General features: G+C 41.0%; 48 protein-coding genes and 6 pseudogenes (2 of these 54 cut by a window edge). 34 read left to right on the forward strand and 20 right to left on the reverse strand.

Annotation, left to right across the window (positions count from 1 at the left end; genetic code table 11):
* From argF to FD724_RS25020, 8 genes are all read left to right on the forward strand, one after another.
* A protein-coding gene (argF, locus tag FD724_RS24985; RefSeq protein ID WP_179074453.1) for an ornithine carbamoyltransferase crosses the window boundary here: on the forward strand, window positions 1–763 show its 3' portion. It extends 158 nt beyond the left edge of the window; 763 of the gene's 921 nt are visible here — the last part of the coding sequence; the start codon falls outside the window, past its left edge; the stop codon is at window positions 761–763.
* Window positions 764–974: 211 nt separating this feature from the next.
* Complete coding sequence (lexA, locus tag FD724_RS24990; protein ID WP_012410809.1) at window positions 975–1,580, forward strand: transcriptional repressor LexA; 606 nt, start codon at window positions 975–977, stop codon at window positions 1,578–1,580.
* A 69-nt stretch (window positions 1,581–1,649) separates the two neighbouring features.
* Window positions 1,650–3,128: a DNA phosphorothioation system restriction enzyme gene (locus tag FD724_RS24995; protein WP_179075618.1), complete on the forward strand. Its 1,479-nt coding sequence runs from the start codon at window positions 1,650–1,652 to the stop codon at window positions 3,126–3,128.
* A 327-nt stretch (window positions 3,129–3,455) separates the two neighbouring features.
* On the forward strand, window positions 3,456–3,629 hold the full coding sequence (locus FD724_RS25000) for a hypothetical protein (RefSeq protein ID WP_179074454.1): 174 nt from the start codon (window positions 3,456–3,458) through the stop codon (window positions 3,627–3,629).
* The gene (locus tag FD724_RS25005) at window positions 3,626–5,698 is read left to right on the forward strand and encodes an AAA family ATPase (RefSeq protein ID WP_179074455.1); all 2,073 of its coding nucleotides are present in this window, start codon (window positions 3,626–3,628) and stop codon (window positions 5,696–5,698) included. Before FD724_RS25000 ends, FD724_RS25005 begins: the two co-directional genes overlap by 4 nt.
* A gap of 11 nt (window positions 5,699–5,709) precedes the next feature.
* Window positions 5,710–6,279, forward strand: coding sequence for a Uma2 family endonuclease (locus FD724_RS25010; protein WP_179074456.1), 570 nt, complete (start codon window positions 5,710–5,712; stop codon window positions 6,277–6,279).
* A 139-nt stretch (window positions 6,280–6,418) separates the two neighbouring features.
* Window positions 6,419–6,889: a DNA phosphorothioation-associated protein 4 gene (locus FD724_RS25015; RefSeq protein WP_179074457.1), complete on the forward strand. Its 471-nt coding sequence runs from the start codon at window positions 6,419–6,421 to the stop codon at window positions 6,887–6,889.
* Between the two features lie 31 nt (window positions 6,890–6,920).
* Window positions 6,921–7,862, forward strand: a complete 942-nt coding sequence (locus FD724_RS25020; protein ID WP_179074458.1) for an HNH endonuclease — start codon at window positions 6,921–6,923, stop codon at window positions 7,860–7,862.
* Here the strand turns inward: FD724_RS25020 and FD724_RS25025 are convergent, their stop codons facing one another.
* Window positions 7,863–9,461, reverse strand: a complete 1,599-nt coding sequence (locus FD724_RS25025) for a DGQHR domain-containing protein (RefSeq protein ID WP_179074459.1) — start codon at window positions 9,459–9,461, stop codon at window positions 7,863–7,865.
* A 205-nt stretch (window positions 9,462–9,666) separates the two neighbouring features.
* Between FD724_RS25025 and dndC the strand changes: the two genes are divergently transcribed.
* The 12 genes from dndC (at window position 9,667) to FD724_RS25085 (ending at window position 20,333) form a co-directional block, all read left to right on the forward strand.
* Window positions 9,667–11,325, forward strand: coding sequence for a DNA phosphorothioation system sulfurtransferase DndC (dndC, locus tag FD724_RS25030; RefSeq protein WP_179074460.1), 1,659 nt, complete (start codon window positions 9,667–9,669; stop codon window positions 11,323–11,325).
* Window positions 11,326–11,420: 95 nt separating this feature from the next.
* Window positions 11,421–11,834, forward strand: a complete 414-nt coding sequence (gene tnpA, locus FD724_RS25035) for an IS200/IS605 family transposase (protein WP_179074461.1) — start codon at window positions 11,421–11,423, stop codon at window positions 11,832–11,834.
* 109 nt (window positions 11,835–11,943) lie between these two features.
* A complete protein-coding gene (gene dndD, locus FD724_RS25040; RefSeq protein WP_179074462.1) occupies window positions 11,944–13,932 on the forward strand; it encodes a DNA sulfur modification protein DndD in 1,989 nt (662 codons plus the stop codon).
* Window positions 13,933–13,997: 65 nt separating this feature from the next.
* The gene (locus tag FD724_RS25045; protein WP_179074463.1) at window positions 13,998–14,249 is read left to right on the forward strand and encodes a hypothetical protein; all 252 of its coding nucleotides are present in this window, start codon (window positions 13,998–14,000) and stop codon (window positions 14,247–14,249) included.
* Window positions 14,246–14,593, forward strand: coding sequence for a type II toxin-antitoxin system PemK/MazF family toxin (locus FD724_RS25050; protein WP_179074464.1), 348 nt, complete (start codon window positions 14,246–14,248; stop codon window positions 14,591–14,593). Before FD724_RS25045 ends, FD724_RS25050 begins: the two co-directional genes overlap by 4 nt.
* Window positions 14,594–14,623: 30 nt before the next feature.
* Window positions 14,624–15,010, forward strand: coding sequence for a DNA sulfur modification protein DndE (gene dndE, locus FD724_RS25055; RefSeq protein WP_094353029.1), 387 nt, complete (start codon window positions 14,624–14,626; stop codon window positions 15,008–15,010).
* Between the two features lie 51 nt (window positions 15,011–15,061).
* Window positions 15,062–16,519: a DNA phosphorothioation-associated putative methyltransferase gene (locus tag FD724_RS25060; RefSeq protein ID WP_179074465.1), complete on the forward strand. Its 1,458-nt coding sequence runs from the start codon at window positions 15,062–15,064 to the stop codon at window positions 16,517–16,519.
* 246 nt (window positions 16,520–16,765) lie between these two features.
* The gene (locus FD724_RS25065) at window positions 16,766–18,058 is read left to right on the forward strand and encodes an AmpG family muropeptide MFS transporter (RefSeq protein WP_179074466.1); all 1,293 of its coding nucleotides are present in this window, start codon (window positions 16,766–16,768) and stop codon (window positions 18,056–18,058) included.
* Window positions 18,043–18,444: an ABC transporter permease gene (locus tag FD724_RS25070; protein ID WP_114082727.1), complete on the forward strand. Its 402-nt coding sequence runs from the start codon at window positions 18,043–18,045 to the stop codon at window positions 18,442–18,444. Before FD724_RS25065 ends, FD724_RS25070 begins: the two co-directional genes overlap by 16 nt.
* A gap of 195 nt (window positions 18,445–18,639) precedes the next feature.
* Window positions 18,640–18,831, forward strand: coding sequence for a hypothetical protein (locus FD724_RS25075; RefSeq protein ID WP_114082728.1), 192 nt, complete (start codon window positions 18,640–18,642; stop codon window positions 18,829–18,831).
* A gap of 17 nt (window positions 18,832–18,848) precedes the next feature.
* Complete coding sequence (locus tag FD724_RS25080; protein WP_179074467.1) at window positions 18,849–19,406, forward strand: N-acetyltransferase; 558 nt, start codon at window positions 18,849–18,851, stop codon at window positions 19,404–19,406.
* Window positions 19,407–19,574: 168 nt separating this feature from the next.
* A complete protein-coding gene (locus FD724_RS25085; RefSeq protein WP_179074468.1) occupies window positions 19,575–20,333 on the forward strand; it encodes a HEAT repeat domain-containing protein in 759 nt (252 codons plus the stop codon).
* A gap of 78 nt (window positions 20,334–20,411) precedes the next feature.
* Here FD724_RS25085 and FD724_RS25090 read toward each other — a convergent pair whose 3' ends face one another.
* Both FD724_RS25090 and FD724_RS25095 read right to left on the reverse strand, forming a co-directional pair.
* Entirely contained in the window at window positions 20,412–20,819 is a 408-nt protein-coding gene (locus FD724_RS25090) for a phosphomannose isomerase type II C-terminal cupin domain (protein WP_114082731.1), read from the reverse strand.
* Between the two features lie 116 nt (window positions 20,820–20,935).
* Entirely contained in the window at window positions 20,936–22,279 is a 1,344-nt protein-coding gene (locus FD724_RS25095; RefSeq protein WP_179075619.1) for a sorbosone dehydrogenase family protein, read from the reverse strand.
* A gap of 263 nt (window positions 22,280–22,542) precedes the next feature.
* Here FD724_RS25095 and FD724_RS40395 point away from each other — a divergent pair.
* A pseudogene (locus FD724_RS40395) lies at window positions 22,543–23,663 on the forward strand (ISAzo13 family transposase).
* A 104-nt stretch (window positions 23,664–23,767) separates the two neighbouring features.
* Here FD724_RS40395 and FD724_RS25105 read toward each other — a convergent pair.
* The 5 genes from FD724_RS25105 to FD724_RS25125 form a co-directional block, all read right to left on the reverse strand.
* A complete protein-coding gene (locus tag FD724_RS25105; RefSeq protein WP_179074469.1) occupies window positions 23,768–24,979 on the reverse strand; it encodes an EAL domain-containing response regulator in 1,212 nt (403 codons plus the stop codon).
* 86 nt (window positions 24,980–25,065) lie between these two features.
* Window positions 25,066–25,500, reverse strand: a complete 435-nt coding sequence (locus FD724_RS25110; RefSeq protein WP_179074470.1) for a hypothetical protein — start codon at window positions 25,498–25,500, stop codon at window positions 25,066–25,068.
* A 637-nt stretch (window positions 25,501–26,137) separates the two neighbouring features.
* Window positions 26,138–28,975: a glycoside hydrolase family 10 protein gene (locus tag FD724_RS25115; protein ID WP_179074471.1), complete on the reverse strand. Its 2,838-nt coding sequence runs from the start codon at window positions 28,973–28,975 to the stop codon at window positions 26,138–26,140.
* A 97-nt stretch (window positions 28,976–29,072) separates the two neighbouring features.
* Window positions 29,073–30,410 (reverse strand): TIGR03279 family radical SAM protein, encoded by a 1,338-nt coding sequence (locus FD724_RS25120; protein ID WP_179075620.1) that lies wholly within the window; start codon window positions 30,408–30,410, stop codon window positions 29,073–29,075.
* Between the two features lie 90 nt (window positions 30,411–30,500).
* Complete coding sequence (locus tag FD724_RS25125) at window positions 30,501–31,325, reverse strand: undecaprenyl-diphosphate phosphatase (protein WP_179074472.1); 825 nt, start codon at window positions 31,323–31,325, stop codon at window positions 30,501–30,503.
* A 518-nt stretch (window positions 31,326–31,843) separates the two neighbouring features.
* On the opposite strand from FD724_RS25125, the gene FD724_RS25130 reads away from it, so the two are divergent.
* The 3 genes from FD724_RS25130 to nadB all read left to right on the forward strand — a co-directional run bounded on the left by FD724_RS25130 (window position 31,844) and on the right by nadB (window position 35,464).
* Window positions 31,844–32,623 (forward strand): DUF3120 domain-containing protein, encoded by a 780-nt coding sequence (locus FD724_RS25130; RefSeq protein WP_179074473.1) that lies wholly within the window; start codon window positions 31,844–31,846, stop codon window positions 32,621–32,623.
* Window positions 32,624–33,181: 558 nt separating this feature from the next.
* Window positions 33,182–33,610 (forward strand): photosystem II complex extrinsic protein PsbU, encoded by a 429-nt coding sequence (gene psbU / locus FD724_RS25135; RefSeq protein ID WP_114082737.1) that lies wholly within the window; start codon window positions 33,182–33,184, stop codon window positions 33,608–33,610.
* Window positions 33,611–33,787: 177 nt separating this feature from the next.
* Window positions 33,788–35,464 carry an L-aspartate oxidase gene (gene nadB, locus FD724_RS25140; RefSeq protein ID WP_179074474.1) on the forward strand — a complete coding sequence of 559 codons (1,677 nt, stop codon included), beginning with the start codon at window positions 33,788–33,790 and terminating at the stop codon, window positions 35,462–35,464.
* Between the two features lie 191 nt (window positions 35,465–35,655).
* On the opposite strand, the gene FD724_RS25145 is transcribed toward nadB, so the two are convergent.
* The 5 genes from FD724_RS25145 to btpA all read right to left on the reverse strand — a co-directional run bounded on the left by FD724_RS25145 (window position 35,656) and on the right by btpA (window position 43,331).
* Complete coding sequence (locus FD724_RS25145; RefSeq protein WP_179074475.1) at window positions 35,656–36,621, reverse strand: transposase; 966 nt, start codon at window positions 36,619–36,621, stop codon at window positions 35,656–35,658.
* Window positions 36,622–36,938: 317 nt separating this feature from the next.
* Window positions 36,939–37,145 carry a hypothetical protein gene (locus FD724_RS25150; RefSeq protein ID WP_114082740.1) on the reverse strand — a complete coding sequence of 69 codons (207 nt, stop codon included), beginning with the start codon at window positions 37,143–37,145 and terminating at the stop codon, window positions 36,939–36,941.
* Between the two features lie 1,275 nt (window positions 37,146–38,420).
* Window positions 38,421–40,625, reverse strand: a complete 2,205-nt coding sequence (locus FD724_RS25155) for a CHASE2 domain-containing protein (protein ID WP_179074476.1) — start codon at window positions 40,623–40,625, stop codon at window positions 38,421–38,423.
* A gap of 788 nt (window positions 40,626–41,413) precedes the next feature.
* Complete coding sequence (locus tag FD724_RS25160) at window positions 41,414–42,397, reverse strand: vitamin K epoxide reductase family protein (protein WP_179074477.1); 984 nt, start codon at window positions 42,395–42,397, stop codon at window positions 41,414–41,416.
* Between the two features lie 85 nt (window positions 42,398–42,482).
* Window positions 42,483–43,331: a photosystem I biogenesis protein BtpA gene (gene btpA / locus FD724_RS25165; RefSeq protein WP_179074478.1), complete on the reverse strand. Its 849-nt coding sequence runs from the start codon at window positions 43,329–43,331 to the stop codon at window positions 42,483–42,485.
* 672 nt (window positions 43,332–44,003) lie between these two features.
* On the opposite strand from btpA, the gene rimO reads away from it, so the two are divergent.
* The 3 genes and pseudogenes from rimO to FD724_RS25180 all read left to right on the forward strand — a co-directional run bounded on the left by rimO (window position 44,004) and on the right by FD724_RS25180 (window position 47,859).
* On the forward strand, window positions 44,004–45,323 hold the full coding sequence (gene rimO / locus FD724_RS25170; protein WP_114082744.1) for a 30S ribosomal protein S12 methylthiotransferase RimO: 1,320 nt from the start codon (window positions 44,004–44,006) through the stop codon (window positions 45,321–45,323).
* 262 nt (window positions 45,324–45,585) lie between these two features.
* Entirely contained in the window at window positions 45,586–47,115 is a 1,530-nt protein-coding gene (locus FD724_RS25175) for a DEAD/DEAH box helicase (protein WP_114082745.1), read from the forward strand.
* 197 nt (window positions 47,116–47,312) lie between these two features.
* Window positions 47,313–47,859, forward strand: a pseudogene (locus FD724_RS25180) (Uma2 family endonuclease).
* A 10-nt stretch (window positions 47,860–47,869) separates the two neighbouring features.
* Here the strand turns inward: FD724_RS25180 and FD724_RS25185 are convergent.
* Together FD724_RS25185 and FD724_RS25190 are read right to left on the reverse strand one after the other, a co-directional pair.
* Entirely contained in the window at window positions 47,870–48,817 is a 948-nt protein-coding gene (locus FD724_RS25185) for an aldo/keto reductase (protein WP_179074479.1), read from the reverse strand.
* Window positions 48,818–49,160: 343 nt separating this feature from the next.
* On the reverse strand, window positions 49,161–49,385 hold the full coding sequence (locus tag FD724_RS25190) for a hypothetical protein (RefSeq protein ID WP_100901136.1): 225 nt from the start codon (window positions 49,383–49,385) through the stop codon (window positions 49,161–49,163).
* Window positions 49,386–49,768: 383 nt separating this feature from the next.
* On the opposite strand from FD724_RS25190, the gene FD724_RS25195 reads away from it, so the two are divergent.
* Together FD724_RS25195 and FD724_RS42130 are read left to right on the forward strand one after the other, a co-directional pair.
* A complete protein-coding gene (locus tag FD724_RS25195) occupies window positions 49,769–50,464 on the forward strand; it encodes a hypothetical protein (protein ID WP_114082747.1) in 696 nt (231 codons plus the stop codon).
* 30 nt (window positions 50,465–50,494) lie between these two features.
* Window positions 50,495–50,680, forward strand: a pseudogene (locus FD724_RS42130) (hypothetical protein); the annotation flags it as partial.
* A gap of 158 nt (window positions 50,681–50,838) precedes the next feature.
* On the opposite strand, the pseudogene FD724_RS25200 reads toward FD724_RS42130, so the two are convergent.
* A pseudogene (locus FD724_RS25200) lies at window positions 50,839–51,366 on the reverse strand (DUF2887 domain-containing protein); the annotation flags it as partial.
* A gap of 134 nt (window positions 51,367–51,500) precedes the next feature.
* Between FD724_RS25200 and FD724_RS41070 the strand changes: the two are divergent.
* Window positions 51,501–52,254, forward strand: a pseudogene (locus FD724_RS41070) (transposase); the annotation flags it as partial.
* A 37-nt stretch (window positions 52,255–52,291) separates the two neighbouring features.
* On the opposite strand, the pseudogene FD724_RS25215 reads toward FD724_RS41070, so the two are convergent.
* Both FD724_RS25215 and FD724_RS41075 read right to left on the reverse strand, forming a co-directional pair.
* Window positions 52,292–52,594, reverse strand: a pseudogene (locus tag FD724_RS25215) (DUF2887 domain-containing protein); the annotation flags it as partial.
* A gap of 77 nt (window positions 52,595–52,671) precedes the next feature.
* Entirely contained in the window at window positions 52,672–52,800 is a 129-nt protein-coding gene (locus FD724_RS41075; RefSeq protein ID WP_256874352.1) for a hypothetical protein, read from the reverse strand.
* An 88-nt stretch (window positions 52,801–52,888) separates the two neighbouring features.
* Between FD724_RS41075 and FD724_RS25220 the strand changes: the two genes are divergently transcribed.
* The 4 genes from FD724_RS25220 (at window position 52,889) to FD724_RS25235 (ending at window position 57,033) form a co-directional block, all read left to right on the forward strand.
* Window positions 52,889–54,322: a BCD family MFS transporter gene (locus tag FD724_RS25220; RefSeq protein WP_114082749.1), complete on the forward strand. Its 1,434-nt coding sequence runs from the start codon at window positions 52,889–52,891 to the stop codon at window positions 54,320–54,322.
* A 70-nt stretch (window positions 54,323–54,392) separates the two neighbouring features.
* A complete protein-coding gene (locus FD724_RS25225) occupies window positions 54,393–55,199 on the forward strand; it encodes an inositol monophosphatase family protein (protein ID WP_114082750.1) in 807 nt (268 codons plus the stop codon).
* Window positions 55,200–55,413: 214 nt separating this feature from the next.
* A complete protein-coding gene (locus FD724_RS25230) occupies window positions 55,414–55,986 on the forward strand; it encodes a hypothetical protein (protein WP_114082751.1) in 573 nt (190 codons plus the stop codon).
* Window positions 55,987–56,079: 93 nt separating this feature from the next.
* Window positions 56,080–57,033, forward strand: a complete 954-nt coding sequence (locus tag FD724_RS25235) for an alcohol dehydrogenase catalytic domain-containing protein (protein ID WP_114082752.1) — start codon at window positions 56,080–56,082, stop codon at window positions 57,031–57,033.
* A 108-nt stretch (window positions 57,034–57,141) separates the two neighbouring features.
* Here FD724_RS25235 and FD724_RS25240 read toward each other — a convergent pair whose 3' ends face one another.
* Window positions 57,142–57,429 (reverse strand): hypothetical protein, encoded by a 288-nt coding sequence (locus tag FD724_RS25240; protein WP_179074481.1) that lies wholly within the window; start codon window positions 57,427–57,429, stop codon window positions 57,142–57,144.
* A gap of 80 nt (window positions 57,430–57,509) precedes the next feature.
* On the reverse strand, window positions 57,510–57,671 hold the 3' portion of the coding sequence (chlG, locus tag FD724_RS25245) for a chlorophyll synthase ChlG (RefSeq protein ID WP_179074482.1). 885 nt of this gene lie beyond the right edge of the window; 162 of the gene's 1,047 nt are visible here — the last part of the coding sequence; its start codon lies beyond the right edge, outside the window — the gene reads right to left on this strand; it ends in the stop codon at window positions 57,510–57,512.

Raw genomic sequence — 57,671 nt, forward strand, 5'->3', positions numbered from 1 at the left:
CACGCGGGTAAGTTTTACTGTGGCGATGTACCAACTGGGTGGACAGGTAATCGATCTCAACCCGAATGTCACTCAAGTTAGTCGCGGGGAACCTTTGCAGGATACGGCGCGGGTGTTAGATCGATATCTGGATATTTTGGCAATTCGCACTTTTGCACAGCAGGATTTAGAAACTTTTGCTCAATATGCCAAGATTCCGGTGATTAATGCGCTTACCGATGCAGAACATCCTTGTCAGGTATTGGCGGATTTATTAACAGTTCAAGAAAGCTTTAACACCCTTGCTGGGTTAACTTTAACCTACGTGGGTGATGGGAATAATATGGCTAATTCTCTGATGTTGGGCTGCGCTTTGGTGGGGATGAATGTCAGAATTGCCACCCCTAGCGGATATGAGCCAGATTCTAAGATTGTAGAACAAGCAAGAGCGATCGCTAATAACAAAACAGAAGTCCTTGTCACTCATGATCCAGAATTAGCAGCTAAGGGTTCTACTGTACTTTACACTGATGTTTGGGCAAGTATGGGGCAAGAATCTGAAGCCGATAATCGGATGCCAATTTTCCAGCCTTACCAAATTTCGGAACAGCTATTGAGTCTTGCTGATCCAGAGGCAATTGTTTTACACTGCTTACCAGCCCATCGTGGTGAAGAAATTACTGAGGCAGTTATTGAAGGTTCTCAATCAAAAGTTTGGGAACAGGCAGAAAATCGCTTACACGCTCAAAAAGCTTTGCTTGCGAGTATCTTAGGGGCAGAGTAAGGGAATAGGGCACAGGGGATAGGGTATAGTTTTCTTCCTTGTAACCTCTAACCTGTAACCTGTACCCTGTTATATTCTTATTTGTCAAAAGGCAAAAGAGAAGAAAATAATTTTACTTTTGCCTTTGATAATTTTTACTTTTCTCTTGTTATGGGGAGTTTTTTGTAGTACTAATGTTCTAGAGACATTAATAATTACTTCCCGCAAATTTATGGAACGTCTAACGGAAGCTCAACAAGAACTTTACGAATGGTTGGCAGAATACATCAGAACGCACCAGCATTCGCCTTCAATTAGGCAAATGATGCAAGCGATGAACTTGAAGTCACCAGCACCAATTCAAAGTCGTTTAGAACATTTACGCACTAAAGGATATATAGAATGGACTGAAGGACAAGCGCGAACAATTCGGATTTTGCGTCCTGTTAAGCAAGGTGTACCAATTTTAGGCACGATCGCTGCTGGTGGTTTAATAGAACCGTTTACTGATGCTGTAGATCATTTAGACTTTTCTAATTTCGATTTACCTCCCCAAACCTACGCTTTGCGCGTAGCTGGCGATAGTATGATTGAAGATTTAATTACTGATGGTGATGTGGTATTTCTACGTCCTGTAGCAGAACCAAATCATTTAAAAAATGGCACCATCGTCGCCGCCAGAGTTGATGGATTCGGTACAACATTAAAACGTTTTTATCGCCAAGGCGATCGCGTTACCCTTAAACCGGCAAATCCTAAGTACAATCCCATTGAAGTAAGTGCTATGCAAGTACAGGTGCAAGGTTCTCTCATTGGTGTTTGGCGTGGTTACAACTGAATTGGGGAATGGGGAATAGGGAATGGGAAAGATAAGTACCAATGACCAATGACCAATGACTAAATGAATATGTACCTGACGAAAAATCCAGTGCAGCAACTGCCCACTTTCCGGTTGAAATTACCGTTTGCAAGGGAAAGTAAGGGCAGTTATTACACGCAACCATTACCAGGATGCCCAAGAATGCCTGTGTCTCTGCAATTGCGGCAATATCAGCACCAAGCGATCGCTAGCTGGTTTACCAACAATGGCAGAGGGACGCTGAAAATGGCTACTGGTAGTGGTAAAACTATTACCGCATTAGCGATCGCTTGTGAATTATATCAGCAGATTAATTTACAAGTTCTGGTGGTGGTATGTCCCTATCGTCATCTCGTTACCCAATGGGCGCGAGAATGTGAAAAATTTAATTTGCAACCCATTTTAGCTTTTGAGAATTTACGCGCTTGGCAAAGTCAACTTTCTACCCAAATCTATAATCTGCGTTCTGGTTCTCAACGGTTTGTCACGGTGATTACTACGAACTCTACTTTAATTGGAGATGGGTTTCAGTCTCAACTCAAATATTTTCCCGCCAAAACTTTGATTATTGGGGATGAGGCGCATAATTTAGGCGCACCCAAGTTAGAAGAAAGTTTACCGCGCAGTGTTGGGTTGAGACTAGCTTTATCTGCCACACCGGAGAGGTATTTTGATGATTTTGGTACGCAATCCTTATTTGATTATTTTGGCCCAGTTCTCCAGCCAGAGTTTACCTTGAGGGATGCGATCGCTCAAGGTGCTTTGGTACATTATCTTTATTATCCGGTGTTGGTGGAGTTAACTGAAGCCGAAAGCATTGCCTATTTAAAGTTAACTAAAAGAATTGGGCGATCGCTACTATATAGAGAACGAGAAAATGGACAAACAGGAAGTTTTGAAGACAATGAAGATTTAAAGCCCTTGTTGATGCAAAGAGCAAGGTTAATTGGGGCGGCGGAAAATAAATTAAATGCTTTGCGGGATTTAATGACAACTCGCCGCGAAACTACTCACACACTTTTTTATTGCAGTGATGGTTCCCAAGATGCGGGACAACGTTCATCGTTACGCCAACTCAAGGCTGTTGCTAAAATTCTGGGCGTGGATTTAGGCTACAAGGTAAGCACTTATACGGCTCAAACAACTTTACAAGAACGAGAAATTTTACGGCATCAATTTGAAAGTGGAGAGTTGCAAGGTTTAGTCGCAATTCGTTGTTTAGATGAAGGTGTTGATATTCCAGCAATTCAAACTGCGGTGATTTTATCAAGTTCTGGTAATCCTCGCCAATTCATTCAGCGACGGGGGCGAGTTTTACGTCCTCATTCTGCTAAAGAACGCGCAACGATATTTGACATGGTTGTTTTACCACCAGATTTAGATAGAGAAACTATAGAAGTTGAACGTAATCTTTTGAAAAAGGAATTGCGTCGCTTTGTGGAGTTTGCTGATTTAGCTGATAATGCTGGTGAAGCAAGAATGAAGTTACTTGATTTACAAAAGCGCTATGGTTTATTAGATATTTGATAATGAACTATATAGTTGTATTTTTTTGTAAAAATTTTCGAGTTTTGAAAAAATAAGCATTAAGTATGAAATAATAAGATTATGAGTTTGATAATAATGGGATGTAAGTGGCTTTAGAAATTTCACTTACATCCCATTATTATCTAGATTATTAATATTAATAATAACAGAATAAAGTTCAATAATAAAGCCTTTTTTCAAAGAAAATTATAGATTTGAAAAAATAGTTTTGGCAAAATTGAAGATAACGCTAACAGTGGCTTTACGGAGGTAAATGCAGTACTAGAGAAAGTTAAAATATAGAAAAACTATATTTCCAAACCGAAGATGTTACAAGATGCGAATATCGATGATGTGCAAGAGCCAATAACTAGCGCTCCACCGGAAGTACGGCAAATTATTGAGCGGGTATGGAAGCTGGAAAAAGGCAGATTAGATAAAAAGATTAACAGCCATATAAATGATAATATTTTGGACATTATTAAGGAAGAGGTGCGATGAAGCTGACTTCAATCAAGCTATGCAACTTTCGCTCCTTTTATGGTACGACACCAGAGATGATTATCGCTGGGGGAGAGGCTCAGAACACGACGATTATTCATGGTAATAATGGCTCTGGAAAAACCAGTTTACTAAATGCCTTTACTTGGGTATTATATGAAAAATTTAGTGCAGCATTTGCATCGATAGAACAGTTAGTAAATAAACGTGCGATCGCAGAGGCTCAAAAAGGTCAAGCTGTAGAATGTTGGGTAGAGATTGGCTGGGAACATGAGGGTAAACGCTATCGAGTTAAACGCGCCTGTCGGGGTTATAAAAACGAAGGTGATTTTGACGCTGGCAAAACTCAATTAACGATGTGGGTTGGTGCAGATGATGGCAAATGGAATATACCAACTCAGCAACCAGACGATATAATTAATCAAATTTTACCCGCTACTTTACATCAATATTTTTTCTTTGATGGCGAACGAATTGAAGAAATAGTCCGTTCTGACAAAAAGGCTGAAATTGCCGAAGCTACAAAAATTTTCTTGGGTGTAGAAGTAATTAACCGTTCTATCAGACATTTGGGAGATGCTAAAAAAACTCTAGAAAATGAGTTAAAAGCCATTGGTGATTCTGAAATTAAACAACTATTACGACAGCAAGAAAAGTTAGAACGCGAACGCGAACGTATTACCAAAAGGCAAACTGAAATTAAAGAAGAGTTAGAATATCAAAAAACTTTTAAAAAAGAAACAAGTAATCGGTTACGAGAATTGAGCGCCGCTAAGGAATTGCAAGAAAGATGGCAGGATTTAGAATCGCAGAAAGCGGCGAATCAAGAAGAATATAAAAAAACTAAGGAAGCGCTAAAAAAAGTTATTTCCGCACGGGGATATACAGTTTTACTCTCAGAAACTACAGCACAGTTCCGAGGAATTATCAATGATTTGAAGCAGCGCGGCGAGTTAACCTCTGGAATTTCGCGGGAATTTGTGAATGATTTACTCAATTCTCAACGCTGTATTTGTGGTGCAGAGTTACATGAGGGTAATCATTCTCATACTCATGTAAGTAATTGGTTAAATAAAGCCGGTTCTTCGGCGGTAGAAGAAACTGCAATTCGGATGATAGCTCAAGTAGACGAAATTGATAAGCAAGCTATAGGATTTTGGGAAGAGGTTGATAGAGAACAAACTAGAATTAATCAGTTAAGGCAAAGCATATCTCAAATTGAAGGCGATTTAGACAATATTCAAGAACGGTTGCGGAAAGATGCTAATGAAGAAATTAGCAGTTTGCAAAAACGTTTAGATGAAATTGAAAGTAAAATTGATGAATTAAATCGAGAACAGGGTGCAAATCAGCAGCAAATTGCTCAACTGACAACTGAAATTGAAGGTTTGAATAAACAAATCGCCAAGCAAAAGCTGAATGAAGACAAGCAAACCCTAGCACAGCGACGAATTAACGCCACTCAAGATGCAATTGAACGGTTAACAGAAGTTAGAAATCGCCAAGAACAACAATTTCGCCTGCAACTAGAAAAGCGAGTGCAAGAAATATTCACGGAGATTTCTGTAACTCCATACATTCCTAAAATTAGCGATAAATATGAACTGACATTAGTAGAAAATACTACAGGTATAGAAGCACTCGTTGCAGCCTCCACTGGGGAAAATCAAATTCTCAGTTTATCCTTTATTGCCAGCATCATTGACAAAGTAAGGGAATGGAGTGAGAAACGAAAAATGATGATGATTCCCGATAGTAGCACTTTCCCAATTGTCATGGATTCACCCTTCGGTAGTTTGGATGAAAATTCACGGCGACACATTGCGAAGACAATTCCCCAATTAGCGAATCAGTTGATAGTTTTAGTGACTAAGACTCAGTGGCGGGGTGAAGTAGAAGCAGAAATGACACAGAGAATTGGTAGAGAATATGTGCTGACGTATTATTCATCTAAGCCGGATTGCGAACAAGATTATATTGAGTTGGGTGGAGAAAGATATCCTTTGGTGAAACAAAGTCCGAATGAGTTTGAGTATACTGAAATTATCGCGGTTGAACGTAATCTTTAAAGGATAAAGTTATGGTTGCGAGTTCAGACAGAAATTATATGTCTCCCCAAGAATATCTGGAATGGGAAGAACGCCAAGAAATTAAATATGAATATATTGATGGTGAAGTTTTCGCCATGACTGGGGGTACTCTTCCCCATACAACTATTGCTTTAAACTTAGCTTCAGCGTTAAAAATTCATCTAAGGGGGAGTGGGTGTCTTCCCTTTATGGCGGATGCGAAAGTAGGTATATCTGAGAAAGGGCCTTTTCATTATCCCGATGTTGTAGTGAGTTGCGATGAACGGGATAAACAAGCTATTCAATTTCTCCAATATCCTTGTTTAATTGTTGAAATTCTGTCCCCAAGTACGGAAGCTTACGATAGAGGTAAAAAATTTACGCGGTATCGTCGCATTCCAACTTTGCAAGAATATGTCCTCATTGATGCTGAAAAAATTGGTTTAGATTGCTTCCGGTTAAATGATAGAGGACTCTGGGAGTTACATCCTTATGAAGAAGGGGATGAGGTTCATTTAACTAGTGTTGATTTTAAATTTCCTATTTCTTTGGTTTATGAAGATGTTCAGTTTGCAATATAAATTTTGGAGAAACGAACCGCCAAGGCGCAGAGAACGCGGAGAAAAACGATCGCTCACATACTAGTATAAAATAATGCGTCAATAATTACTATCGCTTCTAACTTTCGGTTAAAATAGCAACAATGTAGATATTAAAACAATGGCTGCAAACAGAATCAGGGTTGCTAAAGATAAGGCTGAGTTGGTGAAATCTCTAGTCGCATCAAAAGACACAACTGGGCCTTTTCAAACTTATGTAGAAGTAATGGTGTTTGCAGCAGCATTGGGCGTTAAAAATAAAAAGCGCGTTCCTTTGGGGGAAACTACAAAAAGAGAACCATCTCCAATTCCACAAGAAAATTTTGCTTCATTGGGATATGACCTAATAATTAAATTATTAGGAGTTAATGAAACTGAAGATATCAACATACTTTCATCTAGAGAAGAACAAGATGAAGATAAACGTACTCAAATATTTGAAGAGTATGCTAACGCAGGACTGGAAATTTTGCAAAGTGAGTTGCGCGGTTCTGTTGACTACTCAGAGCGACTTCTATTAGTTCTTATTTCTGAAAGAGAAACAAAAGAACAGCTACAAGAAGAATTTGACCTCAGTAAATTCTTAACTTGATTTTTTCGCTTGCTTAATTAAGTTATTAAATATGAAGAATATAGCATATTATTGTCAACGGCTGGCTGAATTAAATGTGAGTAATAGCCGTAAGCTTGGTAACGCTCAATATAAACCAATATTACTTTTATCTGTAATTGATTTGATTGCGAGAGGTATCATTACTACTAATGAGATTCCAGTTTCAGACGAATTAATTCAAACATTTGAGATGTATTGGAATGTAATCGGTTCTCCGTCTTACAAAGGTGGTTTACACTATCCTTTCTTACATCTGCAAAATGAGGGTTTTTGGTACTTAAAATTTAAGCCTGAATTTAATGGGTTACAGCCAAAAACAATTAAAAAACTAAAAGAGGCTGTTGAATACGCATATCTAGATGGTGAATTATTTAACTTTTTACAAGATGAGTTTTACAGAAAAGAACTAATGGATGCACTTGTGGCAGCTTTCTTTTCTGATAATGAAAATGATATAGAGTCGATTTTACAAATAAATCAAACCTTTCAGGATGACGCGGTAGAGATAGAAAAATTAATTGAAAGGGGAAATTTAGACACTAATCCAAGGTTGAGCTTGAAACGGGCAGTTATTAGAAATGCTTTTTTTAGGACAGCAATTATTCGTATATATGACTACAGATGTGCCTTTTGTGGGCTAAAAGTAACTAAAAAAATAAATCAAAATATTGTGGATGGCGCACACATCAAGCCATTTTCACAGTTCTATGATAATAAAATTCATAATGGAATTGCTCTTTGCAAAAATCATCATTGGGCATTTGATAGGGGTTGGTTTGCTGTAGATGAGCAATATAAAATCATAGTTAGCAATAATTTGGAAGAAGTATCTCCCCATGCTAAACCTATAAAAGATTTTCATGGTGAAACAATACTTCTACCAAATAAAGAGCAACACTTTCCAGAACTGGAAGCGCTGCAATGGCATCGCCAAAATATATTTCAAGCATAGTTACAGGATAGGTGGAAGTCCTACAGCTTTCGGTTCAACAAACTTACCATCAAAACCTATAGTTTTATCTTCCACAGTTCTAGCATCCGCCAAAGCCTTACGAAGTTCAGCACGTTCCATCTGTTCCTGAATTCCACCCAGAATATAAACCAATAACTTCGCCGCTAAATCTCGTCCAGCAACCTGCACCCGCTTTTTATTTGGGTCATACAAAATTCCATACCAGAGAGATTGGGGATATTCCATACCACTAAAACCGCCTTGCTGGTCAAACTTCCGCAGTTTCTTAAAAATATCTGCTAGGGAAAAACCTTTTTTAAAAACCAAAATTCCTAAAGCTTGCGCTAATGCAACCTGAGCAACTGGACGAAAAAGCATATTTCCTTCACCTCCATCTTTCTCAAAGCTGAAGCGCCGTAAAGCTGGTGTATCCTCGTGTTCTAAAATTTTATAACTAGAAAGACTAGCCAAAGAATCAAATAGCTTTTTAAATTCCTCAATTCCCTGCTCAATTTCTTCATCCTCTGGACGCATGGGAATTAGACCTTTCTCCAAGGGTTTCCAGTGAGGGAACTTTTGAGCCAAATAGCGCTCAGACATATCTTGGAGAGCTTGCAAAGTGGTCAAAACTGTAGAATTGGAAGCGACTGTTGCACTATTCCAATTAACACGGGGATTGCGGTCTTGTTTTTGTTCTAATAGTGGATGTGTAACTGCAATTTTTCTAGCAACGATCGCAAAACCATCATCTTCATTCAACTGTGTTAGTTGCCCTTTAGTCAAGGGTGCAGCCATCAGGTTAACATGAACAAAAATCGACCTCACCCTCCGCCTCGCCTGGGTGCGAGTTTCTCCAGCCGCTACCGCACAGATGAACTCAATACCAATTTTTTCTTTGGGTAAATTTTGCAAGTAGGCAAGGTCTACTTGATACTTTTCTATCAAATCATTAACTGTAATAAAACTGTCATCAGCACCCTTATCTTTTTTATAGCGCTGGAGTTTGCGAGTTTTAATTAACTCCATCAACCCCTGTACACCCATTAATCGGTGTTGACCATCCAGTGCATAAATAGTTACATCATCCTCAGAAATATTTAGCAGACCTACTTTAGCGTCTTTATCTAAGGGTATAAAATCAGTAGTAGACTTGGTGGCGCGTCCTTCGCTATCCCACTCAGCAGCTTTGGGATTATCCACCCACGGTTGATTAATTACTACCAGCACTGGCGGAAACTTGTGATTTTGTCTAGCCGCTAAATACTGCACTAGCGGCGCTTGACGTGACCAATCAAGGGGACGCTGCTGAATTTCATCAATACTATCCGCATCAATTTCGACATTATCAGTCTCAGGATTATACTTTTTTTGAAACAGAGGTAAGCCAGAGGCGAAGTGAACCCGACCTGCAAACCATTCCAAGGTAACAGAACTAACATAAGCCTCCGTACCACCCATCTCGGTTTTTTGAACGAGAATCTGATCTTTTCTCCCTAAAAACTTCTCCAGGAGTAAAGCTAGTACCTGTTTTTCCTTGTTTTCTCGTTCCAAGTACTCTCTAGCGATGTCAGCCGTTGGGTCAGATGCACTATCTTTCATGTTAAATTTTAAAAACAGAATAGAATTATGTCGTTTAATTATCCAAAAATTTGGATATTAGTAGTAAAGTTTTTAAAAACTTTTCTTCAACCTACGGAAGTGGGTTTTGTATTTCGACTCCGCTCAACACAAGTCTGTGTAGCTGCGAATTCCATTCGCCCTATTTGCCCGAATATTACGCCAGTGTTTCCAGAGAGAAGGAGAAATGACTACAGCACAACAAGCAGAAAATAAAGGTCAGCAAACACGTACTGTAGCAGAGTTAGTGGACTACATCCAAGCTCTCACCATTGAAATTCAAGAATTGTATTGTTTGGATGAGATACCTTGGGTGGTGGGCTATTCGGGCGGCAAAGATAGTACTGCTACCTTACAGCTTATCTGGAATGCGATCGCAGCACTACCAGTTGAAAAGCGAAAAAAGACTATTCATGTTATTACAACTGACACACTAGTAGAAAACCCTGTAGTCTCTGTTTGGGTACGCAAATCCTTAGAAAGGATGAAGGTTGCTGCTCAAGAACAGAAAATGCCCATTGAACCCCATTTATTACACCCAGAAATCAAAGAGACATTCTGGGTAAGTTTGATTGGTAAAGGTTATCCAACGCCACGAGGAAAATTTCGTTGGTGTACAGACCGTCTAAAAATTCATCCTTCTAACCACTTTATCCGTGATGTAATTAGAGTAAATGGGGAAGTTATTCTTATTTTAGGTACTCGCAAAGCTGAAAGTATTAAACGTGCTATCTCAATGGAAAAACATCAAGCAGGTAGCCTAAAAGATCGTCTAATTTCTGATTCAAGTTCACCTACATCTCTGCTTTACCATAGTGCAAGCTTGCCTAATTCTTTAATTTATAGCCCCATCGAAGATTGGCGTACTGATGAAGTTTGGATTTATCTAAATCAGTGGCAAAACCCTTGGGAATATAGCAATAAAGACTTATTCACCATGTATCGAGGTGCTACAGCAGATAATGAATGTCCTTTAGTTGTTGATACTTCTACTGCTAGCTGTGGTGATTCTCGATTTGGGTGCTGGGTTTGCACGATTGTTAGTAAAGATAAATCAATGGAGGCAATGATTCAAAATGATGAAGAAAAAGAATGGATGCAGCCTCTATTAGATATCCGTAATGAATTAGATAATAGAGATGACCGCGATAAAAGAGACTTCCGTCGCATCTGGGGAGAAGTCCAACTTTTTGAACGTCATGTAGATGGCGAAACCTCTATTGAACCAATTCACGGCCCCTATACCAAATATTGGCGGGAACATTGGCTCAGACGATTATTAGAAGCGCAAACAAAAACCCGTCGGACAGCGCCAGAAAGTATGCGCGACATCACCCTAATTACTCTAGAAGAAATGAGCGAGATTCGCCGCATTTGGCTAGAAGACAAACACGAATTTGATGATAGTTTACCTCGGATTTATCAAGAAGTGACAGGCGAAGAATTTCAAGACCCCCGTCCTGGTGCTGACTATAGCTTACTAGGTCGTGATGAGTGGATAGTATTAGAAGAAATCTGTGAAGGTGACGCGATGCACTTGGAACTCATGGCGAAATTGTTAGACACAGAACGCCAGTATCGCAAAAAGACTCGTCGCGTAGGGATATACGAAACCTTAGAAAAATGTTTTAATACGAGTTCCCGTTCTCCAGAAGATGCGATTAAAAATGCTCGTTTGAAACGCGAATTAAGCGAAGCAGTTAGTCAAGGTGATGTTGCAAAAGTCAAGCAGATGACTTTGGGCGATGTTGCAGCAATCAATGAAGTCGATGAAGGTAAAACTGAAAGTGATGAAGAGGTAACTTGGGCAAGTATGAAGTTTAAAAAGAAAGATTTAGAAGAATAACAATATATAGAATACTGGGCGAATACCGGGCGAATACCGGGCGATTAGAAATCGCGGCTACACAGACGAAACCCACCTTCGTGGGTTAAAGAGAAATGAGATCAAGTTTTACGCAATTGTATGTGCATTATGTTTGGGCGACTTGGGATAGATTACCCATAATTACGCCTGATATTCAGAAGGAAGTTTACGGGGCAATTATTCGAGAATCTGAACAGTTAAAATGTACCATAATTGCAATTGGCGGTATTGAAGATCATGTCCATCTGCTAACGGGTTTTCCGCCAACCATCAGTATCTCTGAATTGGTTAAACAAATTAAGGGAAGTTCGTCCCATTTCATCACCCACGAAATCAAGCCAGGTGAGTTTTTTAAATGGCAAGGTAGCTATGGAGCATTTACTGTTAGTCATGATGCCATTGATAATATAGCCAATTACATCAGAAACCAAGCTACCCACCATAGCCAAAAATCACTTATTCCCACCTGGGAACTAACTCCAAAATAAACCAACAATTATGTATGAATTTAGTCCGCGAATTCCATTCGCTTTGCCTGTGTAGCCGCGAATTCCATTCGCCCGGTATTCTTCACCTGGTATTTAATAATCTCTAACCATGATATTTCTTGAACTCGTATTACAAAACTTTGGCCCTTACAGTGGCAAACAGGTAATCAATCTTAACCCAAAAATTGATGAGGAAAACTCACACCCAATTATCCTTTTAGGTGGTATGAATGGCGGCGGAAAAACCACCCTTATGGATGCCATTCGTCTCGCCCTTTATGGCGCTCGTGCCCAATGTTCTACTCGTGGTAATTTAAGTTATAGTGATTTTCTCAATCAATGCGTTAACAATAAAATTGATCCAGTTGCAGACACCCGGATTGAATTACTTTTTGAACATATTGAAAACGATAAACCAATAAAATACCGTGTTGTCCGTAGTTGGGTAAAAAATCCTAAAGATGGCAAAGATACATTAGGTATTTTAGGTGACAGTGATACCTGGCCTGATGCTTTAGTTAATATCTGGGATGAATATATTGAAAATCTTTTGCCATTAGGTATTTCTAACTTATTTCTCTTTGATGGTGAACAAGTTAAGGAACTCGCAGAACAGGAAACACCACCACCAGTTGTAGTAGATGCAATCCGTGGACTTTTAGGTTTAGAGTTAGCAGACCGTTTAGCAGTTGATTTAGATATTTTAGTTAACCGTAAACTTAAAGAAGTTGGTAATAGTAAGGATTTAGCAAACTTAGAAGAAATTGAAACTAGATTAACCCAACAGCAAGAAGATTATCAAACAACAGAAGAGAAAGTAGAAATTCTCAAAAATCAGGTAGAAGAGTTAGAACAAAAGCAGCAAGAAGCCTTTGATAAATTCATTTCTGAAGGTGGGAAGATTGCAGCCGAACGCAATCAATTAGAACTACAACAAAATACAAAAACTGCGGAAATTGAACAAGTACGTCAGTCAATGTGTGAATTAGCGGCTGATGTTTTACCTCTGGCATTAATTCCCAATTTGCTTACTCAGGCGCAAGCACAGGGAGAAAAAGAATTTCGCCATCAACAGGTACAGATTTCTAAAGATTTGTTAATTGAACGAGATCAGCGTTTACTCAGTTGGCTAAATCAAGTAGAAATTTCTCCGATACAAGCTGAAAAAATCCAATCATTTTTAATCCAAGATGTGGATAGTTTATATGCAAAGACTCTCCAGACAGAAGCACCTTGGCTATTAGCTGATGATGAAACTTTAACTCAGCTAGATAATCTCATATATCACTTACAAAATTCTAAACTTTCTGCAAAAGAGAAATTAGCTATTCTCAAAAATAAAGAAGAAGAAATTCATACTTTAGAAAGGCAAGTGCAAACAGCAGCAGCACCAGAAGATTATACAAAGCTGCGTCAAGCACTAGAAGCGGCACAAAATCAAGTTGTTGAAGCTAAAGCAAATTACGAAACAATCCGCCGTCGTTTAGCTGAGTTAGAAACTATTATTGCTAAGTCAAAGAGAGAATTAAGTGATTATACTGTAGAAAATATTAAGCATAAAAATAGCGAACATATTATTACCTCTGCGGCTAAAGTTCAAAACACACTTAAGATTTTTCGTGAAAAATTAACTCTGCGAAAACTCAATAAATTAGAGGAGGAAGTTAAAAATTGCTTCCTTTATCTTCTCCATAAATCAGATTTAGTGCATCGCATCACTATTGATACTAAGACTTTTAGCCTTTTGCTTTACGATTTAAATAGTCAACCTGTTCCTAAGCATCGTTTATCAGCAGGCGAAAAACAACTACTTGCGATCGCATTCCTCTGGGGTTTAGCAAAAGTCTCTGGACACCGCCTACCAGTAGCAATCGATACGCCACTAGGTAGACTAGACTCCTCTCACCGCAGCAACTTAGTTGAACGTTACTTTCCATCCGCCAGCCATCAAGTGATTTTGTTATCTACAGATACCGAGATTGGCAAAAAAGAAGTTGAAACACTGCGAGAAAACGAAGCGATCGCCCGCGAATACCTTCTCAAATACGACTCCTCCACCCGCCAAACAACAGTAGTAGAAAATCAATATTTTTGGTAGTAGATATCGTCTAAAAAAGATATTTACAATATATATCACGACCTTTGGAAAGTAGATAAACAATCATGAACTCGCCCCATGTATTAAAAATAGAGAATGACCTACGTGTTCTGTCATTAGAAGAATTAGAATGGTTATTAGAACGGATCGCAAAACAAGTGCAAGAAAGAAAGCAAATAGTAAATAAATTCACTGATGTTAAATATATGAATGAACAATTAGTTGCAATGGCTATTGATTTAGATATACAAACAGAACTCACCTCTATCAATAATGAATTTAAGGTTACAGAAATGGATGGTTTGGAAAAACTGTGAGCATCGAGAGAGGACAAATTTATTTTGTCAATCTTAATCCAGTGCTGGGTCGAGAACAGGCAGGAACAAGACCAGTTTTAGTTTTATCTATAGATGCTATAAATAAATCACCTTTGGTTGTGACTGTAATTGTTGGTACGAAAGGAACAAATATTAAGCGTGATTATCCAACTAATATCCGAGTCTCCGCAAGTGATAGTGGATTGCTTATAGAAACAGTATTTTTATGTTTTCAAATTCGTTCTTTAGATCCAAATCGCTTTCCTGCTGATCCATCTGGCAAAATTTCTGACTCCAAAATGCTTGAAGTTGAAACTGCGGTTCGCTACTGTTTGGGTTTATGAGCAAAAACTACTTAAATTTTTAGGAAGATTATGGAATCCCCAATCGAAAGAATAAAACTCTCTCAAACAGCTAAAGACCAACTTACCAAACTTAAGCGCAGCACTAAAATCGACCAATGGAATATCCTATGCCGTTGGGCATTTTGTCGTTCCCTCGCAGAATCAACTACACCCTCCCCCGTCCCAATTCCCCAAGATAGCAACGTCGAAATGAGTTGGCGCGTTTTTGGCGGCGAAATGTCCGATATTCTCCTCCTCGCCCTCAAGCAACGCTGTCACAATGACGGTTATCCCACCGATAAAGAAACCCTTGCCATCCAATTCCGTTTACATTTGCATCGCGGTATTGGCTACTTAGCAGGCGATCCAAATATCAAGAAAATTGAAGATTTAATTGAACTAGCGGTTAAAAATTGAAAGGATATTAGTTGACTGTTAACTGTTCACCGTTAACTGACAATTAATATTATGCCTGAAGCGCTAGAAATTGAGCGTCATAGAGCTGCGATCGCTCGCATTGATATATCTCGCCCTGTACGATTGGCTATAGAAGGGTCAATCCTCAATCAAGACACCACTTTTTTTGACTACGGTTGCGGCTACGGTGGTGATGTCCAGCGAGTAAAAAACTTAGGCTATACCAGTGCAGGTTGGGACCCTTACTATTATCCTGATGTACCACGCACCCCGGCCGATGTGGTTAACCTGGGTTATGTCCTCAATGTGATTGAAGATTCAGAGGAACGCCGTCAAAGCCTGATCCAAGCTTGGGAACTCACCGGGAAAGTTTTAATTGTCGCGGCTCAAATCCTGATTAACGCTCCCAGTAAAACCCAACTTGCTTACAATGATGGCATTGTGACACGCCGCAATACTTTTCAGAAATATTACGAACAACAAGAACTCAAAACTTATATTGATGAAGTCCTAAATGTTGATGCAGTACCGATCGCACTAGGCGTATACTTTGTTTTTCGAGATGAAGCTGAAAAAGAAAGTTACAAGGCTATCCGCTTCTTTTCTGCGACCTCTACACCGCGAGTCCGTATCCCCATCAAGCGGTTTGAAGACTATCAAGAACAGCTGCAACCACTCATGGCTTTCTTTACCAAACGCGGTAGATTACCTGTGAAAGGCGAATTGGAAAATGAACAGGAATTACTGAGCGAATTTGGTAACTTTCGCCGCGCCTTTGCTGTAGTTTTGCAAGCTACTGATGAGGCTGAATGGGATGCGATCGCTTACCGTCGTTCTCTGGATATCCAAGTTTATCTTGCCCTGACTCACTTTGATAAACGTCCGGCATGGCAAAAACTAGCCCCAGAAATGCGTCACGATATCAAAGCCTTTTTTAGTAGCTATGAGGAAGCTTGTCAAGTAGCCGACCAAAAGCTTTTCAGTTTAGGTAAACCTGGGGTGATTAAAACTGCGTGTGAAAAAAGCAAAATTGGTAAACATACACGTGGTGCGCTTTATGTCCATGTTTCCGCATTAGCAGCACTTGATCCCGTACTACGAATTTGTGAAGGTTGCGCTAGTCGTACCATTGGGCGTATCGATGAAGCCACATTAATTAAATATCACACTGATAAGCCGCAAATATCCTATCTGTCTTACCCCGAATTCGACACTGATCCGCATCCGGCGTTAAAAGCCAGCATCGGTATTGATTTAAAAACCCTAGTCGTCACTCATCGAGACTATGCAACTAGGGAAAATCCGCCGATTTTGCACCGTAAGGAAACATTTGTTACTAGTAACTATCCACGCTACCAAGAATTTGCTAAACTCACCCAACAAGAACAGGAATTAGGGCTGCTTAACCAAAAAAGCGACATCGGTACGCGTGAAGGTTGGGAAAAATGCCTTGCCACACACAGAGTAGAAATCAGGGGGCATCAGGTTTATCCAATTCAAGAAAGTTAATAAAACGCTGACACTATAAGGTTATCCTGAATTTGTATTTAACCCAAGTAAATCTTGGTAGTTTGTCATGTTTGCAGGAAATCATACAGCAGCTATGGCAGGTTTCAATACCCGATTGGGATTAATAAAGAACTCTTGCCGCTTTGATAATTCAAACCTTTATAGGTACTAGTTACATGATATACTTTTGCATTTCCTCGTTGTATCTTATTGATATTTCCTCAAAAGAGGCAAAAAATTGAACCTATGAGGAAAATTAAATCGCTGCTGGGTGTTTTCGGTAGTCGCAAGATGGCGGCTTTATTATTTTTAGGTTTTTCATCGGGTTTACCGTTATTGTTAATCGGTAATACTTTAAAGGCTTGGATGACCGTAGAGAAGGTAGATTTAGCCGCTATTGGTTGGTTTAGCCTTGCGAGTTTGCCTTATTCCTTAAAATTTTTGTGGTCGCCGTTGGTAGACAGGTTCACATTACCAATTTTGGGACGACGACGGGGTTGGTTAATTTTGACGCAGATTGCTTTGATTGTAGCGATCGCATTCATGGCTTTCCAACAACCCAAACAAGCATTACAACTACTAGCAATCAACGCCATAGTCATTGCCTTTATCAGTGCAACTCAAGATATTGCCGTTGATGCCTACCGTACCGATGTTTTAGAAAAGCTAGAAATGGGTGCTGGTGCAGCAGTTTTTATCTTAGGTTATCGAATTGCCCTGTTAGTCGCAGGTGCTTTAGCCTTGATACTTGCTGACAAACTACCTTGGTCATCGGTTTACTTGTTTATGGCAGGGACAATGGTAATTGGTATTTTTGCCACCTTGTTCGCACCGGAACCCAAGGAAATTAGCCCTCCAGCTTCTCTTGTTGATGCTGTCATCTTGCCCTTTGGGGAATTTTTTCAGCGTCAAGGGATTATCAAAGCTATTCTCATGCTTGCATTCATTACCCTATACAAGCTCGGTGATGCTTTGTTAAGCAATATGACCACGCCTTTTTTGCTGCAAACAGGTTTTACCAAAACCGACATTGGGGCAATTCAAGTGGGGATGGGGTTAATTGCAACGATTGTTGGTGCTTTAGCAGGTGGTTCAATTTTGAGTGCGATTGGCATCAATCGATCGCTTTGGGTTTTTGGTATTCTACAAGCAGTAAGTAATTTAGCTTACTTTTTTCTAGCATACATCGGTAAAAACTACCAAGCTATGGTACTTGCCATCAACGTAGAACAATTTTGTGGTGGATTGGGGACAGCAGCCTTTGTTGCCTTTTTGATGAGTCTTTGTAACCAGAAGTTTTCCGCAACCCAATATGCTTTGTTATCCAGCTTAATGGCTGTCAGCCGCGATATTCTGTCGGCCCCTGGAGGCGCGATCGCTCAAAGTACGGGTTGGCCTGTATTTTTCTTAATTACCATCGCCGCCGCCGTACCAGGACTACTGCTATTACCAGTATTTGCCCCCTGGAACCCTCAGCCAGTGGCAGTATCAAGACCAGGACTTGAGGACGAAGAAGAGGATATATGGGGAATCAAGTAGTTATTGCTGTCGGTACATTCATCCTCTTACTTACTGGTTTATTACTTGGCTATGTTCTCTCGCAGTTAGTTCTAGGATTTCTAGCATTTAACCTCTTAACTTTTTTCGGAACACTCAGCCTAATTTTAATTTTTGGGACACTTTATTACGTTTTATTTTGGCAGTTACGAAGAGATCAGTCCCGACCATCAACTATAAATCAAGGAATACCAAACCAGGTAGACGATGGTGTATCTGATAGCTATCTAAAAAACAGACTGATCGCTAAATTATCTGGTGACACTGCCGCAGCCGAACGGTTAATTGAACAGGCAAAGGAAACTTATCCTGGGATGCCGGAAAATTGGTATTGCGAAAGAGTGCTTGATGACTTAGAACGCAGCTAATAGTGCTGCGGGAGCAGGAGCAGGGAGCAGGGAGCAGGGGGACAAGGGGACAAGGGGACAAGGAGAATAATTATACTCAATTCCTAATTCCCCATTCCCCATTTCCATATACAGAAAATTGCTAAAATAAAGAATACTTCATAAATCTTCAGCTAAGTTCTCGTAAGAGTTCCTAGCCCTCTTTGTAATTAAAATATGGCTATTTTTCGTCAATACATCGCTCCACTGCTTGTAGTTTTGGTATTTGTCTTTGCCCTAGTCGCAGTTAGCGCCCGCATATTTTTACCCTCTGATATGGCAGCACCCGCACCAATTGAAGAGGTTGGGGTAAGTTCTCAACCCACTCCCGCTAATTTGCCACCAGCAATCCAAAACTCAGCTAGTTAAGTCAATAAACGCCAGAAGTGTCTGAGCAACTACTACCGGGGTATATTATTCGCCGTGGTTCCTTATTGGAGCGATCGCTACTGCTTAAGTTCATGCACCGAACTTACCAGGATCTCTTTCCCAATGAGGATTTTTCTCACCTAGAGCAAACAGTTAAGCAATACTTTTCTAGCGATACGCCCTTGTGGTGGGTAGAAGAGGAGGGGGAGCAGGGGAGCAGGGGAGCAGGGGAGCAGGGGAGCAATAACAAATCTCTCTCCTCTACCCCTCTGCCCCTCTGCCCCTCTGCCCCCCATCCCCCCATCGCTTGCCTTTGGGTGGGCAATGCCATAGATCAAGTGCAGGGTAATCGTCATGCTCACATCTTTATCCTCTACGTTGTACCAGAACATCGGCGGCGAGGTGTTGGTACAGCCTTGATGCAATATGTAGAAAATTGGGCTATTCAAAGAGGCGATCGCCAGATTGGATTACAAGTGTTTCAATCAAACAAACCCGCATTAAATCTTTACAATCAGTTAGGTTATCAAACCCAATCCCTGTGGATGGTAAAATTCCTGAGTGCAGAAAAATAAAATAGAGGATAGCCGTAATATACTTTAGTGTTTGAGTATGTGGCGGTTCTCGTTTGGATAAAATTCGACGAGGAGAAAAGAAAGTGTATAATTACGCAACTTATAAAGTTTTAACTTATTGGCACGGGGGATTATGTGTTAATCCCTTTTCGGGATTGAAATGAAATTATGTATGACGAAGACGATCTAAGCCTACTCGATATTGAGGAGGAACTAGAAAGCCCCCTAGATAAAATAGAGCCATTAACTGACGATTCAGTTGTGGTGAAGCCCGATCCTGAAGTAATGCTAGCCCTCCTGGAAAATCCCCAGCCCCAGCAAAGAATGCTAGCGGCGCGTGCTTTTTGTGATATAGAAGATGCGCGTGCTACCCCCCATCTGATTCGCCTGTTAACTGATATTTGTCCCTTAGTCCGGGTCAGCGCATCTTATGCTCTCGGACGCAATCCCAGTTCAGAAGCAGTGGCTCCATTAATTGCTCAACTAAACAGTGATTGGAATGGCTACGTGCGTAAAGGCGTTGTTTGGGCTTTAGGAAACTGTCGCGATCGCCGTTCTTTACCGCCCCTTGCAGATGCCCTAAGAACTGACATTTCCGCAGTGCGTTTGTGGGCTGCTAGCGCCTTAGCACAGATGGCAGAGGTTGGTTATGAAGCAGTTATTGGGGCAATTCCACCATTAATTGAAGCCTTAGTCAAAGATCCCGTGGCAGCAGTGCGGAGCAACAGTGCTTGGGCAATTGGTCAATTGTGCCGCGAACTACCTTCTAATGTAGTTTATGCCACAGCGATCGATGCTCTAATTCAAGCCTTTGCCGAAGACCAAGACTTGGGAGTCCGAGAAGATGCGAAAGCTTCACTGTTAGGAGTGGGTGATCCACGTGGCTTACAGCTGATTGAAACCTTGGAACAAGAAGGATGGTTTTGATTGGGCAAAACAATTCTGAGTGCTGAGTTAGGAGTTAGGAGTTTTCTTTTGTCCCCTTGTCCCCTGCTCCCCCATTCCTTACTGTCCTTCAGCTACAGATTTGACCAAATTTAAGTCATAAGGGCGCTCAGTATCATCTTCGCCCAAATACTCACCATTTTGAATTTCCAGAATAACTAGCGGGATATGTCCAGGATTTTCTACCTTATGTAGGGTTGCTGCGGGAACATAAGTTGATTCGTTTCGATTCAGTAATATTTCAGCATCGCCACAAGTAACCTTGGCTACACCGGAAACTACAACCCAATGCTCATTACGGTGATAATGAATTTGTGGTTTAATGCCGTGTCTGGGCTTGATTTCAACACGGCTAATTCTATAGGTATCTCCCTCTTCGATCACCTCCACCTCACCCCAGTATCGTGTGCCTGAATGTGGAGGCAATTCGTTGGTATTTGACTGAGTATTATTTTCGTTGGGAGTCATAATGAATTTCTCAACCAGATAAGTATTAGTATTTTTCTGTAATTTATCAGTAAACGGGATAAACCTGGATAGGCATATACAGTAACAACTGCTGTAACTTTACTCTAGGGAATTATTCATCCCCCCGTATACTGAATCCGATAAATCCGATTATTAGCTTCTTCTGTTAGCAGTAAACTGCCATCTGGCAGCACCAGTAAACCTACAGGTCGTCCCCAAGTGGTTGGTACAGAAGGATTTAGTAAAAAACCTGTGAGAAAATCTTCGTAGTAGCCAAGCGATCGCCCCTTAGCATCGAAGGGAACAAATACAATTTTATAACCAGTGCCGCGATCGCGGTTCCAAGAACCACGAAAAGCAACAAAAGCACCGTTTTGGTATTTTTCTGGAAATGTTTTCCCATCATAAAACTGCAAACCCAATGCTGCTGAATGCGCTTGGAATAGGACATCTGGCGTTTGAGTACGGGCTGCTAATTCGGGGCGTTTACTTTTGCCATCCGTTTTTTGACGGGGATCGAGGTTATTTGGTGTCAGATAAGCATAAGGCCAGCCATAAAATGCCCCTTGTTTAACCCGTGTCAGATAGTCTGGAACCAAGTCATCACCGATTCCATCGCGTTCGTTAATACTGGCGTAAAGTTCCTTAGTTACAGGATGAAAATCTAGACCAACAGGGTTACGCAAGCCGGAAGCGAAAGTTTGTTGCTGGGAACCATCTAAATTCATTATCTGTATCGAAGCCCGTGGTAGGGGTTCCTCATCTACATTAGTTCCCGATCCAACTGAGACATATAATTTATTGCGATCGGGTGAGACAACGACATTGCGCGTCCAATGATTGTTATAACCTTGAGCAGGCAAGTCGGCGATTTTTTCCCCTTTACCTGTAATCTTGTTTTGACCTTGAGTATAGGGAAAACGCACCACAGCATCTGTATTCCCCAGAAAAAAGGAATTATCTGCAAAAGCCATACCAAAGGGTCTATTGAGTCCGTTGTCCCCACTAGCAAAGGTTTCTCGAACATCGGCTACGCCGTCACCGTTGCTGTCACGTAACAAACGAATTCTGTTTTGCCCGGTTTCAGTCACCAGAACATCACCATTGGGAGTTAAAGCTAGCCAACGTGGGGCATCTAAACCTTCGGCAAAAACGTTAACTGTAAAGCCTTGTGGTACGCGCAGCACTGGATTTTGCGGAATGGGTACAACTTCCGGCCTCTTGGAAGCACTTTCTGTTGCAAACGGTGCTGGTAAATTTTTCAGATTTATCCGAATGGGTGTAGGCGAAAGTGCTTCAGTGCGGACAATATTTTTTGGCTGTGTAGGATTCTGTGTCGGTTGGGCAGAAGGTACAGATTCTTGTGGTGTGGGATTATCTGATGAAGCGCGAGTCTGGTTACACGCTGCTGTCAAGGTTAGTAACAAAACTGGCAGCAAGAAACGTGCAGAGACTTTCATGGCGGTAGACACTATGACACAATTTTCTTACTTTAGACTTGAGACTTAATAATTGTCACCAGTCTAAAGTCCGATTTTTCTTACTTAGGGGCTTGCAAGAAAATAAAATACCAGTCATTCTAGAAGAATAGGAGGCGCGGATCTGCCCGCGTTTGCTCTGAATTTCTAGAATTGGAATCACAGGGTTCATGCTTACCGACACCATAAAATCTACCTTCAAAGATGCAGCCAAGAAACTAACTGGCAGCTGTAAAAGAGACTTCATGGCAAAAGTTACTGAAGATTACTTCGATAGTTCAGCACGCATTGCAGAAACAGTTTTAGGATGGAATCGCTCCTGTGTACAACTTGGCTTGCATGAACGGCGGACAGGGATAGTCTGTGTGGATAACTATCATGCAAGGGGACGACATAATAGTGTTGAGATTCTGCCCAATTTAGAAGCAGATATTTGTTCTTTGGTAGATGCTCAAGCCCAAGCAGATCCAAAATTTCAATCGACCTTTCTATATGCTCGTATCAGTGCCAGAGCGGTACGAGAAGCATTAATCAGTGAAATAGGTTATGACCACAGTCAATTGCCGTCTCGTCAAACTCTGGGGAAGATTCTTAATAGCTTGGGGTATCGCCTAAAAAAACACAAAAAACAAAGCCCTTGAAAAAGATTCCGCAAACAGATGCCATTTTCGACAATGTGTTTCAGGAAAATCAGGCATCGGATGAGAATCCCAAATCGTTGCGAGTCTCTATCGATACTAAAGCCAAGGTGAAGATTGGCAATCTTTCCAGAGGTGGTAAAGCTCGGACACTGGAAGCAAAAGCTGCGGATGACCACGATACACAGTGGGAGGCAGTCTTAGTTCCTTTTGGCATTCTCAACACACACAGTGAAAAGCTTACGATTTACTTAGGTCAGTCGGCTGAAACCAGTGATTTTATTGTCGATTGTTTAACTGCTTGGTGGTATGAGAATCAACACGATTACCAAGATTATGATGAATGGGTGATTGACCTTGATGGTGGTGCAGCAACTCGCAGTAACCGCACACAGTTTATCAAACGTATGGTTGAACTGTCTCAAGCAATTAATTTAAGAATCCGACTGATTTACTATCCTCCGTACCATAGCAAGTACAATCCCATAGAGAGGTGTTGGGCAGCCCTAGAGAACTATTGGAATGGCGCAATTCTGGATTCGATTGAAGTTGCCATCAAGTGGTCTTCCAATATGACTTGGAAAGGGATTGCACCCATTGTTCACCGTGTTGAAGCAACCTATGAAAAAGGAATCAAGGTTCTCTCACAAGAGTTAGAACACTACCAAACCTTCTGGCAACCTTCCGAAACTCTACCTAAATGGGATATCACAATTTTCCCCGTTTAATTGGTATCTTATTTTCTTGCAAATCCCTTAGTAAAACTATCAGAATATTAAAGACTAGGAAAATAATTCCCAATTCCCCCTTCCCAATGCCCAATTCCCAATCTTTATGCATATAAGCATTTATTAGTCAATAAAAAATTTTCAACCTCTGCTGCTGGTAATGGACGACTAAATAGAAAACCTTGCATAGAATTACAGTTTTGTTGACGCAAAAAAGCAAGTTCTGTTTCCGTCTCTACACCTTCAGCGATTACATTTAGATTGAGATTGTGACCCATTTGAATTAATGCTTTAGTAATTGCTGATTTTTGGGGATCATTAGCAACATTATGGATAAAATAACGGTCGATTTTTAATGTATTAATTGGTAAGTTTTTAAGATAGATTAGAGAAGAATAGCCTGTACCAAAATCATCGATCGCAATTTTGATACCCAAGGATTGCAATTTGCTCATAGTAGCGATCGCACTATTTACGTCTTGCATAATCATACTTTCAGTTAGTTCTAGCTCTAAGTCATTTGGTTCCAAATTATTAATAGTTATAAAATTGACTATTTTTTTAATAAAATCTGGTTGATTAAATTCAATTACTGACAGATTGACAGCAACAATCAAGGAATTAATTCCGGCATCACGCCAGATTTTTATTTGTTTACATACACTTTTTAATACCCATTTACCGATTGGGACAATTAAACCCGTAGACTCTGCTAACGGGATAAATTCTGTTGGGTAAACTATCCCCAATTCTGGGCTTTGCCAGCGCAATAAACTTTCAGCAGCTACTATTTTCCCAGAACCAATATCGACTATTGGTTGATAATAAATTTCAAATTCTTGAAATTTATGTTGTTTGATAGCTCGGTGCAAGCAAATTTCTAACAACTGCATTTTAGGAGACAAGTTGTTAATTGTAGTCTGAGTAGATAAATATCTTTTTAAAGTAGCGTGCTTTTCCAACCGATTCATGATGGCACTTAATAACTCAGCCCGACTAAAGGGCTTAGTTATATAGTCATCTGCCCCCATATCCATACCTTGACGAAAGTCAGATTTGGCAGATTTGGCAGTGAGAAAAATGAAGGGAATTGTTGCCGTTGATGGATCTTGGCGTAACGCGCTTAGAACGCCATAACCATCAATTTCTGGCATCATCATATCACAGAGAATTAAGTCAGGAACTTCACAGATAGCCAAATGCACGCCGATCCTACCATTAGCGGCAGCAATGGTTTCAAAATCCTCAGCTTCTAGCAAATCTAAAATATTTTCACGGACTGCTTCCTCATCTTCTATTATTAAAATTTTGGGCATAAGTTACCTCAATTTATTTTTTATTATTTAATGATATAATCACAGTAAACTTTGTACCAAATCCCGATGTACTTGTGACAAAGATTTTATGTTTGTAGATAGCTATAGTTTTTTTTACAATTAACATTTATAATCGAATAGAAATGGCTAGTCCAAAAGCCAGAATATTTAACTGTTTTCCACACTTGATAACCCGTGATAGCGAAAACATTTTTGTTCATAAATTTACTAGCAAAATCTTCCCAATTCTTGCAGATGTAAGTTTCTGCTGGGCTGGAGAAGAATAAATATTGCAAATGTTGAAAATTTTCAAGTAGCGTCCACCATATTTCCCAATATGAACGCCTAACTAAATCTTGTAGTTGTAGCTTGCTAAAGTTGAGTGCTGTTTGGTTCGCTTTTAGCACGATGCTTTCTGCTATTAGCAATCCGATAAACTGGAAAGTGGCGTTGAAGATAGTGCGAAATCGTCTTTCACCCTCACGCAATGCTACTTTTGCTACATGGGAGGTACTATTCACAGAAACTCCAATGAGGTGATTCGATTTGTCGTGTCTGTCAGTACTATAGCGCGTGCTAGTGACCATTTGTACTTGGGTAATTGTCTCTTAACGAGAATTTGATATCCTACCTCAAATGAACTAAGACTGGTATCAATACTTGTCGGGTTTTGGGGAAAACGGGAAGGTTAAAGGGGAAAGGAAAAACCTTTAACCTTTACCATTTAACCTTTACCCAAACCCAGTTTCGAGTTAAAATGCTTAACTGAGCAGTATTGATACTGGTGTTACCTCTAGTTTTATATATCAAAAAATAGTTATCTAAAGCTGCTTATATTAAGTATTCTCCAATATTTTGGCCCTAAATAAATAGGAATATTTGGGATATAAACACAGCAAAAATTGTGTTAAGAATTACAAAGTGGCTTATATCCTGGTAGTTCTGAATTGGGAAGATACAAAGAAGAAACTTGTTCAATGATTCTCCCTTGTCCCTTTTATCTCCCCCTACTCCCCTGCCTCTCAATACTTTTCGGTTAAGGGGGAAAGGGGAAAGGGAAATGGTTTAAATTTGCCTTTACTCCTTACCCTTTAAGCTTTCCCCAGACCAAAAGAGAGATTGTTGGGTTTATCCGAAAAGTATTGCCATGCCTCTTCACTAGGGATGCAACTGCACCCGCCGTTCGCCGTAACGCAATAGTCTTTCTATAGTTACAAGTCGATTTTCCCAAACTTTGACTTGATAGGAATTCGACTTAATTTCTTGGCTCATCAATACTCGAAATTGAGACTGGAATCGAGTTAGAGAGGCTTTTGCCACTAGTAAATTACTAGGAGAAGGGTAAGCAGCAAGCTGATTTAAAGCACTGCGTAAAACTTCTGCCTGGTTGTTAAAATCTGATATTGTCTGGGCAGGTCTTTCTGGTGGGTCATTTTGGAAAACAAACTTCCATTCCCGTTGCAGCGCAGTGTAACGGATGGCGGCAGTTTGAAAAGGTTGGCGGTGGGGAATCGGTTCACTTTTTGTAGATTGAACTCTGCCTTGGGTACTAATAAAAAGTTTTTGTAGATCGTTATTAAAATTCTCTGCGGCAAAGAGTGCGTAACCACTGACTGGCAAGTCTCTTACTAACTGGAGTTGATCGAACGTCCCGATTGTTGGTAAAGAAAGTAAGCGAATTCCTGGCACTAACAATGTAGCTCCCAATTGTTTAGAAGCGATCCAGGGTTGGGCTAGTCGTTGAAAGCGAGAAGTATCTAGAGCATAAGTCATGGGAACGATTAAATCTACATCTCCCCGCCTTGCCCAAGTTTCCCAGTTTTGTTGAATTTTCTGAATCCGCTCTTGTTCTGGCAAAGGGAATACTGCAACCGACAAAATCAAATTCGGTCGTTTTTGTCGCAACTGCTCTGAAACTTTGGCAACAAAGCTATCAACTTGCTCAGTGCGAAATTTCGTCCACTTTTGCCATAGTTCTGGTTGACTGGGGGAAATATTTATCGGATCTATGCCAGTAAGTTGCTGAAACTGCGCTCTTGCAGCTTTGCCATAGCCATAAATTCGACCTGCTGATGGGTCTTGAAACGGGTAGCGAATGTAGTCTAGCTGTAGACCATCCACGTCATAGCGAGTAACGATTTCCTCGTACAGCTTGAGTAAGTACTGCCGCACTTCGGGGTTGGCTGGGTCAAAGAATGGCTTAGTCTGTCCAACGGGAATCATGTTGCCAAGATTATCGTAGTTTGCCCAATCGGGATGAGCCGCCAGCACTGGCCCTGGATAATTTGGACTAACGTTGATAATCTCATTGTGCCGTTGATTGCCAGCAGCAAAAGTCCAAACCCAAGCGTGTAATTCCATGTCGCGCTCATGGGCTAATTTTACCGCATCTTTCAGTGGGTCCCACCCACGAATTAAGGGGTTTTGCTCTTTTGCAACTTGGCTGGGATAAATGGTATAGCCTGCATTAACAGTTTCAAAGAAGACAGTATTAATCCCAGTTTGGGCCAAGCGATCAAAAATTTGGACTAGTCCCGCCTTGCTACCAGCACGAACAATCGTCCCCCTATCTAACCAAACTGCCCGAATTTCTGGTTGAGCCAACCTCCGATCAACTGGGAACTGCTGCCACAAAATTGTCTTTGCTGCCAGCCACTGCTGACGAGCTAGAGCATAGTTTTTTTGGGCAATCAATTGGGGTAAGTTTTTGGCAATTACCCTGACTTGTGCCAAGGCTTGTTCTTTGCTTGTGGCTAGCCCCCCCAATTTAGTTGAGGCTAATTGTATTGGCTGCTCCTTGACAGATTGGGCGGTGTAGGTTTCCAGATGCCTAGAGGACTGTTTTCCCTCAGATATGCCAACGCCTTCCTTAACCGCATCGGCTGACACCGCTAAATGAGCGCTTTCCACCCGGCCAATGAGATTTTCTAACTCTTGTTGGAGAGCGATCGCTTGATTGTTGTCAATCGGCTCATTGGAGTTGGGTGCAACATCTAGACGCACCGCCTGTTCCAGCTGATCAATGGCCTCTTGGGAACTTGGTGGTTTAACTATAGGAAGCGCTCTCGGTATGGGAGCAGTAGCAGTTTTAGAAGGAGGGGATAAGGGAGATGAACTACTCGTCTGTCCCTCTGCCCCTCTACTCCCCTGCTCCCCTGCTCCCCTGCCCCCTGCTCCCTGCTCCCCTACCCCCTGCCCCCTCGGTGCAGCCGCTACTGTTGTAGAGCAGTTTGGGGAACCTCCCACTATTTTTTTCATCCGATTCGATGGTGCTAGCGCTGTCAAATAATGATTAATAGAAGCTTTTAACCAGGCATTATCTAATTCGGCGGCTGAGGCTGTATCTGTTCCCCAGCGCCAGCCTAAAAAGGTAGTACGCTCAGTTGTCACTACTGCGGCTGGATTATCTTTGGAATTCCAAACAGCAGGAGATTCAGTGCCCATACCATTAGGAATCACAACGCCGCCGCGGATTTTGCCAAAGAGTTCAGTTTGATTTGCCCATTCTGGAATCTTAGTTTTTGTGGGCTTGATCTGTTCTATTTCACTGAGGCTGAATCCCCAATAACCTCCCAAGAGCGATCGCAATAACTGCCGTACTCCTGGCGATGACAAACTACCTATGGGGCCGCTAGCAATCAAGCGCCCTCCCTTACTCATCCATTCTTCAAGAGCGATCGCTTGGGTTGGTGTTAATGTCTCGACATTTGGCAAAAATAATACCCGGCGATCGCCCCAATCTTCACCACTCTTGACATCTGTTAGGGGAATTACACAATATTTCACCCCGATTGTCTGCAAGCGGTCAGTTATCCCTGTCCATTGATTCGCATTTTCTTGGCTATGCACTACGCTCAATACAGGTTCTTCAGTCGCTGCCGTGACTGGCAAAATACTAAAACTATTTAAAATTAAAAAGTTAAAACTTAAAATGAAGAATCCGGCTTTCTTTATGTGAGAATTTGCCTTTTCATGAAACTCTTTCCGATTCTTCACTACTGGCTCCTCAGTGGATTATTTATTAGGCATTACTTCTTATTTATCATCCAGCATAACAATAAATTACCTCCGAAAAACAACTGATCTTTGATAACTAAACCTGAGCAAAATTGGAAATGCATGTTTTGATTAAATCTTCAACTCCTGCTAGTGGGAAAATTTTTGTATTTAGTCTGCCAGCTAATTCCTCAATACTCATATCATCTAAAAACACTAATTCCCCATTTTTTAACATGACATTGGGTAGCAAAATCCCATCACCTAAATCTTGCTCTTCTAAATTTAAAAGTAAATCATGACCAGTTAGTAATCCGGTTACACTGATAGTTTGTCCCCAATAATCACTACATAAAGCACGCATATTGACCTCTAAACCCTCAACACAATTTAAGCGTTTCAAAATTGGTTGAAATGCTTTTTCTACGGCGTTGCCCACTACCCAGGTCAATTTTCTTTGAGGATATACTTTTGCCGGGAGTAATTCTGCTGCAACGGTGGCAAATTGCTTGATAAATAGTTGAATCGAACCAACTCCGTTATCAATTTGGGGATATTCTTCATATTCAGACTCGCTGGGTAATTCTTCACCTGCAATCAAAAACCACTCATCGGCTAACCAAACAACGCTAGAACCAAATTGTTGGCGAAATTGCCGTGAGAGCATTTGCACTTGAGAAATCACTTCTTGAGCTTTTTCTCTAGTTACAGGGATAAGTTCATCTTCTGGAGGCCGAAACCGTGTCAACCCAACTGGCACAACTGCCACTGATGCCACCGCCGGAACTTCACCAGTATGAAAAGACGTTAAATCTTTAAGAGTTTGTTCCAGATGTTTGCCATCATTTATACCAGGACAAACAACAACTTGAGCATGAATTTGTAGTCGCCTTTTTTGAAACCACTTCAGTTGTTGCAAGATTTGTCCCGCACGCTGATTTTTTAGCAGCCTAATTCTCACATCAGCTTCTGTCGCATGAACAGAAACATACAACGGTGACAAGCGCATTTGCTCAATTCGCTGCCATTCTCTTTCTGACAAATTGGTCAGGGTAAGATAAGAACCGTATAAAAAGCTCAGACGATAATCGTCATCTTTTAAGTACAAACTGGTGCGCTTACCTGGTGGCTGTTGATCTATAAAGCAAAATGGACAGCGATTATTGCACTGAATTAAGCCATCAAATAGGGCAGTTTCAAATTCTAGCCCCAAGTCTTGATCGTAATCTTTTTCAATTTCCAGGGTATGAGTTTTACCAGTAGCATCTAAAACTTCTAGCTCTAAAACTTCATCAGCACACAAAAATTGATAATCAATTAAATCGCGGGGACGCGTACCATTGATTGCAACGATCGCATCCCCAGCTTCAAAGCCAATTTCCTCGGCTATTGAGTCTGGTAGAACCTTGGTAATTCGGGCAGGATTAATATTCATGGGAATTGGGAATTGGGAATTGGGAATTGGGAATTGGGCATTAGTCATTTACTTTGGACTAATGACCAATGACAAATGACTATTATTTAATTATCCTTTCCAACCTGCTGCGATCGCAGCTAAAATGGCGCTACCAAATGCTAATCTATACCAAACAAAAACCAAAGTGTTTTTGGTTTGCAAGTATTTGATCAAAAATGCAATTGATAGGTAGGAAAAAATAAAGGTTGAAATAATCCCTACAATTAACAATCCCACAATGTTATCGGGTAACTCGTGGGCTTGAAATAATTTGAAGATTTTCAAACTTTTATACAGCGTAGCAATGGTAAGAGTTGGAAACCCTAATAAAAATGAGAATTTCGCTGCTGTATCGCGTTCTAATCCTAAAAATAAGGCAGTCGTCAATGTCGAGCCAGAACGAGATACACCCGGAATTAAAGCAAGTGTTTGTCCCAATCCAACTAAAATACCATCCCGAATTTGCAGTGAATCAAAACCTCGCTTGCGAGTACCAATTTTTTCTGCCAAAGCTAGTAAAAGCGCCATGATAATTGACATGATGGCAATAATTAATGCACTCTCTGGTAAAATGTCTTTCAAAAGAAAGCCGAAAATTAAGGCAGGCAATGTTCCGACTAAAATACCAACTAGAATTTTCCACTCCTCACGTTGCCAATCTTTCTCTTTGAATGCTTCGATTCCACCTTTGATAATACTAGAAATCAGCGACCAAAAATACCCCACAATAGCGATAACACTGCCAAATTGAATGGCATCAACAAAATCTTTAGAACCTAGTTCTTTCCAACCAAATACTTTGGTAAAAATCAAGAGATGTGCAGTACTGCTAATAGGTAAAAACTCTGTAATACCTTGAACAATACCCAAAATAAAAGCTTGAATAAACTCCATAGCAATTAATACCTTTTTTCTGTTCTAGACATGATTATGAACATTGTCTAGATGATGATGTTGCTTTATATACTCTCTACTGCACCTAATATTTTATAGAAAATTCGATTTTACCGATCAATAACATCATCTAAGACGCTGACCATGTTCTTACACCCACCTGAATAAGTCAACGAAATTTTGCCAGTTCATCAAACTTTAATATTTAGCGGACTGATGCCGTTTACAAGAGGCAGGGGGGCAGGGGGCAGGGAGAGACAAGAAAAAACTTTACTTTGTCAGCTTGTCCCACTTGTGGAAAAAAGCCCTTTTGTTCCAAATATACCGAGGGTTGAAGCTCTACCCCTTGTGCGTGGTTTTTCTCCCCTTCCCCCTGCCCCCTTGCCCCCTGCTCCCCTGCTCCCCTGCTCCCTGCCCCGCACTCCGGGAAATGTCTGTATAATTACAATGCCCCAGGGGGGGATTTTAAAATGTGATATCTTAAATAAGATAAAGTTTAGTAACAAATATTAAAAACTTTGATTAATAATACACTGTCCTCCTACACTGCTTCTACACCTTCTATTGATACTGAGTTGGATTTGGCTGATACTGGGCAGAATGGCATCAGGCAATTGGAATCTGCACTCTCCTTTTCTCCCTCTTTGCCCTTATCTATTTCTGCCCGACAAAATTGGTTAGTGTTTGCGGCGGCGGTGTTTTTGGTATCAGTGCCAGTATTTGTTGAAGCGCCAATAGTGCGATCGCTACCAACTCTCAGTTTAGCGCTGACAGCATTTTGGGTGTGGCTAAGTTTTACCTTAATGTCACGTCCTGCAACTTATGTCTGGGGCGATTTGCTCTTAGGATTTAGCTGGAGTTGGTTAGCAGGAGCGATTTATTGGGGCTGGTTACGTTGGGAACCTGTATGGCATCTGCCAGTAGAATCTATAGGCTTACCGTTTGCTTGCTGGTGTCTAGCGAAGAGTTGGGGCAAGGTTGGTAGCTGGTTTTATTTAGGATCTTTATTCGGTACAGTTTTAACAGACGTATATTTTTATCTAACCGACTTGATGCCTTCTTGGAGGCAAATTATGAGAGTAGATGCAGATTTAGCACCACAAATCTTACACAATGCCCTGATGCAAGTACAAACACCTTGGGGACAAACTTGGGCCATAGTTCTTGCCTTAGTGCTGTTAACAGTCGGAATTTTAGCATTAGGTAGAAAGCAAAAACACTGGTATGCCTTTGGTGGCGCAGTTTTAAGCACAATTTTAGTAGATAGCCTATTTTTGTTAGCTGCGATCGCAGCGTGAATAAATCAGGATTCACAAAATTGCAATTATCCTCTAGGCTTCTCTTAGCAAAACTTTTTCCAGTCAGTCTATGGCACATCAAGAATGATGCCGTCAATAATTAATTAGTTAAGAAATATTACATAACAGTCCATCAGCCTCAAGTCTTCTTGCTAGGTTATTCGGTATTAGACATCAGACGGCTTCGTTTCTACTTGAAAGCTAAAATCAGCCACCCCGAAAAGATTTCGTCTCGTTGCGAATGCTACCGGGATCATTGATAGAAGCCTATTACAGCTATAGAGACACTCTGATAACGAGAAAAATTTTTGCTAAAACCTCAGTCAAACCCAGTAACGGTAAATATTGTGGATATTAATACGCTGTATATTAGTTTCTGATGACTGCTGTGTTAATTAAGCTATCAAGTTTTGTCTTTTGTCCTTTGATCCTTGGCGCTCTCACGTAGACGCATTAGCGGCTTACCGCAGAGTATGACCAATGACTAATGACTAATGACTAACAACCACTGTTAGCTTCAAACTTTTATTTCTGTTTGATGGAAAGAGGTAGAAAATCGTGAAAGGATTGGCGCGTTTATTAACAGTGTTTAGTTTGTTACTTGGTTGCTGGGGATGGTTGGGAACAACTCAGATAGCCCAAGCTGCTAGTTTCAACAGTTTTGCTCTTCCTCAAGTGCCAATTCTGGCAATTGAGCGGCAGAATCGGGCAGATAAGAAGCTAGGAACGGAATTTGGTAAAAAAATTGATTTGAATAATACCAACGTCCGAGCTTTTCAACAGTATCCAGGTCTTTATCCCACCTTGGCTAAGAAAATCATCACAAATGCTCCCTACAAAAATGTAGAGGATGTATTGGATCTTCCAGGATTGAGCGATCGCCAAAAAGCAACTCTGCAAGCCAACTTAGATAAATTTACCGTGACAGAACTAGAGCCTGCCTTCAACGAAGGAGACGATCGCTTTAACAACGGTATCTATAGATAAGTTGCAGTTGTAGCCAATAGCACCCCACTCCTGATTCAAGGGAGTGGGATTATTCTATTAGAGATGAGGTGGGACAAGGAGGACAAGGGGGACAAGCTGACAAAGTAAAATTTTTTCCTTGTCTCCCCCTGCTCCCCTGCCCCCCTGCCCCCTGCCCCCTCCCCCTCCCCCATTACCTTGCCTCAGATAGATATTCCTAGCCAATTTGATGTCTTAGTAGTCGGCGCTGGTGCTGCTGGACTATACACAGCGCTGCGTCTACCAGAGTCCTTGCGAGTCGGCTTGATTACCAAAGAAACTGTTGCTTTGTCCGCTAGTGATTGGGCACAAGGTGGTATAGCCGCAGCCGTTTCCCCGGAAGATTCTCCCACGCTACACATTGAAGATACAATCCGGGCAGGTGCAGGTTTGTGCGATCGCACTGCTGTAGAATTTCTCGCCCAACTTGCCCCTAAATGCATTCAATCCCTAGTTGACTTGGGGGTTGCTTTTGACCGTCATGGTCAAACCTTGGCTTTAACTCTAGAAGCTGCCCATTCTCGCAACCGTGTTCTCCACGCTGCGGACACTACAGGTAGGGAAGTTACAACCACTCTCACCGCCCAAGTATTACGTCGCCCGAATATTCAAGTCATTCAGCAAGCTTTGGCTTTGAGTTTGTGGATGGAACCTGAAAGCAATCGCTGTCAGGGAATAAGCCTGTTTTATCAAGGTGAAATCACATGGATTAAAGCGGGTGCTGTGATCTTGGCAACTGGTGGCGGCGGTCAGGTATTTGCCCAAACCACTAACCCAGCTGTGAGTACTGGTGATGGGGTAGCGATCGCATATCGGGCTGGGGCTATTCTCCGCGATTTGGAATTTGTGCAATTTCACCCCACTGCCCTGACTAAACCTGGTGCCGATCGCTTTCTTATTAGCGAAGCTGTACGTGGCGAGGGGGCACACCTTGTTGATAATGAAGGGCGGCGTTTTGCCTTTGACTACCACCCGGCGGGTGAACTTGCACCAAGAGATATAGTAAGCAGAGCAATTTTCAGCCATTTACAACGTACTGCCGTTGATTTGGCAACTGCCCATGTGTGGTTGGATATGCGCCCCATCCCTGCCGACAAGATTCGTCACCGCTTTCCCAACATCATCAAAGTTTGTCAGCATTGGGGAATTGATGTTTTCCATGAACCAATCCCTGTAGCGCCTGCTGCCCATTATTGGATGGGTGGGATTGTCGCGGATCTGATGAATCGCACGAATATTAAGAGTTTGTACGCGGTGGGTGAAACTGCTAGTACCGGGGTGCATGGGGCAAATCGCCTTGCCAGTAATTCCCTGCTGGAATGTATTGTCTTTGGGGCCCAGATGAGCCAAATTGAGTTGGAAAATATTGGGCTGCCATCAGAAACACCAGTGCTGCCATCACGGAAATTTAGTATTGATCCTAGTGAGTGGCACATCCAGCAAGCACAACTAGAAGCACTCAGAGAGAAGTTACCACGTCTAGTATGGGAAAGTGCTGGTATTTGTCGGGAGCAATCAAAGTTGGAAACTGCGATCGCTACTGTTGAATCTTGGCAGCAAGATTTCGCTGCTTTGCCTTTAAGTCAATTCTTGCTTGCTTTACACCCAACAGAATCAGCTAGTTTTGAGTTCCCAGATGTTGAACGACAATTGCGACTTTGGGCAGAAACCCGCAATTTATTAGATGTGGCTGATTTAATTCTCAAAAGTGCTGCTTTTAGAACCGAGAGCCGAGGCGGACACTTCCGTTTAGACTATCCTCAACCAGACCCCAATTGGCAAGTTCACACACTTGTCCAAAGAAATCATTGGTGGAAATCTCCAATATTATCTTGAACATTCTTCTGTTCCGCATTCCTCATCTAAACCTCGTTTACCTTGAGAACCGTAGTTTTGTCGGTTGGGTGCAGCGATCGCGTAACCCAACATAAATAAGGTGGTAATGTTGGGTTGCGTTTCACTCCACCCAACCTACATAAATATATCTTTAGGACTTACGCATTGACAAAAAGAATCATCTATGAAATCTAGATAATGCCATCACTGCTAAGGTTTGCAAAAATATGCTCACGTACAACTAACGTGAAAATATTCCGTTGTACTTCGTACCAATTGCTAATTATTTTTTCAGACCGCATAAACTCCAATCTAATAAAAGCTTGAAGTGAACAAAATATGTGAGTCTTGATTGCATAGGTATCCCTAACCATGAACCGACAAATTCCACATACTTGTTTTATGGCTCGATGAAAGGTTTCAATTCCCCAATGGGTATCATGAATTGTGATAAATTCATTTCTAGTTATATCCTTGATTCTTTCCTCATCTGGAACATACAATATATAGTGTCTAGAGTCTTCTTTCTTGAAGTCTTTCCTAAACAACTTTATAAATCCAAATTCTTTCAGATGAGTTCTTAATCCTGACTCTGGAATCACCAGAGTACTTACCTGGGAATACTTGTGTGGCTCATTTGAGACAGTTCTTTTTTTTTCAATCCCGAATAGAAAACCCAATTTCTGGTTTTTTAGAAATTTTAAATTTTCTACTCCTGAATACCAACTATCTCCTGTTACTATTCTTGGTTTGACTCCCCAGTTTATTATTTCACTCACCATTTCTCTAAAATAATCGTTTTTTGTTTTTCCCTCCTTTTTGTCATATATTCTGTAGTTTATTGGTACTGAGTTACCATTAATATCGCTGTAATATAAAGTGATTAGATTTAAACCAATAATAGTTTTATGGGCTTTTCCTGACCAAAAATAACTGATTAATTCGGCATTTTTTGGGTCGCTGTAAATCTTTTCTATTACTGTATCGTCTACACTTAATACCCCTCCTACCAAATTAATGATTTTCTCTACTATGTTGAATAAATCTTTCGGTTCGTATCTCTCTCTCAACAAAAACCGATTCACACTATCATGTGAAACGTCTCCCAATATCTCTGCCAACCTACTGCACCCCCCAAACTTTGGCTCTGACAGCAAAAATAAGGTGTAGAGGTCTAGATTGCATTGTCCTGTCGATGGTTTAGTAATTTCTCTAATTGTCCGATACCTGTAGAGTAGACGACCCTTATTTATGAATTCACTATTTTGTTATTCTGTCAATGCGTAAGTCCTAATCTTTTAAAAAACTCTAGGTTTCAGCATAGATGAGGTTTATGTAATTATGGGCCGAGTTAGGGACAGCCCTGTTCTAGTAATTTTTTTAATAAACTACCCTTGCTATCTCCCAAAGGAAAAAGACTCGCTAACACTGTCGGCGGAACTTCAGCCCGACAATCTAAAATCAAAAATGGACATCAGCGAGTGCCGCTACCATGCTGACTGTCAGGGCCACCATAATTTGGTGGTATATATGTGTCTTTTAAATTTGGAGAATTGACTTTGCGGGCAATTAAAGTATTGCTGCTAGTAGTAACAACAGTATTAGCACTTGCAGTACCGAATAGGCTCGTGGAAGCGGCAATTTTCGGTACTAGTACGTAAGCACTTATACAGAGTATCATAATCTTTGTGAATCGGAAGTTAGTTTTCATAGGTTGCAGTAAATTTACTAATTTTTCATTTAAAACGTATTTTTATTAACTCACGTATATTTACTGATATTTTTGAAAAAATATTTGAACTTTATTAAATTATTCCCAATACTTTACAAGTAATTGTGGTGTTTACTTGTACGACAACCTTGATTTGCTGGTATTAAATAGTTTTTATACTTAAGTAATATTCTTAATTAGCCATTTTTACATCAGCCTAAAGTTAGATATGTTGATGGATTGCTATAAGCGTTTTGTTTAATTCACGATTTATTAATAATATCTTAATACTTTTAAGTATTAACACTATGTTCGCCGAATCAAGATTTCAAAAGATATAAAAAAATACTTATTTTCTTGTATAGTTATGTTTTTACTATAGTAAAAACATATAAAGATAAAATAACGTAATTGTTATATTATAAGGATTTTGAAAACTATGGAATTATAAAATACCGTTGTAATTCCGTATAGTATAAGTATGCTTTTGTTTGTAAAAATAATTACACAAAGTTTATAAAAAAATTATTTTTCTAATTAATTCTGATGATGAATTCCTTTTTCACTTATCTTCTTAGTTTTAATCATCAGTCCCAAAAGCCTTGCTAAGTCTCTATCTTGACTAAAAAACTACCTCTAGTTATTGTGATTTTACCTCCTGCATGACCAAATTTTGAACCATAACGTGACCAAAAGTTAACGTAATTTCAAGCTTTTGAGCCAATCAACAACTTAAATTTATGAATCAAATTATGTCCGTGTGTTTTAAATGTGAACCATAATACGACCAAAAGTTTTATTTTTAGACTTGGTAAAAAATGCCGAGCAAGACACACTAATTTAGTCGAAAATTTTAAAATTTCGGTCAAAATATGATTCAAAATGTCCACAATATGGTTCAAAAATATGTTTAGTCGAAAATTCAGTGATTAAGCGATCGCCCGATACTTGGTTTTAAAAGCTCTCGATCAAGAACACGTACAAATGAACTATAAAACCCACGTTGCTTCCTGGAATTAAGTTTTGACGTTTTTGGACTCCATTTATAACTTTGAAGTATATGTTGTCCTAGTGCGGTGTGAAGCGTATCGTGTCCGTTTGGTCAAAACATGGTTCAAATCACAGTTATATACAAAATGCTTTTTCAAAATAGTGGCTTGCACATATTTAAAGTCCACAGTCATAATTGAACGGTAAAATTTTTTACTATAGCGAGAAAAATATGGAGACTTAACTCTTAACTAATTAAGCAAACTCGTAGCGATTTTTACCCAGGTGCTTGGCACGATACATTGCTGCATCTGCTTGTTTGATCAAATTTTCACTATCTTGACTGTTGTATGGATAGACACTTATGCCAATACTGGCAGAGATTCGGATTGCATAGCCATCCAAAACAATTGGCTTGGTAATACTGCTTAAGATTTTTTCGGCGACTTTAGCAGCTATCTGGACATTAGGAATTGCCCGCAAAATTATAGTAAATTCATCGCCACCCAAACGAGAAACTGTATCACTAGCGCGTAAAGAGTTGCTGAGTCTTCCAGCGATAGTCATTAGCAAGCGATCGCCAGTCTCGTGCCCCAGAGTATCATTAACTTGCTTAAAGCCATCTAAATCAATAAACAACAGTCCCAGCAACAGGTTATTGTGTTGCGCCCAATGTAATGACTCGTAAAGTTGTTCGGCAAAAAATTTGCGATTGGATAAACCGGTGAGGGGATCGTGATACGCCAAATAACGCAAGTGATCTTCTTTGAGTTTTAATTCATTGTTAGATTGGAATAGTTCAGCAGCAGTGCGCTTCAGCTGCTCCTCCATCAGCTTGCGCTGAGTAATATCTCGGATGACCCCAACTAAAAAGAAATTGCCAGCTGAGTCTTTGTGGAGCGATCGCTTAGTGGCAATTTGATGAGTCTGCCCATCTGCATTGGTAAACTCTTCTTCATGTTCCTGAGGCTTTTCAGTTCGGAACACAAGATCATCCTGTTGTCGAAACACATCAGCTTCATGTTTAGGGAAAAAGTCATAGTCTGACTTCTCAATTAACAACTTATTTGGATAACCGATAAATCGACAATAGGCTTCATTTAAAACAATCCACTGATGTTGTTCATTTTTCACAAAAATTGGATCGGGAATCGTGTTGATTACGTGATGCAAAAATTCTTTAGAACGTTTCCACTCTTCCTGGATATGGGCAATATGACTGATCATCCAAATAGCTGAACTGCCAAAGCTAAACAATGAGGGAAGGAACGGTATCCACAAACCGTATAAAAAAGCAAGGTATGTAGTCAGGGTCAATACAAAGCAAGAAACTAGGATACAAAGCAGACTTCTACTAGCGTGTCGTATCCGCCATGTCGTCACGGCTCCCAGATAAGACCAGATAAAAATCCACAAGTATTCCATCAAGTCAGACCAGAATTTTAATAATGGTCGTCCATCAAGAGCAGCAGATATTAACTCACTAATAAAATAAGCTTGCAGTTGAATCCCAGGTACGGGCTTTGCCGTACCCATTAGACTGCTGGAGTAGGGAATAAATACAAAATCCTGAAGACTAGGTGCAGTAGAACCAATCAGTATAATCCGATCTTTGATTAAGTTTTCTGGGACTTTATCTGCCAGTACATCTTTTATCGATACCTGACGAAAATTACAAATTTCTCTAGATGAACTTTGACATTTAGGTTTGGGAAAATTGGTCAGAATTTGGTATCCTCTATCATCAGCCCTCACATAAGCACCATCATTAGCCTCGAAACGAGTAAATGATGCCTTGCCCAATTGCAAATACTCAGGGTTGCTTTTTGCTTTGGTAGGGGTAATTCCCTTTGGCTTTAAATACAATAAAGCCAACTTCAGGGCAAAACTTTCGTGTAACTGCTCATCAACGTGCCAATACAACAAACTGCGACGTACTTTACCATCCAGATCGTATAGCACGTTATTAAAGCCAACTTGATCCTTATTCAGTCCCTGTGGAGGTAAAACACTAAAGTTTTTGTTTTTGTCATTTGCCAATAGTTCAATACCAATTAAATTGGGCATTGACTTATAAGTATGACGTAGTTCTTGATTACCAGGCTCTACTGGTAAATTTCTGTAGAGGTCTAAGCCAATAGCACGGGGTTTGTGGACATTTAATTTTTGCAACAACAGTGCAATCTTCGCATCTGAAATCGGCCACGAACGTATTTCGTTCAAATAGGCTTCATCAATCACTACGATTGTAATACGCTCTTCCGGCGGTTCATTTGGACGTAAGCGAAACAATTGATCCAAAGCTGCAAACTCCAAAGATTGCAATAATCCAATGGAGTGCAACAGCACGACGCAGACTGCAACGCTGACGGCAGTAATCAATTCTCTGTGTCCTCGACTAAGCGATTGTTTTAGTCCAAAGATTAACTTTACAAAACGCTTGCCTAGCTGCTGGTTCATTCCCATTACCTAGTAGGGAGAAATATTCTCTATTTCCTATAGCTATTAACTATCGGACTAACATATTTTAAGGGAGAGCTAAATAGAGTTTCTAAGAGTTTTTTCAACTCAGCAAGTTTCTTCAAGACATTCTGGCATTTGTGAATGTAATAACATATATTAAGGCTGATTTCATGACCAAACGGCAACTGGGAGTTTTGTGGCTATCAGCACAGATTAATAAATCTGTTGAAAGGGAGTTTCAGTGAATTTAACGCCCAAATGCTTGGCTGGCAAAGCTTATTCAATTCAAGTCGCACATTTGTAATGATTAAGTAGGGCTTGCTGAAAATTGTGGTAAATTTTAACTTCTAACAGACACACCTTTAGGTTTGGTACTGACATGATTACATCCCAATTAGCCCCCAAGTGCTGTAAAAAAATTAAACTATACATCAAATTAAAGTAAATATACTTGATTAATTTCCTTAAACTTTCAAATATTTTCGGATAAAAGCCGCAGGAAAACTGGTAATTGGCTATTGGACAAGACCTATTATCTATTACCAAAAACAAAACAGCCAACTGGAAACAGACTTTGCTGTATTCATCCAGTTGACTATTACTCGGCGCTATAGCGGGGCGTTTCTTCTATTCTGAGTGACAAAAAGCACTCTGTAATTACGGGAAACTCCACGTAGGTAAACCTTAAGTAAAACAAGTGGCGTGGCAGTCTTTTAACTCAGCATTATTTTATGGGATGTGAGCTACAGCTTACCACTAGCTTGATCTAGCCTTCTTGAAGACAATTACTTGAAATACTTAAAGTTGCGAGGCCCTGTGTAACCAGAAACTTTTGCTAGTTCATTTAAGTTTTGGACTCCGCTATAACTTTGACCATTGATGATCCAAGTGGGGAAGCCTTCAATTTTTGCGGCTTTACACAGTTCTGTTTGAGCTTTAAGCCCATCAGGAGCGCACTCTACCTTAACATCTTTGTTAATTATTTCCTCGGCTTCTTTACCAAAAAGCTGCTTTTGTTCATGGCAATGAGGACACCAGTAAGCGCTGTATTCCTTTGCGCCTACCTTTGCTAGATGGCTTGCTAAGGCTATTTCTGCCTCGCCAGAAGTGGTGGTAACTTCCCAACCAAACGCTGGGTTAGGGTCTCCTTTGGAATTAAAGGTAATTTTTGTGGGTTGTCCTGGAGTTTCAGGTGTAACATCTGATTTATTCACGCCAGCATAAACGCCTAAAGCACCAATCAGCGTTACCATACCCACAATTAGGGCGGTAAAGAAGATTTGTCCAATATCCTCCCAAGTTCGACCCATAATTGTTAGTACCAAAAGACTCACAGAAAACAAAGCTGAACCAATACAGTAAGGACAAACAGCTTTAATTTGAGATGTCAGCACATACATTAAGTAGCCGCTAAAGACAGACATAGCGATCGCACCCACCAGCAGCAGCCACCACGTCAAATTTTCCAATTGTTTGCGGCTATTGTTTTCCCCTGAGTTAAATACCAAGGGAGCTAAAGCCAATATCACCATACTGATATATGCTAAAAGCCCAAACAAAGCTAACGGCTGACCAAAAATTGTTGCCCAAGGACTGGAAAGCACATCATTACAACCCTTAGCACCAGCCTCTGCCACACAAGCGGCACTGCCTCCTGTTAACTTTTCTATGGTGAGATAACCTGTGATCAGGGCACCACATCCAGCGATCGCGGCAATCAATGGCCGTGACCATTTATGAATCCAAGGAGTAGAACGACGGCGAATCATAAATATTGGGGAATGGGGAATGGAAAATAGAGAATGGGGAATGGGGAATGGCGAATAATAATTGTTTGCTTGCTCTCCCCACTCCCTAAGAATGTAATTTCACTTGTTCTGCTGATTTGCTTTCACCTTTGGAGTTCCAACTGCGACGCGCGGCTTCGACAAATTGACTGACGCGAATTGGGTCAATTGGTTGCTCAATACGTCCGTGACGTTTCAGGGAACTGGAAACTATTACACCGTCTGCTGCCTGCATCAATGTATCAATATTTTCCCAATTTGCCCCACTACCAATGAACACTGGCGTGCCAGCTGCTGCATCACAAGCTAGTTCCAAATCTTCTAAGTTAGGTGGACTACCAGTAGCCCAGCCTGACAAAATCACCCCGTCTGCTAAACCCCTTTCAATGGTGTCTTTCACGGCGACTGTGAGATTTGGAGAACTCAAAGGACGGGCGTGCTTCACCAAAACATCGGCCAGAATTTTAACATCGCAGCCTAACTCCCGTCGATAGCGGAGTAGGTGATGGGCTTCTCCTTCAATTAATCCCTGATCGGTTGCCATTACTCCCGTGAGAACGTTGACGCGGATGAATTGCGCCTGTACACAGCTAGCGATCGCCATTGCACTTTTGCCGTCGTTTCGCAAAACATTTAAGCCTATAGGCAAAGTCACCAAGTTTTGTATCCGTTGCACCACAATGGTCATGGCACTCACAACCACGGGATCGACTTGGTTTTTGGTAAAGGGCGCGTCGAAAAAATTCTCCACAATCAGACCGTCAACCCCTCCGCTTGCAAGGGCCGCAGCTTCTTGTTCAGCTCGGTCAATCACCGCTTTTAGGCTACCTCCCCAACGGGGCGAGGTAGGCAGTGGTAGCAGGTGAACCACGCCAATAATCGGTGAGCGAGTTTTAAATAATTGATATAAGTCCACGTCTTTAATCCGCCTCGCGGAGTCCAGAGTCTAGAATTTTTTGACTATTGATTATATGACCCTTGACTCTTGACTTTTCATTAACTAGTCAAATGTGTTTTATGATAGTCGGTTTATTGCCTCCTTCCTCAGATGGAAATTGGCGTGAAACCTCCCATAAGATATGTTAAGATAAAACCTGGCTACAAGAGGAGTTTGCCACTCACTAGACGCAAGGCAGCTTTCCGTGGTTTAGGCATCTTGTCCGCGAACAGTCGTAGGACTTGCCAATTGCCGGGGTAGCATTACTGCTTTATAGGCGTAGTCGCTTTCGTCGATTTCCCTGAGGGTAGCGACTTCTCACAACAAGCCCTTTGGGCGGCTTCCCGATGGGTAGATTAACAACGCACACGCTGTGGTAATGTAAAATACCAATAGGCGAATTGTTAAAAAAGATTACAAGTGTCAAAAGTACCCAAAGACACTTCAATTTACCCTGGGGAACAGATTGATAGGAATATCATAACATGACCTCTATTTTTATTTATTAATAGGGTTGTGAGTCCACGGACAGTTAAAAACAGTGGGAATTTGCCACTGTAGTGTTTTCATGAGGATGCTGATAGCAAAAAAGCGAAGTTAGCGCCGGAACGTTTGACAACAAGAAGAAAAAAATGAAGATATTTTCAAAATATGGGTGACAAGCCAACAATTGCCATTTCTCACCTGGGCTGCGAGAAAAATCGAATTGATACAGAACACATGCTGGGAATGCTCGTAGAAGCAGGCTACGGTGTAGATACAAATGAAGAGTTAGCAGATTACGTTATTGTTAATACTTGTAGTTTTATTGAAGCAGCCCGGCAAGAATCTGTCAGAACCTTGGTAGAACTGGCAGAGGCAAATAAAAAGATCGTAATCACTGGCTGCATGGCGCAACACTTTCAAGAACAACTTTTGGAGGAATTGCCCGAAGCAGTAGCCGTTGTCGGCACAGGCGATTATCACAAAATTGTTAATGTAATTGAGCGTGTTGAACTTGGCGAACGGGTTAAACAGGTTAGTATCGAACCAACCTACATTGCCGACGAAACTACACCGCGCTATCGCACTACAACCGAGGGCGTAGCTTACCTCCGGGTTGCCGAAGGTTGTGATTATCGTTGTGCATTTTGTATAATTCCTCATCTTCGAGGGAACCAGCGATCGCGTACTATTGAATCTATAGTCGCCGAAGCCGAGCAGTTAGTTAGTCAAGGGGTAAAGGAAATTATTCTAATTTCCCAAATCACCACTAATTACGGTTTAGATATTTACGGTAAGCCAAAATTAGCCGAATTACTTCGCGCTTTGGGGAAAGTAGATATACCGTGGATCAGAATGCATTACGCTTATCCCACGGGACTGACCCCAGATGTAATCGCGGCGATTCAAGAAACACCAAACGTCTTGCCTTATCTGGATTTGCCCTTGCAGCATTCTCATCCAGATATTCTCCGCGCCATGAACCGTCCTTGGCAAGGGCGGGTAAATGATGGGATTATAGATCGCATCAAAACGGCGCTACCAACAGCCGTACTGCGGACAACATTTATTGTTGGTTTCCCAGGAGAAACACAAGAGCATTTTGAGCATCTACTAGAGTTCGTTCAACGGCATGAATTCGATCATGTTGGTGTCTTCACCTTTTCCTCTGAGGAAGGAACCCCAGCTTACAAGCTACCAAATCAGTTGGCCCAAGAAGTGATGGACGATCGCCGATACCAACTGATGGAACTCCAGCAACCGATTTCTCAAAAGAAAAATCAACAGGAAGTAGGCAAAATCGTCGATGTCCTGATTGAGCAAGAAAATCCTGAAAGTGGTGAATTAATAGGTCGTTCAGGTAGATTTTCCCCAGAGGTTGATGGTCTGGTGTATGTCAAAGGCCAGGCAAAGTTAGGAACCATCGTGCCAATAGCGATTCACCACGCTGATACATACGACCTCTATGGTCAAGTAGTCAATAACTAAATTGTCTTTTGTCTTTTGTCTTTTGTCCTTTGTTAAATGACCCTTACAGATTTACCCTTATTTTAAGGTCAACGCTGCATTAATGGCAGTTTTCATGAGGGTTTACCTGAAGTTCGCGGACTCTTTGGCATAGTCTCTCAAAGACTTGAGGCTTCGCTACCGCCCTTGGCTTACTAATAACTAATGACTAACGACTAATGACTAATGACTAATGACTAAATGGCTAATCCAAGAATCCTTACATAAAATTTAGGACGAATTAATGACTCTTTCATTCCAAGAATTAGGCATTTCCCAAGAACGTGTTGCACAACTAGAAAAAATCGGTTTTACCGAACCAACTAACATTCAAGTCCAAGCAATTCCCCAATTGCTGGGTGGTCGTGATGTAGTAGGTCAATCTCAAACTGGAACAGGCAAAACCGCAGCATTTTCACTGCCTATTTTAGAGCGGCTAGATATTAATCAAAAAGCCGTACAAGCCATAGTTTTAACACCAACTCGTGAATTAGCAATGCAGGTTCACGATGCGATCGCGCAATTCATCGGCGATGAAGGATTGCGGGTGTTAGCAATCTATGGTGGTCAATCAATTGACCGTCAAATGTTACAACTCAGACGTGGCGTTCACATGGTTGTGGGGACTCCAGGACGGGTGATCGATTTACTCGATCGCGGCTGTTTAAAGCTCGATCAAGTGAAGTGGTTTGTGTTGGATGAAGCCGATGAAATGTTGAGCATGGGCTTTATCGACGATGTGATCAAAATCCTCTCACAAGCGCCCGTAGATCGCCAAACAGCTTTATTCTCGGCAACAATGCCACCATCGATTCGGATGTTGGTGAACAAGTTCTTGCGATCGCCTGCAACTGTCACCGTTGAGCAACCAAAAGCCGCTCCTAACAAAATCAATCAAGTAGCTTACTTGATCCCCCGCCACTGGACAAAAGCTAAAGCTTTACAGCCGATTCTGGAAATGGAAGATCCAGAAACAGCCTTAATCTTTGTTCGCACCAGACGCACAGCCGCCGAACTCACCAGTCAGTTACAAGGCGCTGGTCACAGTGTCGATGAATACCACGGTGACTTGTCTCAACAAGCACGGGAACGGTTATTAGTTAGATTCCGTAACCGTCAAGTCCGTTGGGTAGTAGCAACTGATATTGCAGCACGAGGGTTAGATGTGGATCAACTCTCCCATGTAATCAACTTCGACTTACCCGATAGCGTAGAAACCTACGTCCACCGTATTGGTCGTACTGGTCGTGCTGGTAAAGAAGGAACAGCAATTTCTTTGGTACAACCATTTGAGCGTCGCAAACAGCAAACATTTGAACGTCATAACCGTCAAAGTTGGCAATTGCTGACCATTCCTACACGCGCACAAATTGAAGCGCGGCACATCCTGAAACTGCAAGAACAAGTGCGGGAAGCTTTGACAGGTGAGCGTTTGGCTTCATTCTTGCCAATTGTTAGCGAACTAATTGAAGAATACGATGCTCAAGCGATCGCCGCAGCCGCATTGCAAATCGCTTACGATCAAACTCGCCCCGCTTGGTTGAGTTCAGATGTAGAAATTCCCCAAGAGGAATCTTCTGCTCCCAAACCAAGACTCGGCAAGCGTCGTGACTCTTCCAGCGATCGCCCCCGTTCGGCATGGAAATCAGATAGTAACAATGGTGAAGAAAGACATTCTTCTCCCAAGCCAAAACTGCGGACAAGTGGGAACGAGTCTTCTGCATCCCCTAGTAAAAAGATAGGTTCACCTACAGCTAGAGAATCAGCTTCTTAGTCAACAGTTAGAAGTTAATTAATTTTGGATTTTAGATTTTTAGATTTTTTCTTCAATCCAAAATCCAAATATAAAATTGGAGAGTTGAGAGTTAAGAGTCAATATTTTGGCTTTAGCTCTTGACTTTTTGGCTTTTTGGTAATTTCTTCTACCTCTTTGTAGGAAGATAAATTCAAAGATGCATTCTTCGTGGTCTTATGTTCACTATCCCAGACTTAGAGCAACTACAAGCAGAGCATCCAGAATGGCAGATGGAGCTGGTAGACGGAAATATAGTTGTTATGGGCCCATCAGATTATGAGTCAGAGGAAATAGGCGCTGAGTTAGCTAGATTACTGGGTAACTGGTTCTAGCGCTGGTTTCATTTTGCCTACATTAGAGAGTGAAAACGGGAAAGAAGCTGATAACGAAAAACGAAATCTTCGCGCTCCCGATGTATCTTTTGTGCGTGCTGATAGACTTAAAACAAGCAAGCGCGACTTTGTAGAACTTGTACCTGACTTGATGGTAGAGATAAAATCTAAGTCAGACCGCATCAAACCACTGGTAGAAAAGATTCAGCTATTTCTACAACTTGGATGTACAGTTGGCATCCTGATTGATCCTGACAAATTGACGCTCACAGTTTATCGACTCAACCAAGAGCCAATAGTTTTGCAAGACAACGACAAACTGACACTACCAGACTTACTACCAGGTTGGGAGCTAGTAGTGTCAGAAATTTGGCCTCCTGTGTTTGAGTAGTTCAAAACTACTACAGCCAAGGACGACTAACTAGTTCTAACTCTCCAATTTCATCGTCGCTCAATCTCCAGCCCAAAGCACCAGCATTCTGCCGTACCTGTTCGGCTGTCTTCACCCCAGCAATAGGAATAACGTTCCCCTGAGTAATTAACCAGTTGAGAGCAACTTGGGCAGGGGTGCGATCGTATTTTTCCCCGAAGCTGCGTAGCAAAGATATAACTGGGGCAATTTTTTGCAGACCTTCTTTCTTAAATTGCGGGTCTATTTTTCTCGCACCAGTGGGGGTTTCAGCATTATTAATACTGTACTTACCTGTGAGTAATCCCTGTGCTAAAGGACTATATGCCAAAATAGTCACACCCAACTCACGCGCAGTTGCCAGAATCCCCTTGCTTTCAATTTGGCGACTGAGTAAAGAATAACGGACTTGGTTTACAGCCAAAGGCACTCCACGGGCTGCCAGTATTTGATGCGCGTCTCGCATTTGCTCTGCTGAGTAATTACTTACACCGACTGCCGCAATTCTGCCCCGCTTCACTTCATCCGCTAAGGCATTCATTAAAGTTTGTTGACTTAAAAAGAAGGCAAAAGGCCAATGCACTTGGTACAGGGCAATTCGCTCAAGTTGTAGCCGTTTGAGGCTGGCTGTTAAAGCATCAGAGACAGATTGGGCTGTAAATCGCCACGGTACGGGGCCAAATTTTGTGGCGATTTGTACAGGTTGTTGTGTCTGTTGCAGAAATTGTCCTAAAAATTCCTCGCTCTTTCCCATTCCGTAGATTTCGGCAGTATCAAAAAAGGTAATACCAGCTTCTAAGGCTGCGGTAAATGCTTCTTGCAACTGTTCTGGGCCGTAGCAATCGCCATAATTCCAAAATAGTTTATCACCCCAAGCCCAAGTGCCTATGCACAAGGGTGTAACAACTGGGCCATTTTGCCCCAATGTGATGTTTTCCACGGTTGCAAAATTTACTTTATTTACATTTCTTTACTTTTATAGTGTATCGTTACAGACAAGATTGGGTGTGGGTAAGTTGATCTAGTCTTATTAAGGATCTTCACGGTGCGATCGCGATTTAAACCCTGAATCAAACGCGCATAAGGGACTTTCAGTTAAAAAAATATCTTGTTGTAGGGACACAAAGCCTTGCGCTCCTAAAATCTATAAATAATTTGGGATAATTTATTTTTTACAAGTCCCTAAACAAGATCCCCGACAACTTTTACGAAGTCGGGGATCTGCGGGCTGCAATTCTCACACATCAAATAGGATTGCGATAGTTGAGTGTATTTACTTGTAATTATGAATTAGATGGTTTCTCCTGCTTGACTTTTTTGATTAATTGCATGTAGACATTAATTTCACTAATTTCTACATCATGCTCAACTCTGGTTACTTTCCATTTCTCTTTTTTTAGGTAAACTTCCTCTCCTACTCTGGGAGTAAATTGAAGATCATAGAACTTTTTTAGAAAATCTTTTTGATTTTCTTCCCATAATATTACTTTGACTGGTTCTTGACTCATTGCTTATGCCTTTTTGGTTACTAGATGAAGCTAAGTAGTTTGATGACATACATACGGCAAGTTTATCTTACTAATTCAATAGAATAGCGTAGTTAAAACCACATTTTCATATTGATATTTTTATCTGGCTTGATTGCGTCCGATAACAGGTGAAGCACAATACCATCACTCTAGTTGTATATAACTAGAGTTGTACTCTATGCTATAATCAATCGCGTTTTAACTTAGTGTTAGACCTTCCATATAAGTTTAGTGAATTATTAGAAACTTACCTAGTAAGTAATAACTGTTAATAATATCCTCTAGTACAACTGCGATATTTATGGATAACCAAGAGACAAGCAACAAGAGAGAGATGCTTTATCGCAATTATTTGTATCCTCATGCTGAGAGTATCTAAATTTTCATCTTTTCTAGACTTATATGGAGCAAGCAAAGAAGTTATTGAAGAAGTTAGGAAAGAGGAAATTCAAGCTCGAATTGAACACTTGCAATCATCTCCTAAAACTAATTTAATACTATTGGCATCTGAAATAGAAAGAGAGCTTCGATATTTAATTGCTAGTATGGGACTTTTGGATAAGTCTCAAGGTAGATTCTTAGCTGATGTCAAGCTTTTGGAACCTTATGGTTTTACTGAAATAGAAAAAGCTAATTACTTTTGGTCAATACGTAATAAAAGTGTTCATGGGCAGGAGGTAGATTCAAATGATATTTTATTAGCAGTAGAGAGTGGTTTATCTCTTCTGGAAAGCCTTCAATCAATCCCGCATGAAGTTCATATAGTTTATCATCCAGGAGTTTTAGTCTATTCTGATCCAGACTGTACAAGAGTTCAAGAATCTGTTAAAGGAGTAATTCTTGAAACAAGAAGGCATCCAAGCGATGCTTTTGTTGGGTTTATTATTTTCCCGACAACTCTTATATCTTTTATAAAAGATAGAATTGTATCTTGGGAGTGGAATATGAATAGAATTTGGGAAGTAGCTTGGTATCGTGATCCCGATACGAATGAGATTAAATCTGCATGGGCTTCATCGGCTGAATTTGTTGGTCGAGATTTGGATAATCTCCGATGATAGGGATAGTATCAATTTTAGCCACTCAATAAAGATAAATTTGGCAAAATTATCTCGATTAATCTTGAAACAATAGATTACGAAATCGGTAATAATTTAGTCGAAACGAGTTTTCGATTACGATTTAAGCAAACCGATGCAGCACTTTGGGGAGAAAGAATTGGTTTTGATGCTGTTTATGCAGTTGGTGGTACATTGCTCAGGATGGCACAGTGATACACGAGACTTTAGTTAGACTTCAGGCAAAAATGAGTGTGATTATTCTTCTCTCCGATGAAATCATGAGCATCTTAATATCTGTCACATTTTGGCGCGATCGCTCTAGAAACCAGAAAAGGGCAATTGAGGATTTTAATCAAGCTCTCGTCATTATTTTATGTACTTGACTGTGCAGCAATCTGGACAGCTTCTATATCAACATTGAGGTGTTGAGCAATCTGCTCAACACTCATCCCTGTTTTTAGTAACAGAGGGACGGTAAGTTTCAACATTTCAGCTTCTCGTTCTTCTCGACCTTCTTCTCGACCCTCGGCTTTCGCTTCCTGATAAACTCTTGTTTGCTCCAAAGTGAGTCCTAGCATAGCTTCAACGTCCTCTCTACTCAAGGTCGAAAACTTATAAACGGCAATTGTGGTTATGATGTCTAGTATTTCGTTTTGCGGCAGTGTGTCCGTTTCCTCTAATTTTACCCGCTCAATCAATTGCTTTGCTTGCTCTGCCATCACTTCATCCGATGCTAGAGTCAACTGCATCAAGTTGATACCTATTGGCTGCTGATTAGTCGCGCCTAACTCATCTAAATAGATTCTCTGCACTTGATCGCTGTTGAGAAATATTCGATGAGTTCTTTGATCGCTTGGTTCCAAAGAGCGTGATGAAAAAATTACCACACAGAACCCATCCGTGAGAGGTTAGAACAAAGTGTTTTTTGTCAATCAGTTAAAATACTCAAAAAATCTTAAACAAGAATGATAATCGTGTTGAGGGTAGGGGGAGGAGGTGAGCGTCGCTCACCTCCTCCCCCACCTATATTTGTATTGATTTGGTAACTCGCTTACCTGTCGAAGTTTGGTTTCACACTAATCCCGCAGCATCAGACACTAATTTTGAAGCGGCATTACTAAATTTACTGCCTGCTAAAACTCTGATTTTACTTGACAGAGGTTTTTATCATTTTCAATTTTTGCAACAACTTATTAACCAAGAAGTTCATTTTGTTACACGTTTAAAAGTTAAAGCATCTATTAAATACTTAAAGATTTTTAGCTATGACCATTCGCTTAAAGACCGATTAATTCAACTTGGTACTATTCGTCGTGGCGCACCAGTACTGACTTTACGTCTAATTGAAATAAAAGTCGGTAAAACTAGCTATTCTTACATTACTTCTGTCCCTAGACCCGCAAATATTACCTCCCTACGTTGTTGCTGACTTATATCGGAAAAGATGGAGGATTGAAGAAGCTTTCTATGTGGTCAAACGTTTATTGGGACTTTCGTATTTATGGACTGGTTCTATTAATGGTGTGAAGTTACAAGTGTGGGCAACTTGGCTCTTTTATGCAGTATTGGTTGACTTGGGAGATGCGGTTGCAGACGAATTATCTCTGCCATTTGACCGCATTTCTTTAGAGATGATTTTTCGTGGTTTATATCATTTTAGCGTCGCCTATGACAAAGGTAAGGCGGATGACCCAATTCAGTACTTCGCTGCCAAAGAAAATCAAGATTTAGGAGTAGTTAAAGCCCTGCGAAAACCAGTCTCCAAGCTGGATTTATCGCCTTTTCCCGCACCCTCTTGACAAAAGTGCAATCACTCTAACCTCTCACTGATGCACAGAACCAGTCATCGTACTGAAAACGATTCCGGTTCAGGTACATCAACGACTCGGTAAAGAACCGATGGTAGAGGGCTTCATCTTTTTGGAATTGAACTTCAGCAAAAAAGATCACCTTCGATGTTGCATCCTCTGGAGGTAAAAACACACCATCGATGCGAAAAGCAGTTTCTTTGACTTCAAGTGATTCAAACCGATAGTTTTGCCCTTGCAGAGGAGGATTATCAACCAGTTCAAAGAGTAACCCAGGAAAGCGCTTAAAAATTTGATAGTAAATGGAATCTCGTTTCACTACTTCATCCTAAAATTCTCTCGTTATCCGTAGGCGTAGCCCACACTTCTCTACGAGACGCTGCGCGAACGACAAGCTCAGTGACCATCGTAGACATCGCGGATTAGCAGCAAGCCATAAAAATTAATCCTAACTTGGCTGAAGCTTATGCTAATCGAGGTGTATAATTGCTTGCCAAATAAGTGCGATCGCATCGCAACTTCCACTTTTCCTTAGCTGATTTTAAGCGGGTAGGGTTTATCTTTATTTAAAGAGAGAGAGATTAAATCCTATAAACCATACGAAAAAGTAGCTATGGCAAGCGGTGAAGTATTTGATACCAAAACAAAATCCCTATCTGTGCCAAGGGTAAACCTGCTGACCATGTTCCGGCTGGGTTTATTTCAAATGGGGTTGAGCATGATGTCAATTTTGACTCTGGGCGTACTCAACAGAGTCATGATTCAAGAAATAGCGATTCCGGCGACACTGGTTTCAGTCGTTCTAGCACTGCCTTTATTTGTTGCTCCTTCCCGTGTCTGGTTTGGCCAGATTTCTGATGCCAAGCCGTTATGGGGATACCACCGCACAGCTTATGTTTGGGTGGGAGCGGCAATATTTGCGATCGCAGCATTTTTAGCTGTACAAGTAATGTGGCAGATGAATCTTGCCGCTACTAGTGCAGGTGGTTGGACATGGACAACCCAAACAATTGGCTGGACAGCACTTTTAGCTTTGGTTTTTGCTGTCTACGGTCTAGGAATTTGTGCTAGCGGTACTGCCTTTGCTGCTTTGTTGGTGGATATATCTGAAGAAGATAACCGTTCCAAAGTAGTTGGTGTGGTTTGGTCGATGCTAATGGTGGGGATTATTGTTGGGGCAATTATTAGTGCCAGTTTGCTGAAACAGTTAACGCCAGAGGCAACCTTAGAAACCTTACAGGCATCTATCACCAGGCTGTTTACTATCGTCCCAGCAATTGTATTTGGTTTAGCGATCGCAGCAACATTCGGCGTAGAAAAAAAATACTCTCAATACTTAACCCGTTCCACACTGGTGAACCGGGAAGACAGCATTACTCTAGGCAATGCTTGGAAAATCTTGACAGCTAGCCCACAAACAGGTATATTCTTCACCTTTTTATTGGTGATGACCATCAGTTTGTTTATGCAAGACCCGATTTTAGAACCGTATGCGGGTCAAGTTTTTAAAATGCCCCTAGCGGAAAGTACCAAATTAAATATTTTTTATGGAACAGGACTACTGATTGCCTACGGTGTTACTGGCTTTTACATTGTCCCGCGTTTGGGTAAGCGCAGAACTGCACGTTTAGGCTGTATGTTGGTAGCATTCTGTGCAATATTGCTAGGTATTTCAGGATTCACAGCTAATGCAGCAGTTCTCAAACTAGGCTTGTTCTTTTTCGGTTTAGCCGCAGGTTTCTTAACTACAGCAGCAATTAGCTTGATGTTGGATCTTACCGCAGCAGAAGCCGCAGGTACGTTTATTGGGGCATGGGGATTAGCACAGTCCCTTTCTAGAGGTGTGGCGGTAGTCATCGGAGGTACAGTTTTGGATATTGGACGCAAGCTGTTACCGAGTTTAGAGTTAGCTTATGGACTGGTATTTGCCCTAGAAGCACTAGGAATGGTGCTATCGATTTGGTTTCTAAATCGGGTGAATATCACAGAATTTCAAACAAGTACCAAGCAAGCGATCGCTTCAGTTTTAGAAAGCGATTTAGACTAAACTGTATGGGGCATTGGGCATGAGACAAATGACCAATGACCAATGACAAATGACAAATGACTAATAACCAATGAATGATTTTTGGACAACAATTCTAGATTTTGCCCAAACTACCACTACCAGGGTGGGTAAGCAGCTAATGCAAGATTTTGGGCAAGTACAGGCTTCCCAAAAAGCTGATGGAAGTTTGGTGACGCAAGCAGATAAATGGGCAGATCAGGAAATTCGGGATGCGATCGCTTCTACTTTCTCTGGTTACGGCATTTTGAGCGAAGAGAGCGATCAGTCATTTCCTGGTACTGAGTGGTGCTGGGTAATTGACCCCCTAGATGGTACAACCAACTTTACACGCGGCATTCCTATCTGGACAATATCTCTGGGTTTACTGTATCGAGGCACGCCCATTTTTGGGTATGTTTACGCACCAACCTTGGATCAAGCTTTTCATGGTTTTTGGGCGGGTTCATCTGGTTTAGCAACACCAACAGGAGCATTTCTCAACCACCACCCCATCCACACCAGTGTTGATAGTCCCAGCAATAATCACTTTTTTAACCTTTGTTCTCGTAGTACCGCAGCTATCAAAAACGGCTTCCCCTGCAAAATTCGGATGTTGGGTGTAGCTAGCTATAATTTTTTGACAGTTGCTACTGGGGCTACTCTCGGTGGGATTGAGGCGACACCAAAAGTTTGGGACTTAGCCGGGGCTTGGGTAATTGTCCAGGCAGCTGGTGGGGTATGGGTATCGCTGAAATCAGAACCGTTTCCGTTGTCACCCGGAGAAGATTATAGCGATCGCTCTTTTCCCACTTTGGTTGTCAGTCGTCCCGAATTAGTTCCGGTATTTCAACCTTTTCTAGATGGCGTAAAAATCTAATCAGCTGCTCTCACACTTAAAACAGTTATTTTGTCAATCAGAGTAGTGAACGGCGACATCCCGACATCAAAGTTAATAAAGCCCTAGTCAGACAGAGAATTGAGTATAAATAAAACTGGTAATAATCCTGATTTCAGTTCAAAACCAATGTAGTTACTAATTTAAGTACCGTTGTGGCTTATATCACACTGCTTAATTTAGTATAAATAATTTTATGTTATCTAATCTAGATTTAATTCGAGAGTTTGTGCAAAACTCTATCCAGAAAAAAGAAATTTTGTTGTCAAATCCTGCTTTGACAGCGCAAACAGTGTATAAAACCAACCAATTGACAGCAAAAGGTGAAGGTGTGATTGCCACCTTCCAACTATCTAATACACTATCTGAATTCTTGATTTCTCCAAAATCATCCCAGTGGGAATTAATAAATCAGGTATTAGCAGAATATAGTTATCTTCTCAAAGGAGAAGTAGATAGTCGGGGTTTCTATCAGTATCAATACAGCGAAGTTCCCAAAGGCTATGAGATGCACTGTACTAAATCTGTACTTCTATGGCGAGCTTGGTGGAAATATCGCAAGTATACTTCAAGACTAGGGATTCCCTTGGAACTTCTGATCAGGACGCGGGATTCATGGTATCCAATCCGAGATTTAATTATTAGTGATGGACTTCTTTATATCAAAACTTTAGGAAGCGAGATCGCACTTGATTCAGAAGACTTGGTTACTTGGTTAAGCAAAATTGATGTAACTAAAACTAAAGAAATACCTAGTACAGAGACGTAATTCGTAATTTGTAATTACTTTGCAAACGCAGTTTATACTCACCCTTTTAACGTTAAATTGACGCAAAGATTTTTGAAAATGGCGTGAAGAAAAATGAAAGGACTTTGGCTCGAAAATAATCAGTTGCAACTACGTACAGATATTCCAATTCCTGAACCACCGCCAGGAGAAGCTTTGGTACGCGTCTTGCGTGCGGGTATCTGTAACACTGATTTGGAACTACTCAGAGGCTACTATCCTTACACTGGTATTTTGGGGCATGAATTTGTCGGCGTGGTTGAAAAAGGGCCAGAACACTTAGTTAACCAACGTGTAGTTGGAGAAATCAACGCTGTGTGTGGGCATTGTCGGTTTTGTATCAGTGGACAACCAACTCACTGCGAAAATCGCACAGTTTTAGGTATTGTCAATCGGAATGGAGCCTTTGGTGAATATCTCTGTTTGCCGGTAGAGAACCTGCATTTAGTACCCGATAATGTGCCGACAGAAGTAGCTACATTTACTGAACCTATAGCAGCAGCTTTGGAAATTCAGCAGCAAGTATCATTGCATCAAAACGACAGGGTGCTAGTGGTTGGAGATGGCAAACTAGGGCAGTTGGTAGCACAGACACTAGCTTTAACTGGCTGTGAACTCTTGGCTGTGGGGCGACATCAAGAGAAACTTGCCAACTTAGAGGCACGGGGGATTAAAACTGGTTTAGCTGACGCTGTAAAAGATGGATATTTTGATATCTCAGTAGAATGTACTGGCAACCCAGAAGGATTTGCGATCGCCCGTCGCGCCCTCCGTCCCCGTGGTACGCTTGTTCTTAAAAGTACTTATGCTGGCAACCTCAGCTTAGATGTTTCTTCTTTAGTAGTGGATGAAATTACCCTCATCGGCTCCCGTTGTGGCCCCTTTACTCCAGCCCTCCAGCTACTAGCCACAGGACAAATTGACGTACAACCCCTGATTCATGCCACTTACCCCCTCATTGAAGGGCTTGCAGCTTTTGAACACGCCCAGAATCGCGGTGTTTTAAAAATATTGCTGGAAATTGGTTAATAGTTATTTGTCATTTGTCATTTGTCATTCGTCATTTGTCATTTGTCATTGGGTATGGGTTATTGCCCTTTTGCCCTTGTTTCCCTCATTTTCCCCAGTCCCCAATCCCTAATATAGATAAGGATTAGTCTTCGGTTGATAGTCAAGACAATTGATCGCTTCTTCTGTATTGGCAATAGATGGGCGTACAGTACATTTAAGACGGTAATTGTCAGTAAAAAATTGGCAACCAGTACAGGGGATTTGATGCATTTGCTTGGCTGTAGTCACACTATCTCGCGCCGCCGTCCAGAGACTTATAACAACGAGAATAGTTAAAGTCCAAGCAGTGATAAAGCATATTGGGATTAACAAAGGTTGAATCCCATGAAGGACGAAAAATATCACTTCTAACACAGTATGTCCTGATACAAATTAGGAATTAGAAGTATATTAACTCCTAATTCCTAATTCCTAACTTCCGACTATAGAAGTATTTAAATACCAGCATGACCAAGAGCTAAACCTGTTACTAGCATTCCTAGCACAAGAAAAGGTTGGGCGCTGGCTTGGTACTTAACATCATTCTTCACAGGATCGCGCAAGAAATACATATCTTGCAAGGTGATTTGCGGGATGATTAACAGTACTAGTATCGT

It is taken from the genome of Nostoc sp. C057 (assembly GCF_013393925.1).
GTDB classification, from domain to species: domain Bacteria; phylum Cyanobacteriota; class Cyanobacteriia; order Cyanobacteriales; family Nostocaceae; genus Nostoc; species Nostoc muscorum_A.

Coding starts and splice junctions, on each gene's coding strand:
- FD724_RS25235 (WP_114082752.1), top strand. CDS start 56,080: ATGAAAGGACTTTGGCTCGAAAATAATCAGTTGCAACTACGTACAGAT.
- FD724_RS25095 (WP_179075619.1), bottom strand. CDS start 22,279: ATGAAAGTCTCTGCACGTTTCTTGCTGCCAGTTTTGTTACTAACCTTG.
- FD724_RS25065 (WP_179074466.1), top strand. CDS start 16,766: ATGAGGAAAATTAAATCGCTGCTGGGTGTTTTCGGTAGTCGCAAGATG.
- rimO (WP_114082744.1), top strand. CDS start 44,004: ATGGGTGACAAGCCAACAATTGCCATTTCTCACCTGGGCTGCGAGAAA.
- FD724_RS25190 (WP_100901136.1), bottom strand. CDS start 49,385: ATGAGTCAAGAACCAGTCAAAGTAATATTATGGGAAGAAAATCAAAAA.
- FD724_RS25025 (WP_179074459.1), bottom strand. CDS start 9,461: ATGAAAGATAGTGCATCTGACCCAACGGCTGACATCGCTAGAGAGTAC.
- FD724_RS25220 (WP_114082749.1), top strand. CDS start 52,889: ATGGCAAGCGGTGAAGTATTTGATACCAAAACAAAATCCCTATCTGTG.
- FD724_RS25150 (WP_114082740.1), bottom strand. CDS start 37,145: ATGATACTCTGTATAAGTGCTTACGTACTAGTACCGAAAATTGCCGCT.
- FD724_RS25010 (WP_179074456.1), top strand. CDS start 5,710: ATGGTTGCGAGTTCAGACAGAAATTATATGTCTCCCCAAGAATATCTG.
- dndC (WP_179074460.1), top strand. CDS start 9,667: ATGACTACAGCACAACAAGCAGAAAATAAAGGTCAGCAAACACGTACT.
- FD724_RS25225 (WP_114082750.1), top strand. CDS start 54,393: ATGAATGATTTTTGGACAACAATTCTAGATTTTGCCCAAACTACCACT.
- FD724_RS25160 (WP_179074477.1), bottom strand. CDS start 42,397: ATGATTCGCCGTCGTTCTACTCCTTGGATTCATAAATGGTCACGGCCA.
- dndE (WP_094353029.1), top strand. CDS start 14,624: ATGGAATCCCCAATCGAAAGAATAAAACTCTCTCAAACAGCTAAAGAC.
- lexA (WP_012410809.1), top strand. CDS start 975: ATGGAACGTCTAACGGAAGCTCAACAAGAACTTTACGAATGGTTGGCA.
- dndD (WP_179074462.1), top strand. CDS start 11,944: ATGATATTTCTTGAACTCGTATTACAAAACTTTGGCCCTTACAGTGGC.
- FD724_RS25125 (WP_179074472.1), bottom strand. CDS start 31,325: ATGGAGTTTATTCAAGCTTTTATTTTGGGTATTGTTCAAGGTATTACA.
- FD724_RS25085 (WP_179074468.1), top strand. CDS start 19,575: ATGTATGACGAAGACGATCTAAGCCTACTCGATATTGAGGAGGAACTA.
- FD724_RS25105 (WP_179074469.1), bottom strand. CDS start 24,979: ATGCCCAAAATTTTAATAATAGAAGATGAGGAAGCAGTCCGTGAAAAT.
- FD724_RS25195 (WP_114082747.1), top strand. CDS start 49,769: ATGCTGAGAGTATCTAAATTTTCATCTTTTCTAGACTTATATGGAGCA.
- FD724_RS25175 (WP_114082745.1), top strand. CDS start 45,586: ATGACTCTTTCATTCCAAGAATTAGGCATTTCCCAAGAACGTGTTGCA.
- FD724_RS25060 (WP_179074465.1), top strand. CDS start 15,062: ATGCCTGAAGCGCTAGAAATTGAGCGTCATAGAGCTGCGATCGCTCGC.
- FD724_RS24995 (WP_179075618.1), top strand. CDS start 1,650: ATGTACCTGACGAAAAATCCAGTGCAGCAACTGCCCACTTTCCGGTTG.
- FD724_RS25090 (WP_114082731.1), bottom strand. CDS start 20,819: ATGACTCCCAACGAAAATAATACTCAGTCAAATACCAACGAATTGCCT.
- FD724_RS25020 (WP_179074458.1), top strand. CDS start 6,921: ATGAAGAATATAGCATATTATTGTCAACGGCTGGCTGAATTAAATGTG.
- FD724_RS25155 (WP_179074476.1), bottom strand. CDS start 40,625: ATGAACCAGCAGCTAGGCAAGCGTTTTGTAAAGTTAATCTTTGGACTA.
- tnpA (WP_179074461.1), top strand. CDS start 11,421: ATGAGATCAAGTTTTACGCAATTGTATGTGCATTATGTTTGGGCGACT.
- FD724_RS25015 (WP_179074457.1), top strand. CDS start 6,419: ATGGCTGCAAACAGAATCAGGGTTGCTAAAGATAAGGCTGAGTTGGTG.
- FD724_RS25120 (WP_179075620.1), bottom strand. CDS start 30,410: ATGAATATTAATCCTGCCCGAATTACCAAGGTTCTACCAGACTCAATA.
- FD724_RS25045 (WP_179074463.1), top strand. CDS start 13,998: ATGAACTCGCCCCATGTATTAAAAATAGAGAATGACCTACGTGTTCTG.
- FD724_RS25005 (WP_179074455.1), top strand. CDS start 3,626: ATGAAGCTGACTTCAATCAAGCTATGCAACTTTCGCTCCTTTTATGGT.
- FD724_RS25075 (WP_114082728.1), top strand. CDS start 18,640: ATGGCTATTTTTCGTCAATACATCGCTCCACTGCTTGTAGTTTTGGTA.
- FD724_RS25230 (WP_114082751.1), top strand. CDS start 55,414: ATGTTATCTAATCTAGATTTAATTCGAGAGTTTGTGCAAAACTCTATC.
- FD724_RS25000 (WP_179074454.1), top strand. CDS start 3,456: ATGTTACAAGATGCGAATATCGATGATGTGCAAGAGCCAATAACTAGC.
- FD724_RS25070 (WP_114082727.1), top strand. CDS start 18,043: ATGGGGAATCAAGTAGTTATTGCTGTCGGTACATTCATCCTCTTACTT.